The following is a 51,716-nucleotide window of genomic DNA, read 5'->3' as shown; positions in this document are numbered from 1 at the left end:
CGAGGTCGGGGGTGTGCACGGTCAGTTCGTCGGCCTCGATGCCGGCCGAGTCCAGCCAGTCGAGGATGGAGCGCAGCTCGCGCTGGGTGCCGTCACTGGGGACCTGCAACGACAGCGACTCGTCGTCTGGCCCGGCGTCCACCGCGACGCCGGCGCGTGTGTCGGCGACGCGGGGACCGGGGCCGATCGGTACGGGGGCGCCGGGCAGCCGTACGGGAGGGGCGGGCGCCGCCTGTCCCGTACGCGGGTCGTTGCCGCCCCGCCAGGCGACGTCCCAGTCGCGGCCCGGCTCGGGGCGGGACCCGGGGCCGGAGTCCTGACGCGACCGGTCGGGGCCGGGCGCCGGCCGGGCCGGGGGCGCGGAGCGCGGCGCGGGCGGGGCCGAGGGGGGCGGCGGCGGGGCGCTGGGGCGGCCGCCCCGGCGCGTCTCGATCATCGCGGTGGCCCGCGACGGCAGCCACGCCGACGCCGTACCGCTGTCGTCGCTCCCCGAGAACAGGTGCGGCGCAAGCTGGGCCTGGAGGTCGGCGGGCGTGGGCCGCAACCCCGCCTCCATCCGCATGCACGACTCGATCAGCGGCCGCAGCTCGTCGGGCAGCCCCTGGAGGTCCGGGCCCTCGCGCAGCAGCATGAAGACCGTCTCGACCGGGTTGGCCCCGTGGAAGGGCGCGTGACCGGTCGCCGCGAACACGAGCGTCGAACCGAGCGAGAAGACATCGCTGGCGCCGGTCACACTGCGCGAGTCCCGCGCCTGCTCGGGCGACATGTAGGCGGGCGTCCCCACGGCGACGTTGGTCATCGTCAGCCGGGTGTTGGAGACGCCGGACGCGATGCCGAAGTCGATGACGCGCGGTCCGTCCTCCACGACGAGGACGTTGGAGGGCTTCAGGTCGCGGTGGACGAGCCCCGCGCCGTGGATGGACTGGAGGGCCTCGGCGATACCGGCCGCCAGCCAGCGCACCGCCTGGGCCGGCAGCGGCCCGCACTCATTCACTATCTCTTCGAGCGAGGGCGCCGGGACGTACGCGGTGGCCAGCCACGGCACGGCCGCCCGCGGATCGGCGTCCACCACGGCCGCCGTGTAGAAACCGGACACCGCCCGCGCGGCCTCCACCTCGCGCGTGAAGCGGACGCGGAACAGCTGGTCCTCGGCGAGCTCGGTCCGTACGGTCTTGATCGCCACCCGCCGCCCCGACGCCGACCTCGCGAGATAGACCAGGCCCATGCCCCCGGCACCGAGCCGGCCCAGCACCTCGAACGGGCCGATCCGTCTCGGGTCGTGCTGCGTCAGCTGCTCCACTTGCCTTGCCACCTCCCCGTAGGGGCCATGAGAGTACGGCCCCGTGCCCCCTGATTCTTCCTGTCCGCAGCGGTCGTTGCGAACCCGGGGGCGGATCGGGGTGTCTCACCCCGATCCGGACACCTCGGCCGTACGCCGGTCACGCCGCCCTGGGCTCGGCGAGCACGGCGAAGACGGCTCCCTGATTGTCGGCGATCACGGCGATCCTGCCGTACGGGGTGTCGAAGGGCGGCTCGGTGACCCGGCCGCCGATACGGGTGGCGAGGGCCGCGGTGTCGTCGCAGTCGTCGACCGCGAAGTAGGTGAGGAAGTGGGCGGGCATCTCGGCGGGGAAGGCGTCGGTGATCACGCTGCGACCGCCGATGGCCGTCTCGTCGGTGGGCTGCGTACCGGCGGGTGACCAGACGCGGAAGTCGATCGACGCGTCGTCGAGGTCCCGTACCTGGAAGCCGAAGATCGTCTCGTAGAAGGCGTCGACGGCGTCCTTGTCCCTCGTGTAGACCTCGGTCCAGCAGAAGGAACCGGGCTCGCCCTGCTTTTCGAAGCCGGTGTGCTCGCCGGCCTCCCACAGTCCGAAGACGGCGCCTCCGGGGTCGACCGCCTGGGCCATGGTGCCGAAGGTGCCGACCGGCGTGGGATTCATGATCACTTGGCCGCCCGCCTCACGGATCGTGCGGGTCGCGGCCTCGATGTCGGGCGTGGCGAAGTAGACGCCCCACACGGTGGGCATCCGGCCGTCCCGTTTGGGTGCGAGTCCGGCGACGCGCTTTCCGTCGCTGTAGGCGTTCGTGTAGTGCCCGTAGGCCTCGCCGCTGTCCTCGTCGAAGGTCCAGCCGAACAATTCGCCGTAGAAGCGCTTGCCGGCTTCGAGGTCGGGGAGCAGCACGTCCACCCAGCACGGCGTGCCCTCTGTGAATGCGGCCATGGACCTGATCCCTTTCCTTGTACGGGCGGGCCATGTGGTGCCCGTCACAGTCAAGCTAATGGGGCGGGCCGCACGCCGCAGGGAAAAAGAATCGAACATATACGCAATTATCGGGATAGGAATGCGGGTCCCGTCCCGTATCTGCTTGGCTTATCCACCGAAGTTTTCCACAGGCTGTTAATAAGCCTATTGGGTGCCGGGGGCCGTGGACCCGCCCCGCGAAGCCGCCGCAGAGGGCCGTCACCCCATTTGCAGTCGGCCGAATCGCGCGCCGATCACCCGTCGGTAAGCTGACGGCATGACAGGACAAGTACGCACAGTCGACGGCCGCGTGGCCGGCCGACGAGGCCAGGCGACGCGGCAGAAGCTGCTCGACTGCCTCAGCGAGATGCTCAGCTCCTCGCCGTACCGGGACGTCAAAGTCATCGACGTGGCCCGGAAGGCGGGCACTTCCCCCGCGACGTTCTACCAGTACTTCCCGGACGTCGAGGGCGCTGTCCTCGAGATCGCGGAAGAAATGGCCAAAGAGGGCGCGGGATTGACCGAATTGGCCTCCGGCCGCTCCTGGGTGGGCAAGTCCGCCTGGCAGACCTCGGAAGAACTGGTCGAGGGTTTCCTCGACTTCTGGCGCAAGCACGACGCGATCCTCCGCGTGGTGGACCTGGGCGCCGCGGAGGGGGACAAACGGTTCTACAAGATCCGTATGAAGATCCTGAGCTCTGTCACCAACTCCCTTGCGGACGCGGTAAAGGAGCTCCAGTCCAAGGGCAGGGTCGACAAGGACGTCAACCCCGCGGCCATGGCCGGTTCCCTGGTCGCGATGCTGGCGGCGGTCGCCTCGCACCAGAAGGGCTTCCAGGCCTGGGGCGTCAAGCAGGCCGAACTCAGGCCGAATCTGGCGCTGTTGGTCCACCTCGGCATCACGGGCAAGAAGCCGGCGAGGTAGTTCCCCCTCCTCGCGACATCTCTCGTCGCGTCCCCCGTCACGTCTTTCGCACGTCTTTCGCGCGTCTTTCGTCACGTCTCCCGTACACGTCTCGCCTTACGGCCCTCGTCACGTCTCCCGTACACGTCTCGCCTTACGGCCCTCGTCACGTCCCTCGTCACGTCCTGTCACGCCGATGGCGGTCCACCCCTCGACCGCCGTCGGCGTTCCCGTATCCCGGCACGCGCGCCTCGGTCACCGCGAGGACGGCTCGTGGACGAGCGCCTCCTCGTACGCCGCGGAGGCGCCGGTGCCGAGCCCGGCCAGCAGGCGGCCGGTCAGCCGCCGGGCGTCGGCGACGTCGTCTCCGGTGACGACGAGGGAGGCGTCGCGCGCGAGGTTGGAGGTGAGCGGCGCGCCCGGCGCGGCCGTGGCGAGGGGGGCGTGTGACCCGGCGATGACCCGTGGGTGGGCGCGGACCGCCGCCCAGGCCCCGGCAGCGCCGGGCGGCAGGGAGAAGAACTGCGAGACGGCGGCCCGGGAAGGCGCCTTGGGCAGGTGCACCGGGCGGCCCAGCAGATCGTCCAGCCACGCCCCGTACAGCTGGAGTCCGGGGTTGCACCATTCGAGCATGGCGTGGATCCAGTCGCCGCCCTGGCGGGCGTGGAGTTCCCCGAGGACGACGCCCCGCTCGGTGATCCAGCACTCCACGTGGAACGGTCCTGTGGTGAGCCCCAGGGCGAGCAGCGCGGCCCGGGTCTCCAGGATGACGTCCTGCTCGTCGCGCGGGGCCAGCGGTGCGGGCATCGCGTGGGCCGCCTCGACGAAGGTGCCGTCGAAGAGCTGTTTGGCGGTGACGGCCAGGATCTGCGGCGTACCGCCGACGATCAGGCCCTCGACGCTGTATTCACGGCCGTGGACGAATTCCTCGGCCAGCACCACGCCCGCGGAGTCCGCGGCCGCCTCATAGGCCGCGATGGCGTCCTCGGCGCGACTGACCCGGCGCACTCCCTGGCTGTTGGAGCCGGTACGGGGTTTGACGACGACGGGCCCGCCGCGTTCGGCGGCGAACCGGGTGATCTCCTCGGGGCTCCGGCAGAGCCGCAGGGCCGGCTGGAGGAAGCCGCACTCCGCGAGATAGGTCCGGGCGGCGTCCTTGACGCGTATGCGCTGTACGGCGTCGGGGGTGTTGCCGGACAGGTCAAGGGCCTGGGCGACGGCGGCGACACTCGGCACCGCGTTCTCGCGGTAACCGACGACGGCGTCGGCCGTCCGCGCGTGGTCCAGGGCCCAGGCGCGGCAGGCGGCGGCGTCGGTGAAGTCCAGGGCGTGGACCTCGGCGGCCCGGGCGGCCAGGTCGGGGGCGGCCGCGAGGTTCTCGGCCGTGTCGGTGAGCGTGACGCGGGCGCCCCGGGCCGTGAACTGTGTCATGGCGCGCTCGCAGATGTCGCGGACGAAACCGGCGCCGGGGGCGGCCGCGCCGCCGAGGACGAGGACGTGGGTCATGGGTGCGTTCACTCTCAGGGGCTGGTGGTGACCGGCCGGGGCCGGGGGGCGACGGCGGCGGGCGGGGTCCGGCTCTCGGCACGGGCGCAGAAGCCCGCCAGGACCATGAAGGCGCAGACGACGGCGAGCTGCCACGGGTCGAAGGTGTCCCCGAACGCGACCTGACCCGCGTAGGCCAGGCCCGGCAGGGTGGTGAGCAGCACCATCGCGATCACGGGCCGGGTGCGCTGGAGCCCGATCTGCAGCAGGTACAGCGGCACGGTGACGCCGGCGATCGCGGCCAGTGCCGTGGCGGGCAGGGACAGTCCGCCGCCGGCCGCCGGGCCCGCCTCACGGGTGAGCAGCAGGAGCGCGGCGGCCGCGTAGGTGAGGTGGAAGCGGTGGGCGGTCACCCAGGCGGGTGGCGCGCCGACGCCGGCGAGCCGGCTGGACAGCTGGGCGATGTAGGCGGCGCCGAATCCGGCGAGGAGCACCAGCAGCAGGCCCGGGAGGACGGCGAAACCGGCCGCTCCGCCGCCGTCGTGGGTCCAGGCCGCCACGACGAGGGAAGCGGCGAGGAGTGCCACGGCCCGCGCCCAGCCCGCCGGTGAGGTGCGGTGACGCGGGTCCAGTACGGCCACGGCGAGCGGCCCGACGCCCGCCATGACGCTGTTGGCGAGCACGGCGGGGACCCAGGGCAGGGCGACGTAGAAGCCGAGGAAGGTGACCGCCGTGGCCACGTTCATGGCGAGGACGAGCCGCAGGGCCGCGGGCCGGTGGGCCGGGGCGGGCGCGACCGGTTCCCCGCCGAGGGCGCGGCGGAGCAGCAGGGCGCCGGTGAAGACCAGGCTGGTCACGGCGAAGGCTGCGAAGGAGAACAGCAGGCTGTCGCCGACCTCGACACGGCCGGTGAGATACCCCTCCGTGCCGGCCTGGAGCATCAGCGAGGCGATGATCAGGGCGATGGGCATGTCATTCCTCGGGGCCGAGCCGGTAGAAGAGGCCGGCGTCTTCCATGTCGTGGACGACGTCGAGGGAGTGGCGCAGCAGGTCCTCGTCCTCGTGCACGAGGTAGGCGATGCCGCACGCCCCGGTGGTGAGGTGGCGGTCCCGGAGCGGTTCGCCGACCACGGGCAGGCGGTCGATGCTGTGGAAGCCGGGGAGGCGGCGCAGGGTGCGTACGCCGTCGGCGGCCAGCAGCACTCCGGCACGGTGCGGGCGCAGGAATATCTTCGCGACGGCCCGCGCGGCCCCGTAGGGCGTCTCGAAGCGGCGGGCGAAGTCGTCGGGGCGCAGGAAGCGCTCCGCCACCAGGTGCTGGTGGCTGTACCCGAACGCGGCGTGGTAGGGGTCGGGGGCGAGCGACGGCCCCATGATGCGGGAGTTGACCTCGATCAGGCGTGGGCCGTGCGCGGTGAGCATCACCTCGGTGTGCGCCGCGCCCTCGCGGATACCGAGTGCGTCCAGGCAGCGGAAGACGTAGTCGGCCATGTCCGCCTCGGCGGGCGTGAGCGTGGGCCGGGAGATGATGTGGCGCAGCACGGGAGCGCCTTCGGTCCGGTCGATGCGCTCGGCGTAGACCTCGGTGAGGAGGTGGCGCCCGGCCATGCTGACGGTGTTGACGATGTACTGGGTGCCGGTGAGGAATTCCTGTATGAGGACGTGGTCGTTCCGCCCGCCCATGAGGTTCGTCCGGTGGGCGGTCGCGCGGTAGGCGTCGAGCGCTTCCTGCCGGGTGTGGCAGATGGTGCAGCCGTCGCTCCCGGCGCTGTCCCGTGGCTTGACCATGACGGGGTAGCCGGGCACCTCGTCCAGGGCCTGGGCCAGTTCCCGCTCGGTGCCGACCGAGCGGGTGCGGGCGGCGGGGACGGCGGCCGCTTCCAGGGCCCGCACCATGAGCTGCTTGTCCCGGCGCGCGGCGGCCTGTTCGGGGCGGTGGTGGTCCAGCCCCAGCTCGTGGGCGAGGGCGTCGGCCAGCAGCACTCCGTACTCGCTGGCGGCGATGACGGCGGTGGGCTTGAGTTCGCGCAGGGCCGCGAGGGTGGTGTCGGTGCTGTGGTGGGTCAGGGTGCGCGGTGAGGTGGTGTCCGCGTCGCGGGCGGGGCCCAGGTGGGCCTCGTACAGGCTGAGGAAGTCGGCGCCTTCCTCCCGGAGCGCCTCGGCGAGCCGGGTGCCGGTGGAGACGGGGTTGACCAGGACCAGCATGGGTGTGCGCTCCTTGGCGGCGGATTGGGTGGCGTGCTGACGTGCTGACGTGCTGACGGAGTGGGCGGTGCGGCAGGGGGTGGCGGTGGTGGCCCGCTCAGGGGTGGGTGAGCCGGGCGGCCACCTCCCGGGCGTGGATCGCCGCGGTTCTGAGGTAGTTGACGATCGGAGTGCGCCGGTGGGCGGCGGCGCCGATGGCCCAGATCCGTTCGGGCCGGGCGGCGGGGCCCGGTGTGACGCGCAGGTCTTCGGTGATGTGGGCGTCGGTTCCGCCGGCGCCGTCCAGGTGGAGCCTCCCGCCGGAGTCCCAGGACAGGCGCGGAGCGTGGTAGCCGGTGGCGCAGACGATGCGGTCGACGTGCCGCTCGGGGCCGTCGTCCCACCGTACGAGCCAGCCGCCGTCCGGGCGGGGGCGGACGTCACGGGGCAGGGTGGCGGCGACTTCGAGGGCGCCGGTGGCGTGGTGCGCGGCCAGCCGGCGGGCGTTGGCGGCCGGGATGGCGGAGATGTACCGCGTGATCGGCTCCCGGTGGCGGGCGAGGACGTCGGCGCGCGTCCGCCGATCCCAGGGGGAGGCCCACTCGTTGATGGTGTCGATGGTCTCGGCGATGACGTCCTGCCACGCGGCGGCGCCCGTGGTGGCCAGGCGCAGTTCCTCGGCGAGGCGTTCGGCCGGGTCGGCCGCGGTGCTCGTCTGCCGCCGGATGCCGCGCCGGGGCGCGTGGCGGGACAGCGCGCCCAGCAGGATCCTGGCGAGCCGGGTGTCCAGGTGGGGCGAGTGGGGGTCGAGGTCCAGCAGGCGGGCGGTGTCCAGCAGGGCCTTGTCGGGCCGGCACAGCCGGGTGCGTACGGCGGGAAGTGCCCCGGAGGGTGACGTCATGACGACGCTGCGGCCGCTGTCCTCGGCGAGCAGGACGAGGGCGGCGTCGATGGCGGACAGCTTGGTCCCGTACAGCAACACCCGCGCACCGGCGGGCAGTTCACGCAGCCGGCGGCTGGGATAGGGGCTGGGAAGCAGGTCGGGATGGCCGCGGTGGCGCCGCAGCTGGTCGGGCAGGCGCGGCCGCTCCAGGCCGAGGCAGATCAGGACGTCGCTGCCGGTCACCTCCCGGCCGTCGTCCAGCCGGACGGTGTAGCGGTCCTCGTCGCGGTCCTCGTCGCGGTCCTCGTCGCGGCGGACGGTTTCGGCCCGGGCGGTGAGGTGGTGCGTGGCGGTACCGCGGGCCTGGGCCGTGGCCCGGGCCTCACGGAAGCGCTCACGGCAGAACTGGCCGACGAGGTAGCGGGGTACGAAGTCGTCGCGGGTCGCCGGCCAGCCACGGGCGGTGAGGTACGTCAGCAGGCCGGACGGTCCCTCGGGGTCGAGCGAGGTGACGTCCACGGAGGTGTTGCACAGCAGCTCCGGGTCGGTGGTGCCGAAAGCGCCGCCGAGGCCGATCGGGTGCGGGGCGACGAAGGTGACGGAGGAGATGCCGGGGGCCGTGGCGATACGGGTATAGGCGGTGACGGCGTTGGCGCCTCCGCCGATGATGATGACGTCCTTGCCCACGGTTGCTCGCCTCCTGTCGTCGTCGGTGGGGGGGTGCCCGTCTGCGGGGCGGGGGTTCACAGGGGGCTGACGCCCAGGTGGGACAGGCCGTAGGTGTAGCCGTCGGCCAGGGCTTCCCAGGAAGCGGCCAGGATGTTGGAGCCGACGCCGATGGTGGTCCACTCGCTGCCGCCGCCGCGCAGGGTGATGGTGACGCGGGCGGTCGATCCGCTGCCGCCGGAGTCGCCGAGGAGGCGGACGCGGTAGTTGGCCATTTCGATCTCGGCGAGCGGCGGGTAGATCCGTTCGAGGGCCGCGCGCAGGGCCCGGTCGAGGGCGTTGACGGCGCCGTTGCCCTCGCCCGTCGACAGGATTCTCTCCCCCTTCGCCCACAGGCGCACGGTCGCCTCGTTGGCGTGCGTGCCGTCGCCGAGGCTTTCGGCGATGGTGCGCCACGACTCGATGCGGAAGAACTCCAGTGGGTCACCGGTGATCTCCGTACGCAGCAGCAGTTCGAAGGAGGCGTCGGCGGACTCGTAGGTGTATCCGCGCAGTTCGCGTTCCTTGACGCGCTCCACGAGACGGGCGAGCAGGTCACGGTCGCCGCTGAGGTCGTAGCCCAGTTCCCTGGCCTTGAGCTCGACGGTGGCGCGGCCCGCCATGTCGGAGACCAGCATGCGCATGGTGTTGCCGACCAGTTCGGGGTCGATGTGCTGGTAGAGGTCGGGGTCGACCTTGATCGCGGAGGCGTGGAGCCCCGCCTTGTGGGCGAAGGCGGAGACACCGACGTACGGCTGGTGGGTGGAGGGCGCGAGGCCGACCGTCTCGGCGATGGCGTGGGAGATCCGCGTCATGAGCGCGAGACCGCCCGGAGGCAGAACGTTCCTGCCGTACTTGAGCTCCAGCGCGGCGACGACGGGGAACAGGTTGGCGTTGCCGACGCGTTCGCCGTAGCCGTTGGCGGTGCACTGGACGTGCGTGGCGCCCGCGTCGACGGCGGCGAGGGTGTTGGCGACCGCGCAGCCGGAGTCGTCCTGGGCGTGGATGCCGAGGCGGGCACCGGTGTCGGCCAGCACGGTGGAGACCACGGCCCGCACCTGCCCGGGCAGCATGCCGCCGTTGGTGTCGCACAGGACGGCGACCTCGGCACCGGCGTCGTACGCGGTGCGGACGACGGAGGTGGCGTACTGCGGATTGGCCCGGTAGCCGTCGAAGAAGTGCTCGCAGTCGAGGAACACCCGCCGGCCCTGCTCGCGCAGGTACGAGACGGTGTCGCGGATCATGGCGAGGTTCTCGTCCAGGGTGGTGCGCAGCGCTTGCTCGACGTGCCGGTCGTGGGACTTGGCGACCAGGGTGATCACGGGGGCGCCCGACTCCAGCAGCGCCTGGACCTGGAGGTCGTCGGCCGCGGTGCCGCCGGGGCGGCGGGTGGCGCCGAAGGCGACCAGCTGGGCGTTGTGGAGGGTGAGGTCCTCGGCGGCGCGCCGGAAGAACTCGGTGTCCCGGGGGTTGGCTCCCGGCCAGCCCCCCTCGACGAAGCCGACGCCGAACTCGTCGAGCAGGCGGGCGATGGTGAGCTTGTCCTCGACGGACAGGCTGATGCCCTCACGCTGGGCGCCGTCCCTCAGGGTGGTGTCGAATACGTGGAAGTCGGGGGCCGCGACGCCCCGAGCCGGGCGGGCGTCGAGCGGGAGGGCTCCGGTGAGGGAGGCGTCATCCGCCGCACGTCCCCCGTCGTGGTGTGCCATGTTTCTCCTTCCTCGGATACTTCCTCGGATTCTCGACATATCGACGTATCGGCCGACCGGCGCCGGCCGCACCGATGGGGCACGGCCGGCGCGTCGGGTCAGAGCTGCTGCCAGGCGGCGGCCAGCCGCTGCTCCTCGTACCTGCTGGGCAGGCCCGCGACGATCCGCGCCAGGGCCTCGTAGATCACGAGGGTGCCGTCGGCCACCGACTCGGCCTTGGCGAGGGTCTTTTGCAGCCGGTAGAGCTGGGTGAACGCCTGCTTGGTGTCCTGGCGCCGCAGGAGCCCCTTGATCTGTGCGGCGGCCTTCGTCGTAGCCGGGTCGGCGTCGCCGTCCACGGGGGACGCGCCGGCGATCCGCTCGTGGGCGTCCAGGAACCGCTGCGCGGCTTCCAGTTGCGGTGCCTTGACGGCCAGGGACTCCGTGGCGCCGGCCGCGGTGAGCAGCGCCAGGTCGAGTACCGGGCCGTCCACCCCGTCCGTGGCGCCGGTGACCGGACCCACCATGGTCACCTCGGGTGCCTGTCCGGGAACCGGGCCGAGCGCGGGCTCGGCGAGCATCAGGCGCAGCGCGAGCAGGTCGGTCTCCACGGTCGTGGACGCGGCGACGACGGCGAGCGAGGCCCCGCGTACCCGCGGGTCGGCGGCGGCCAGTGCGGGCGACGTGGACAGCCGTACCGGTGTGCCGGCGTCCTCGTCCCGGTGCGCCGCGGTGCGGCGCTCGGCCTGCCAGTCGATCTTGACCGGGCCGTCCTCGCCGAACGAGGCCACCGGGAAGGAGCCGGCGCCGATGTCCGTGTGCTCGACGGCCAGGCCGCGTTCGGACAGGATGCGGAAGTACGCCGCCCGTGCCTCGGTGAACTCCAGGCCGTCGGTGCTGCCGGTGCGGATGGCCCGGCCGGTCTTGACGACCGGCGGGACCAGCCAGTTCGCGGGGTCCTCGTCGTAGTCCTCGGGCGCCAGGGCGAACCGGATGGGCAGGCCGACCGACCGCCCGAAGGCCAGGTCCACCGCGTCGTGGCCCGGGTTGACGAGGACCGCGCCGGTGCCGAATTCGGGCTTGACCCAGTCGGCCACCCAGATCGGCAGCAGGTCGCCGGTCAGTGGGTGGCGGCAGTACCGGCCGGTGAACGCGGCGCGGTGGCCGGGCGTGAGGCCGTCGCTGAGCGGGTGGCCGGGGTGGACGGCGACGGCGCACGCGGCGGGGCTGGGCGACCAGTCGGTGATGAAGACCTGGAGCGGTGCGGTGGTGTCCGGGCCCGGCTCCTCCAGCGGGAAGGTGAAAAGCGCTCCGGGGGTGCGGCGCAGGGTCTTGCGCTGCCGGGAGGCCAGGGACTGCGGCCAGTTGCCGTCCTCCTCGGCCGCGACGCGCAGGCGCGCCCGCTGGGTCGGGACGTAGCGGATGGCGTCGCCCGGCTGCTGCGGGTCGCCGACGAGTCCGGCCGCCGCGGCCAGTGCGGCCAGGGCCGCGGCCGGGTCCTCGGGCCCGTTCACGACCGTGCTGGTGACGCCGTCGAGGGCGGCGAGCCTGCTGATGAAGGCAGCGTGGCTACGGCAGCGCTGTGCGACAGCCGTGGCTTGCGACTCTCCGAGAGACAGGACGATGTGGTTCACGCGTACCTCCATGGTGCTCTTGCGTTTCTCCCGTAGTTAACGCCCACCTGGCCGATGGGGTCATGTCACGGGTGGTCAACTGCGGCTGGGCGCCGCGTAGTCGGCGGACTGCGGGACCGGCGCGGCCGGCTGCGGCGCCTCGGGGGGTGGGGTGCGGTGGTGGTCCGCGGCGCCCGGGGTGAGGAGCTGCCCGGGGTGGACCAGGCGCAGCAGGGGCGCCGCCATGAGCGTGGTGGTCAGGGCCATCAGCACCATGGCGGTGAAGAGGGTCTCGGTGATGACGCCGAGTTGCAGCCCCACGGTGAGGATGACGATCTCGGTCAGCCCCCGGGTGTTCATCAGTACGCCGATGACGGTGGAGTCGGTCCAGGATTCGCCGGTCAGACGGGCGGTGAGGGTGGCGCCGCCCAGCTTGCCCGCGATGGCGACCGCGGTCAGCAGGCCGGTGATGCCCCAGAAGTACAGGGAGTCCAGGGCGTCGATACGGGTGGTGACCCCGACGGTCATGAAGAAGACCGGCAGCAGCAACTGGGAGACCACCGCGTCCAGTCGATGGTGGATCTCCGTACGCCACACCTGGCGCCGCGGCATGATCACACCGGCCAGGAAGCCGCCGAAGATCGCGTGGATGCCGATGAGGTCGGTGGCCCAGGCGCTCAGCAGCACCATGGACAGCACCGCCCACAGCGGGGGGCGCCGGTCGGCGAGGAGCGGCCGGACGACGAACAGCATCAGGCATACGTAGGCGATGGCCAGGCCGAGCGTCACCAGCGCGGGGACGGCACCGGCCGACCCGACCACCGCGACGACCACGGCGAGCAGGCACCAGGCGGTGACGTCGTCGACGGCGGCGCACGCGATGGTGAGCACGCCGATACGGGTGCGGTGCAGGCCCGTCTCCAGCAGCAGCCGGGCGAGTACGGGGAAGGCGGTGATGGACATGGCGGCGCCGAGGAAGAGGCAGAAGCCCCAGGCGCCGCCCCCACCGCCTCCGCCGCCCATCCGGGGGTACAGCCACAGGGCCGTGCCGGCGCCGAGGAGCAGGGGCAGCACCACCGACACCTGGCTGATGGCGACCGCCTTGCGGCCCTGTCCGCGCAGGGCCGACCATTCGATCTCCAGGCCCAGCAGGAACATGAACAGGACCAGGCCCAGCTGGGCCAGGACGTTCAGCGCGCCCACGACCTGGTCGGGGAAGGCGTACGCGTGAGCCTGCGGCCACGCCAGTCCCAGCAGGCTCGGCCCGAGGGCGATGCCCCCGAGGATCTCGCCGAGTACCCGGGGCTGGCCGAACCGGCCGGCGAGGCGGCCGGCCAGCTGCGCGGTGACCACGATGAGGCACAGGGCCGGCAGGGCGTGCAGGGCGACTTCGGCGCTGGTCATGGGCTCGCTCATGGGGCGGGCACCGCCTTCACGGCCGTGGCCGGGACCCGCTCGGCCCGCTCGGCCCGCTCGGCCCGCTCGGCCCGCGCCGCCCGCATGAAGCGGGCCATCGCCGGTACGGCCGCGGTGTCGGTGAACAGCCCGTAGTGCCCGCCGCTGGGCGACACCATGAGCCGGGCCCCGCCGACCAGCTCGGCGGCGCGTGCCGAGTTGCGGTAGGAGACCATGCGGTCGTCGGTACGGGCGGTCAGCAGCACGGGGCAGGTGATCCGCGCCCACGCCTCGGCGGGGTCGTAGTCGCAGGCGGCGCGGATGGCGTAGGCGTAGCGGAGCAGGTCCATGGTGGTGCCGCGGTAGGGCAGGGTGAGCCGCTCGACCAGTTCGGGGCTGTCCGGCAGGCCCATGACCTGCGCTTCGTTACCGCGTGGCCGGGTCATCTCGTGGTAGCGCTCCGCGGCGGCCGGGTCGGCGACGATGTCGCCGCACATCTCGAACATGGCGTTGCCCATGGGGCCGCCGGGCACTCCGCCGAACAGGTACGCGCCGTCCACCGACGTCAGGGACAGGGCGGGGCTGTCGCGGCGGCCGGCGAGGGCCAGGGCGACCGAGGCACCGGTGCACCAGCCGGCCAGGTGGACCGGGCCCGCGCCCACGTGGTCCAGGACGGCCAGCGCGTCCTCGACGTGGTCGGCGAGCCGGCTGTCGTCGGCGCGTCGGCCGGGGCCCGGGCTGCCACGCATCTCCCACGTGACGAAGTTCAGTCCGGCGGCGGCGAATTGGCGGGCCAGGGCGTCGAAGAGGTCGAGGGGCATGCCGACCGCGTTGACGAACAGAACGGTCTCGCGGTGGGCCGCGCTCTCCCCGCGGAGGATTCTCAGCGCGAGGCCGTCACGGGTGAGGCTGTCATGGGTGACGCCGTCCTGCGGAACGCCGTCGTGCGGAACGCCGTCCTGCGGAACGCCGTCGTGCGGAACGCCGCCGTGCGTATCGCTGTCCTGGGTGAGGCTGTCATGAAGCACCGCGCAGCTCCCGGAGGGCCTCGGCGATCCGGACAATGCCCTCGCCGATCACCGATTCGTCGGCGCTCAGGCTGATGCGGAAGCACTGCTTTCCATGGTTGAGCAGCCCGGCGGTGTAGAGGGGGTCCACGAAGAAGTGGCGGCCGGGGACGATGAAGACGTTCTTGGTCTTCAGCAGCCGGTACAGGGCCATGTCGTCGAACCAGGCGTGGTTGACCCACAGCCAGCAGAACATCCCGCCCTCGCTGCTATGCAGCCGCCAGTCCATGTCCTCCGGGAGGAGCTCGGCGAGCAGCTTCTCCGCCGTCTGCCGGCGGTTGCGGTAGAACGGGCTGATCACCGAGGCCGCCATCTCCTGGAGCCGGCCCGTGGTCAGCGCGCGGGCGGCGACGGTCTGCGCCAGCTGCGGGGCGTGCAGCGCCGAGTTGGACAGGAAGGACACCATCGCGTTGATGTGGTGGGCCGGTCCGATGGCGAAGCCGATGCGCTCGCCGGGCAGGCCCGCCTTGGAGAGCGTGAAGCAGTTGATCACATGCTCGTCCCAGGGCGGGGCGGTGGCCGTCGCGGCGATCTGCGGGAAGGGAGCCCCGTAGGCGTGATCGATGATCAGGGGTACGTCGCGCCGGCGGGCGACGCCGATGAGGCGGGCGAGCTCGGCGCTGTCGATGCTGCGCCCGGTGGGGTTGCTGGGGCTGGAGAGCAGCATCATGCCCATCCTGCCGCGCTGTTCCAGGGCGTCGAAGTCGAAGGCGTAACGGAAGGACCGGCCCTGGCCGGGCTCGGTGCGGGGCGGGATTCCCGCGATCCCCCCGGAGTGCATGCACAGGCCCTGATAGCCGGTGTAGTCGGGGGTCATGGGGAGGACTATCTGCTGAGTGCCGTCGGCCGCGGGCCCGGTGAACAGGGCCGCGGCGATGAAGCACAGCATCTGGCTGCCGGGCCCGATGACGACGTTCTCGGCGGTGATGCCCCACCCGTACCGGGCGTTGAACTCCGCGACGATGGCGTCGACCAGCACGGGAGCGCCTCTGGAGGGGCCGTACTGGCAGCTGGCGGCGGTGAAGTCGTCGGCCAGGGCGTCGGCGGTCAGCCGCTGCCAGGTGTTCTGGACTTCGGGGATGAGTGCCGGGTTGCCGATGCTGAGGTTGAGCCAGCCGGCGTCGCCACCGGTATGGGACGTCGTCGTGGCGATGTCCTCCATGATGCTGCGCAGGCCCGATACCTTGGCCATTTTGGTGCCGCTCAGTGACAGTCCCATGTGTGCCCTCCTTGTTGTCGGGTGGGTGCGGCATGAAGGGGGCGGCCGGGGCGCCGCCCCCTTCGAGCCACCGGCTAAGAGGCGGTCGGGGTCTTCTCCAGGTGGGCGCTGATGTCGGCCACCGTGGCGTTGCGGAACAGCTCGTCCATGGGGACCTCGATGCCGATCTCCTGCTGGATGGCCGCCTGGATGCGAGTCATGATCAGCGAGTGGCCGCCGAGTTCGAAGAAGTCGTCGGTGTCGGAGAAGTCGTCGAGGTTCAGCTCACGCGCCCAGATCTTGTGAATCCGCTCGTTCAGCACGTCGCGGTCCTTTCTGTGTGGGAATACGCCGTCGGATGCTGTGGGGATGGGGTGCGTCTAGCGGCCGGCGGGCGGGGCGAAGTCCTCGCCGCGGTTGTTCTGCGTACGCAGCCGGTTGTGGCCGAAGCGGTCCTCGCCGGCGACCAGGACGCTGCCGTAGTTCTCCAGGTTGAAGTGGGCGCCGTGGGCGGTGAAGCCCTCCTGGTCGGGGTAGACCCGCACGTGGGTGGGGACGTAGCGGCCGGCGATGGCGAACCGCGTCTCACGTTCGGTGGTGTTGGGCAGCGAGCCGTGGACGCAGTTGGCGGTGAAGATGACGGCCTCGCCCGGCTTCATCTCCATTTCCACGACGTCCTCCTCGGCCGGCTTCCAGCCGGGCTCGATGGAGAAGTCGGAGAAGTCGTAACCGAAGAAGTCGGTGTCGACTGCCGTCACGTCGTACTCGCCGTCGCGGCCCTGGTTGGTGTTCTTGCGCTCGTCGAAGTACCAGTTGCGGTGCGAGCCGCGGACGAACCGCATGCAGCCGGTGTCCTTCGTCGCCGGGGTGAAGGTCGTCCACACCGTGATGTCGATGAAGGCGTTCCAGTCCGACTCCGTCGGCAGGAGCTGCGGCTTGCCGTTGGCGTAGCTGTAGTCCCGCACCTGGTGCCACTCGGTGCCGCTGGAGCCCGGGAACTTCGGGAAGAACTCGGTGCGCCACAGCAGGACGTCGGGGCCGAGTATCGCGGTGAGGTACTTGATGATCGTCGGGTGCATGATGTGGCTGGACAGGTGCGAGATGTCGTAGTGCCGGTCGTAGTTGACGCTGTTGGGGTAGAGCGCCTTGGACCGGTCCTGGTTCTGGATACGGATCTCGCGGATGATCTCCGCGGCCTCCTCCGGCTCGTAGAGCTTGATGGGGCCGACGAATCCGTTCTCGGTGAAGCTGCGAATGTCGTCCTTGATGTCGTCGGGAATGATCGCGTTTCCGGCTACCTGCGCCGAGGGCAGCGGGAGCGGAGCGGTTTCCGTCACGGTTGACCAACTTTCTTGAGTGGATGGTTGACGCGGCCGGTATGGCTCGCGCGGCAGAACAGACCGGCGTGCACCGGAGGCGCGGCAGATGGCCTCCGCACGATGAACGGTCTTTTGGCGCGGGCACCGAAAAGTGCCCGGCAATCGGGCCTTGGCGCCGATGGTGGGTGAGTGGTCCTGGACCGAGGCGCGCATGTCGCGCCCGGTGGGTTCATCCGGCCCGGGTGGGCCGGGCGGCGGTGGCTATCCGGCCTGGTGGGCCAGGGCGCGGCGGTCGACCTTGCCGTTCGGGCTGAGGGGGAAGCCCGGCACCGCCACGAAGGTCTTCGGCACCAGATGGCGCGGGTGGGCGGCCAGGAGCTCCGAGCGCAGCGCACGGCTGTCCAGCTCGGCGGCACGGCCGTCGGTGGCGGGCTCCGGTATGACGAAGGCGGCCAGGTGGGCTTCCCCGCCGTTCGGTTCGCCGCCGGCGACCAGGACGACGGCGTCCCGCACTCCCTGGCAGGAGCGCACCGCGTTCTCGACCTCTCCCAGGTCGATGCGCATTCCGCGGATCTTGACCTGGGTGTCGACGCGTCCCACGCACATCAGCTCGCCGTCGTCGCGCACATAGCCCATGTCGCCGGTGCGGTAGACCGCCACGTCCCGCCCGCCGTCGAGGGGCGCGGTGACGAACCGTTCCTCGTTCAGAGCCGGTGCGTTGAGATATCCGGCGCCTACGCCGAGACCGGCGACGCAGATCTCCCCGGTCTGCCCGGGCGCCACACTCCGGAGGTCCTCATCGAGGATGTACAGGTCGGTATTGTTCACCGGCCGACCAATGGGAACTCCGTGGGCGGCATAATCGGCATAGTCCGTCAGCGCATGGAAAGAGGATACGTCCGTGCATTCGGCCACGCCGTAGACATTCACAATCCTGCCGGAGCCGGCGTTATTCTTGGCCCAGCTTTCCAGACGGCTTACGGAAAGCGGCTCCCCGCCGACGAATGCGTACTGGAGCGAAGCAAGGATTTCGCCGCCGGATTCCTCATCGCGCTGGATGAGCAGATACAGCGCGCTGGGCGCGCAGTGCAGGGTCCGGACTTTCAGCTCCCTGATGAGCCGGGACGCCATCAGGACGTCGAAGCTGCGACTGGGCAGCAGATGCAGCGTCGCGCCGGAGAAGAGCGGAGCCATGAGGCTGCGCTGGCTGATGTCGAAGCCGAAGGAGCTGATCATCAGGTTGCTGGAATCGGCGCCCAGGCCGAATTCCCCGGTGACCCACTCCAGCAGGTTGTACCAGCCCTTGTGCCGTACGGCGGTCGCCTTCGGCGCGCCGGTGGAACCCGAGGTGAACACCACGTAGCAGAGGGATTCGCCGTCGACGGCGACCTCGGGCTCCGTGGCCGGGAAGGCGTCGAGGTCGAGCCCCGCCACCTCCACCGCCTTGTCCGCGCAGTGCTCGACGAGCGCGGACGTCGCAGGTGAGACGGCGATCAGGTCGGCGTGAGCGAGTTGCTCGGTCATCAGGCGGAGGCGCTCGGCCGGATAGGAGGGGTCGAGCGGGGCGTAGGCGGCACCGGCCTTGAGCGCGCCGAGCAGGGTGACGACGAGCTCCGGGGAGCGGTCCAGGCAGATGCCCACGACCGAGCCGGGGCCCACGCCGCGGGCCAGCAGCCAGTGGGCTAACCGGTTCGCCCGCTCGTTCAGCTCCCCGTACGTGTAGGACACCGGGCCGCAGGTCAGCGCCGGCCGGCCGGGGTGGGCCTTGGCGTGCGTTTCGAACACTCGGTGGACAGGGGCCCCGGGTGGGTCCGTACGTCGGCCATGAAGTCGCATTGTCATCTCTCAGCTAGATCCTGAATAGGGAAGGCCCAGTGCAATGGATTTCAAGCCGGGCGTTCTGCGCCGCCCTGCAAATAGAGCTGATCACAGCCCAGAAGCGAGTGTCAATGAGTTCCGACTCGACCGGCGCCGGCCGGTGGCTACGTTACGTAACCGGTTGATGCAAAACTCCGGCGAGACGCGAGCACACCCTGACACGCAGCGTGAGAAAGGCGCCCGACCGGGCGGGTGAAATTGCCAGCCGCACTCTCATATTCTGAGACCGGCCGCACCGACGGAGGTTTCACCCACAGGGAACGGACTATTCCGCTCAGCCTTGCGGTAAACGCATGACACATTCCCGCCGTACTGAATTCAGCCAGTCTCCATGAGGGATTCGGGCACCCGTGTCCCGCTGCCGTCCCACGGCATCCCACCGCGCTCACCGCACCCACCGCGCTCACCGCCGCAGCCCTTCCGCGATCCAGGCATGCACCCGGGCGGCCTGCTCGAACACCGCGAAGTGGCCGCCACGAAGGGGCCGCCAGGTGAACCCGCCGACGGTCTGGGCCTTCCACGCGGCCGCCTGGTCCAGGCTGGCCCGAGGGTCCTCGTCGGCCGCGAAGACCGTGATCGGACAGTCCAGAGGCGGCTCGTGGACATAGTGATAGGTCTCGTTCACCGCGAAGTCCGCGATCAGCAGGGGATGGAGCATGCGCAGCAGCCCCGCGTCGGACAGGACCTGTTCCGGAGTGCCGCCGAGCCGGCGCAGTACGTCGGCCAGTTCCGGTTCGGACAGGCCGCGCAGCCGGGTCTGGTCCATGGGTATCTGCGGTGCCCGGCGGCCGGCGACGAAGAGGTGGAGCGGGGGCGGCGCCTGCATTCTGCGCAGCTGGCGGCAGAGCTCGAAGGCCGACAGGGCCCCGGTGCTGTGGCCGAAGACGGCGTAGGGGGTGAGGGGTTCGCCGGCCAGCGACGCCGCGAGGTCGGCGACCAGCGGCCCGACCTGCACCTCGGGCGGCTCCCGGCGCCGGGTCTCCCGGCCGGGCGGCTGCACCGGGCACACCGCGATCCGGGAGGACATCCCCTCGCCCCAGGCGCGGTAGGCCGACGCACCGGCGCCGGCGTGCGGCAGGCACAGCAGCCGCACTTCGGCGTCGCGTCCCGTACCGAAGGGAAGCCAGGGGTTCTTGGTGACGGAAGGTCTCATCGTTCCCCCTGCCCGGTGGTGACGGCGGCGTGGCCGGGCCCGCTCGCCACCGCGGTGGTGGTGCCGTGGGCCGGTGCGCCGCCGGCGCCGTCGCTCCCCGCGGTGGTGTCGGCCGGCGCTTTGGCCCTGCCGGGCAGGCTGACGACCAGGAGTCCCACCACCAGCAGCGCCGTGGCGGCGATCATCGGGGCGGTGAAGGGCTCGTGCAGGACGACGAGCGCCAGCACCGCCGCCGCCAGCGGCTGGGCGAGGCCCACGGACGCCGCCGTACGCGCCGCCGTGTACTGGAGGCCCGCGACGAACGCCAGGTAGGGCAGCGCGGTGCCCACCACGGCCAGCCAGGCCACGATCCACATACTGCGGCTGTCACCCAGCGCCGAGAAGTCCGCGCCGAGCAGGATCGGGGCCAGCATGACTCCCCCGATGGTCAGTGAGGTGCGTACGACGAAGGTCCGCGGCACCCCGGTCTTGACCAGCGCACCCGTGGTGGCGGAGTACCCCGCGTAGCAGGCGCCGCACAGCACGGCGAGCGCCACACCGCCCATCCTGAGCGACTCCCCGCCGTCGAACGTCAGCAGGAAGACCCCGGCGACGGCCAGGGCGGTGCCCAGATACCAGCGGTGCGAGGGCCGTTCGCTGCGGGTCAGCCAGTCGATGACGGCCGCGCACAGCGGGGCACTCGTCAGGACGGTCAGTGTGCCGAGGGCCGCGCCGGTCATCCGTACGGAGAAGAAGAAGAAGATCTGGAACGCCGCCGTGCAGACTCCGGCCAGGCACAGGATGCCCTTCTGCCGCCGGTCCAGGCTGCGCCACCCGGGGCCGCCCCGCTGGGACGCCACCAGCAGCGTCAGGCACAGCACGGCGGCGCCCAGCGTCAGCCGCAGAGTGGCGATGGTCGCCGGGGACACGTCGGGCAGAAGCTGGCCGGCGATACCGGTCGTGCTCCACATCAGCGCGGCCGCGAGCACCAGCAGTGGGCCGGTGTTCCGTCCTAATGAAGGTGAGGACTGTTCGAGATGTGCGTTGTTGCTGTCCATGACGCCGATGCTGGCAGGAAGTTCAGACCTCGTACAGCGATCCCGCAACACACACGGTAGAATCCGCCTCATGCCGAATTTTGATGAGATCAATGAGCGCCTGGCCCTGGAGTTGCAGAAGAACGCGCGCCGCAGCAACCGCGAACTGGCGCGCACGCTGGGCATCGCCGACTCCACCTGCCTGGAGCGGGTCCGCAGCCTCCAGGACGACGGGATCATCACCGGCTACCACGCGGAGGTGAACCTCGACGCGCTCGACCGCGGGCTGCGCGCGATCCTCGCCGTACGCATCCACCCCAAGAGCCGCGACGCGGTGGAGTCCTTCCGGCAGTTCATCCTCGGCCTGCCCGAGGTGCTCGATGTGTACGTGGTGACCGGCAGCGACGACTTCCAGGTCGTCGTCGCCGTCAAGGACCCCCAGCGACTGGAGGACTTCGTCCTGGACCGCATCGCCCAGTACCCGGCGGTTGCCGACGTCCGCGCGTCACTGGTCTACGAGCACCTGCGGCGCCGGCCCGTCCAGCTCCTCAAAACCCCCTCGTCCCGCCGGTCGTCCCCGTACCCGGGCTGAGCCGGCTCCCGTGCCCCGGATGATGGCCCGATGACGGAATTCCACGACGCCCTGCGCTCCCTGCGCGTATGGGACACCGCCCTGCCCGCCTTCGACCCGCAGGCCGCGCCGGACGCACCGCTGCCGCTGTTCCACGACTGGTTCCTGGCGGCGGTGGCCGCCGGGCAGGCCGAGCCGCACACCATGTCGCTGGCCACGGTCGACGCGGCCGGCCGGCCCGACGTACGGACGGTGATGCTGCACGACGCGGACGAGCGCGGCTGGCACTTCGCCTCGCACGCCACCAGCGCGAAGGGGCGCCACCTGGCGGCCCGCCCGGACGCGGCACTCGGCTTCTACTGGGCGGCGCAGGGCCGTCAGGTACGCGTCCGGGGCCGCGTCCGGGCGGGCACGCCCGAGGAGGCGTACGCCGACCTGCACGCCCGCTCGACCGGTGCGCTGGCCGCCGCGCTGGTGGGCCGGCAGAGCGCCCCGCTGTCGTCGCTGGACGAGCTGGCCCGGGCGAGCGAGGCGGCCTGGGCGCGCGCCGAGGCGGAGCCGGACACGCAGCCGGAGACCTGGACGCTGTACGTCCTCGATCCGTACGAGGCCGAGTTCTTCCAGGGCGACGCACGCCGCCGCCACATCCGGCTGCGCTACCGGCGGGAGGGGGCCGGTTGGGTACGGGAGCTGCTCTGGCCGTGACCGGGCTCAGCCCGAGTCGGAGACCGCCGGCGGGAGCGTACTGGGGGTCGCAGGGCGATGACACAGGATCCTCCTCCCACGCCGTCGCCGCGACCGCCACGAATCCCTGTGCGAGCATGCCTCTCCCCCTTCACCGCCCTCTGTGAGGCATCGCACGACCCAACTACCGGGCGGTAGTGCGGAATTGCCCATGCCGCACGCACGGCTCCAGGACTCGCCGGTGGGCGGCGCGGCGGGCTCTGCCGGGGCTGGGTCGGGCCGTCTCACGCCGTGCGGCGCCGCCGGCGCCGGGCTGCGTCGTTGGGCGGGTGCCCTTGGGCGGGTGTCCTTGGGCGGGTGTCCTTGGGTGGCGGCGCACGCATGCGCACCCCGAGCACGGCACGGCGGCCGCCACCCGGCTCCGGCAGCTCACCTTGAAGGCCCTGAAGGAGCTGCCACCGAGCCGCGACCCGCACTCGCCGAGGGCGTCAAGCCCTCGGCGTCCCCTCGCCACGAATCGCTGCTCCCAGGGTGATCAGACGGACACGACCCGTCAATACCTATTCAGAGGAAAGCCCGTTATGCACTATTGGTGACGGCGCACGACGGCGCATACACACCTGACTCACGCACCACCCCCGCCACAACCGGTGCGCCCCGGTCGACTTCACACCAGATGCTCTTGCCGTTGCCCTCGCGCTGCCACCCCCACCGGTCGGCGAGCCCGTCGACCAGCTCAAGACCCCGCCCGTTGGTGTCGTCCCCGTCGGCGTGGCGGGGACGCGGCGGACGCGCGCTGGCGTCCGCGACCTCGACCCGCACCGTCGCCACGTCAGCCGCACCGGCGCCGAAGAGCATCCGCAGCACGGCCGGACAGCCGGTGTGCACCACGGCGTTGGTGACGAGTTCCGAAATGAGCAGCACCAGCGTCTCGGCCAGTGGCTCGTCCTCCCCTATCCCTGAACCGGCGAGCCGCGAGCGCGCCCATCTCCGGGCGCGCCCGACCTCTGCTGGATCGGGGCCGATCTCCAACTGAACCTGAAGCACCTGCACCGCTCACACCATCCGAACCGGCGGACACATCGCCTCGCGCCTCACAGCGACCACAGCCGTAACAGTCGTCACTGAACGTGATTTCCTTGTGGGACAGCATGGTTGACGTACAGTCACGGCAACAAGCGCTTCGGGCATATTCCAGCGCGAAGGAGTACGCGTGAGGCATACTGTGCGACGCACGCTGCGGGTAGTCGAACAGGGGGGCGCACAGCGCCGCCGAGGGGCACGAGCGGCAGGCATCCCCGGGCGCGGAGCCGCCGCATGGGCAACACCGGGACGCCCCAGCCTCTGAACCACTCGCATCCCACGGAGGGTACCGGAGCCCGGTGCCGACTCCGGCCCGTTACGGCCCCCGTAACGCAACAACCCGGTATCAACGCTGCGTGACCGTTCCTCCGGCGCCCCGACCCGGCTCCCGCGCGCCCCGGTGAACCACCCCCGGGGCGCCGGCCGCCCACCGGATGTGTCAAGACTCCATCATCCGTAAAGGCGAGAACATTTCGGCCAACGATCCGGCGCCGCGCGAGCGCCGTTCCAGCTGGTGGGGCTACGGGCTACGGTTCCTGGGTCACGAAGTAGCGGGCGAAGGCGGCGACCGCCTCCTCCTCGTCCACCAGCCCGCTGCGGTCCACGTCCAGCGACTCGGCCACCAGCGCGGCGGTGTGGGACTCGACGCCCAGCACCAGCAGGGCCCGTTCCACTTCCGCCGTCCCGGCCTTTCCGTCACCGTCCTGGTCGGCGACGGCGAGCAGGCCGCGCACGAAGGGGCGGGCGATCTCGGCGAACCGCTCGGGGTTGTCCCGCAGCCGCTTCACAGCGCCGCTCACGAACTCGTCCCGGGTCACCCGCTGGTCGCCGTCCACGTCCGCGATACCGGCCAGGCCCTGCCAGAAGGCCTCCGCCCCGCCCGACAGCGCCTGGCCCTTCTCGGAGCGGAACGGCGTGCCGAACTCGTCGAGCAGCCGGGTCGCCGCGGTCGTGAAGTCCTCGCGCGAGATGTAGCCGTTGCCGTCCTGGTCGAACGCCGCGAAGCGGGAGGCGACGCGGCGCTGGTACAACTCCTCTGCGTCCATGCCGGGAGGGTACGTCGCGAAGCGGACGCCGTCACGCGGACAGCCGCTCGTCCTCCTCGCCGGTGGCGGCGGCGACGTCCGCGTACACGGAGAACAGGCGGCGTACGCCGAGGGCGGCCAGGACCCGGTTGACGTGCGAGCCGTCGACGGCCCCCTGAGCGGGCAGTATCAGCCGCAGCCGGCCCCGGCAGGAGTGCAGCAGCCGGCGGGACGCGATCAGTACGCCGACGCCGCTGGAGTCGCAGAACTGCACCTGGGAGAGGTCGAGCACCACATCGCGGCGGCCTTCCGCGACCGCTTCGTGCACACACCTGCGGACAACGGGTGAGGAGACCAGGTCGAGTTCACCCCGGATGCTCAGCACCGTCCAGTCCCCCTGGGCGGCTTCGTCCACCGTCAGCGTCACACGCCTACCCTTCGCCGGTCCAACTGGGGAAGCAACCCGGGAAACAACCGGAAGCTGAGCTTCCTTTCCGCCGCTGCTGCCCCATCGTTCCCCCATGAAACACGATGCACGCACAGTGGCGCTTTCCTTACCATCCTGCGCCCATGAGGGGCGCACTTGCCACAAAGAGGGGTGCGGTACCGGTGGGGCCCATTACATTCGAGAGGAGTCGGGTCGGGAGGGCTCCTATGGCGAAGGACACACCACCGCGCTGGGACCGCAAGATGCAGCAGCGTCTGGCGCGCGGCGAAGCCGCCGCGCTCGGTGAGCTGTACGACCGGTTCGCCTCCCTCGTCCACAACACGGCGCACCGAGTCCTCGACGACGACTCCGCCGCCGACCAGGTCACGCGTGAGGTGTTCGGTTACGTCTGGGAGAACCCGGACGCGTACGACCCGAGGCGCGAGGGCTCCATGCGCTCCTGGATCGCCAAACTGACCCGCCGCCAGGCCGTGCACCGCCTGCGCCAGGCGGAGGCCAAGGCGTACGCGGCGCGCGGCGGCGGTTCCACGGAGGAACTGGAGCAGAAGGTGCGCCGCGCGGCGGTGTCGGCCCGCGCCGACTTCATCGTCCAGTCCATGCCCGCGCCGCTGCGCGCCGCGCTGGAGCTGGCCTACTTCCAGCGCCGGGACTACCGCCAGACCGCCGCGGACCTCGGCGTGACCGAGGACGAGGCGCGGCGCCGGCTGCGGCTCGGGCTCCAGCTGCTGTCCACCGCGAACACCCGGCCGCTGGACGGGCGGGCGCTGTGACGGGGCCGCTCGACGGAGGCGGGCACGACGACGGCCGGGAGGACGTGGGCGGCGTGCCGCGCATACCGTCACCGAGACGGGCCGCCGACGACTACGAGGCGCTGCCCGCGCCCGAGACACCGGCGGAGGCGTCGGCGGAGGGCCCGGCCGAGGCGTCGGCGGAGGGCCGGGCCGAGGGCCCACCGCCCGGTTGCCCGCCGCCCGAGGCCTCACCGCCCGCGTCAACACCCGCCCCACCGCCCTCGTCACCGCCCGCCCTGCCGCACAAGGTGCTGCAGTCGCTGCTCGGCGCCTGGGCGCTGTCCGCGTGCTCGCCCGAGGAGACGACCGCCGTCGAGGACCACCTCACCGAGTGCGCGCCCTGCGCCGAGGAGGCCCTGCGGCTGCGGGACGCGGTCGGGCTGCTGCACCACGAGCGGGACCTGGACCTCGACCCGCTGCTGCGCTCCCGGGTGCTGGAGAACTGCCTGGGTCGCCGCCCCGCCCGTATCCCCGTGCCCGAGTGGGCCGGTCCGTACGACGCGGAGACCGCCCGGCTCGACGCGCTGCTGCGCGACATCGGCGACGCGGAGTGGCACGCGCCGGTGCGGCTGAAGTGGTTCCAGGGCGAGCGGCCCGTCAGCCGCCGCACGACCGTCGCCGGGGTCATCGGCCATCTGCTGGCCGTGGACGGCCTGGTCGCCACGGCGATCGGCCTGGACGACCCGCTGTCGGCCAAGACGCCCGCCGAGCGCACCGAGGCGTACTGGAAGGGCGTGGACCATCCGCCCACCAGAGCGGTCCGCGGGCCCTGGCGCGACCAGACCCACGCCTTGATCCGCACGGTCTCCTTCGCGGGCCGCGGCGTGGCCGAACTGTCCGTGTCGTACGGCGATTTCGCCCTGCCGCTGCGCGACGCGCTGCTCGACCGGGCCTTCGAGTGCTGGGTCCACGCGGATGACATCGCCAACGCCGTCGCCTACCCGTACGAGCCGCCCAGCGGCGCCCATCTGCACGGCATGATCGACCTGGCGGCCCGGTTACTGCCCGCCGCGCTCGCCGACCGCCGCCGTGCGGGCCTCGCCGCGCCGGCCCGCGCTCTGGTGACGGCCGGCTCACCGGGCCGCTCGCTCCACCTGGAGGTGGAGGGCTCGGGGGGCGGCGACTGGTACATCGCCCTCGACTCGCCGGCCGCGGTCGGCTCCCCGGACCGCAAGGTCGCGCAGGTGGCGCTGGACTCGGTGGAGTTCTGCCAGCTGGTGGCGGGGCACATCGCGCCGGAGGAAGCGGCGGCGGGCCAGGACGGCGACCGGGAAGCGATCAGAGACGTCCTGTTCGCGGCGGCCTCGCTGAGCCGCCTGTAGGGTCCCCGGCCGGTGCGAGCCGCTACGCGAAGACGACCGTGCGGCGGCCGTTCAGCAGGATGCGGTGCTCCGCGTGCCACTTGACCGCGCGGGCCAGCGCCTGGCACTCCACGTCGCGGCCGATGGCCACCAGCTGCTCGGGCGTGACCTCGTGGCCCACCCGCTCCACCTCCTGCTCGATGATCGGGCCCTCGTCGAGGTCGGCCGTCACATAGTGGGCCGTCGCGCCGATCAGCTTCACGCCGCGCGCGTGCGCCTGGTGGTAGGGCTTGGCGCCCTTGAAGCTCGGCAGGAAGGAGTGGTGGATGTTGATGATCCGCCCGCTCAGCTGCTTGCACAGGTCGTCCGAGAGGACCTGCATATAGCGGGCGAGGACGACGAGCTCCACGTTCTCGGCCCGCACCAGATCCAGCAGCTCCGCCTCGGCCTGCGCCTTGGTGTCCTTCGTGACCGGAATGTGATGGAAGGGGATGTCGTACGAGGCGACGAGCTCGGCGAAGTCGGTGTGGTTGGAGACGACCGCCACGATGTCGACCGGCAGGGCGCCGATCCGCGTACGGAACAGCAGGTCGTTGAGGCAGTGGCCGAACTTCGACACCATCAGCACGACCCGCATGCGCTCGTCGGCGCGGTGGATCTGCCAGTCCATCGCGAAGGAGTCGCCCACCGCCGCGAAGCTGGCGCGCAGTTTCTCCACCGTCACCGGCGCCTCGGCCGAGAAGTGGACGCGCATGAAGAACAGACCCGTGTCGCGGTCTCCGAACTGCTGACTGTCCTCGATGTTGCAGCCGGTGATGAAGAGGTAACTCGAGACGGCGTGCACGATGCCCTGCTTGTCCGGGCAGGAGAGCGTGAGGACGTACTGGTCAGTCATTCTGGCAGGATGCCACATCCGCGCGGAGCGGCCGGACGCCAGTCCCTTACGCGGACCTCGTCATGATCCGCAGCAGGTCCAGCGACCGCGGCGGCGCGTCCGGGTCCTCACCGTCGTTGACGGCCAGCCGCACATGCGCGTCGCGGGCCGCCCGTACCGCCTCGGGCCAGCCGTGATGGCCCATGTACGCGGAGACGGGGGCGTCCGGGCCGACCTGGTGCATGATCCGCAGCACCCGCAGCACGGCGACGTCGACCAGCGCGGCCTCGCCGGAGTCCCGGAATATGGTGCCGACGTACTTCTCGGCGGACCAGTTGTCCAGCCAGGTGTCCTCGACCAGCCGGTACACGGCGTCGGTGACGTCCCCGTACCCCTCCAGGCCCGCCAGCCAGCACTCCTGGTGGAAGACGGGGTCGGAGAGCATGTGCAGCGCCGAGCGCACGTTGGCGCGCCAGCGCCACCACGGCATGTCGTTGAGCGGCATGCCGCCCATGGTGGAGGAGCGACGGCCGCGACGGGAAGAGTTCACGGAAGCTGACACGTTTCGATCGTACGTTCCCCCGCCGTACCCATGGCCCACCCCCCGCAATTCACCACGGCGTCACTCGGCGTTGAACCGGCCTCACTCCCGCGTTACCCATGAGCAGGAATTGTGCATGGCCATGACCGGTAACGGCAGGCGACGCTTCTCCCCCTCCCTCTCCCTCCGGACTGCGGCGGCACTCGGCTCGGCGTGCCTCCTGGCCGGGTGCGGGGTGATCCCTGGGGCCACGGGGGGCTCCAGGGGCCCCATCACCGTGATGACCTGGGCCCCGCAGGACACCCGAGCCACCAATATGCCCGGCATGCCCGCCATGGGGCAGGCGTACGCACGCTGGGTCAACTCCAAGGGCGGGCTCAACGGCCGGGAGCTGCGCGTCCTGACCTGCAACGAGGGCAACGAGCCCGCGGCCGCCGCCGCGTGCGCCCGGCGCGCGGTCCAGGAGGACGTGGTCGCCGTCGTCGGCTCGTACAGCCAGAACGGCCGCGCCGTGCTGCCTCCGCTGGAGGCGGCGGGCATCCCGTACATCGGCGGCTACGGGATCACGGACGAGGAGTTCCGCAGCGCCATCTCCTACCCCGTCAACGGCGGTCAGGCCGCGCTGCTGGCCGGCAACGGCATCCAGCTCGCCACCTCCTGCGACCGGGTCTCCCTCGTCCGGCCCGACTCCGTCGAGGGCGCCCGGCTGCCGCACATCCTCAACTCCGGCCTCGCGCAGGGCCACCACCGCACCGCCGCCGACATCCCGGCCGCCGAGGACGCCGGCGAGTACACCGACGAGGCCCGGCAGTCGCGCAGACGGACCGGTGAGGACGGCGGCTGCGTCACCGCCGCGCTCGGCGCGCACACCGCCAACTTCTTCGACTCCTTCCGCCGGCTTCCGCCCGACGGCCGGGACGTCAAGGTCGCCTCGGTCCTCGGCAGCGTCGACCAGCCGCTCGTGGACCGTACCGGCGGCGCGAACGGCCCCTTCGAAGGCGCCTACATCACCGGCTGGTACCCGGACGCGGGCGACGAGCGCTGGAACCCGATGAAGCGGGTCATCCGGGAGCACGCCTTCGGCGACGACCGCATCGACCCGGCCGACGCGGGCGTCCAGACGACCTGGATCGCGTACACGGTCCTGACGAAGGTCGTCGAATCGCTCGGCCGGGACAAGGTCACCGCGGGCACCGTCAGCCGCGCGCTCAGCCGCGGGGTGCGGGTGCACACCGGCGGCCTGACGCCGCCGCTGCGCTGGCGCTACGAGGACATGCTCGGTACGCCGGGATTCCCGCGGATCATCAACCACAAGGTCACGTTCCAGGTCGTACGCGACGGACGGCTGGTGGCGCAGAGGAACGGCTTCGTGGACATCGCCCCCACCCTCCGCGACGCGGCGACCCTGTAGAACGGCCCGGCCCGTTCAGAGCTGGGTCGGCTGGCGTGGGGTCAGGCCGTACGTACCGGCGATGCCGTTCCACAGGGCGGCGGCCTTCCGCTTGGCGGTCGTGGCCTCACCGCTGGCCGCGTTGGCCCGGACGGTCTCGCTCGTGTGGCGTGCCTTGCCGCCCTTGCAGCCCTTCTTGCCCTTCACCTGCGCGGCCCAGGCCGCGTAGTGGTCGTCGGCGGAGGCCGAGGCCTGCCACGCCCTGGTGAGCGCGGAGCTCAGCTCGGCGTTGTTCGGCAGCCTGTCGACGGCCAGGCCCTGGAGCCGGGTCACCAAGCCCCGTCGCTGCTCGGCGGCGCCGCGCAGGTCGGTGACGGCCTGGTCCAGGTTCTGGCACTTCTTGATGTTCTCGACGGACCGGATCACCGTGTCGCGGCTGCTGCTGCTGTCCGCGAGGAGCTTGTCGAGCTCCTCGGCCTGGGTCCTGGCCGGGTCGGCGGCCTCCTGGGAGGGGCCGGGGGTGGGCGATCCGGCGGCGACGACACCGGTGGTGTCGCTCGCCGTCCGCGGGGCCTCCTCGCCGCCGCTGAGCAGGGCGCCCGCGCCCAGCCCGAGGACGGCGCAGCCGACGACGACGCCGGCGATCAGCGCCAGCTTGGACGACCGCCGCCGCCGGGCCTCCTGGTACTGGTCCTGGCCCTGGTACGGCTGCGGGGGCTGAGCCGCGGCCTGCGGCGCCTGGTGCTGGTGCGGCTGCTGGTGCGGGGCGGTGGCCTCGTACCGGGGCATGTGCTGCGTCGCGCCCGCGGCCGCCTCGTCGCGGAACAGGCTGTCGAACTCGGCCGGAGGCTGCCGCTCGCCGGGCGTGCCGGGCCGTATCCCGTACGGGGCACCGGACGGCTGTGGAGGGACGGGCGGTATGTACTGCGTGGCGTCCGCGTCAGGGCCGGCGTGTGCCTGGTGGCCCTGGTGGGCCGTCTGCCGGGCGCCGAGGTACTGGGTCGACTCGGCCGGATTCTCGGCCGGCATGGGCGCCGGCATGGGCATGGGCATCGGCCCGGCGCCCTGCGCGACCGGCGGGATGTACTGCGTGGCGTCCGCGTCGGCCGCCGATCCGGGAGTGACCTCGGGCGGCAGTGGCTGCGCGACGGTCCCGTACGGCTGCTGCTGCGGGTACGCCTCCGGCTGCCTGCCGTACGCCCCGGGCTGCTGCGGCTGCTGCTGCTGACCGCCCGGCGGCCCCCAGGACCCGCCCCACGGCTGGCCCCCCGCCGGCCCGGCGGCCGCCGCGCCCCAGGTCTCGCCGCCCTCGGCGGGCAGCACGACACCTTCGTGCGCGGGCCGCGCCGCGGGAAGGTGCGGCTCCTGACCCTGTCCGCTCTGCGTCACCGGGACTCCTACACGTAAACCTGTAAACCTACGGAAGCGTCGGCTCACGCTACCGGGTGACTCCCGGCCCGCGCACACGTGTGTGGCGGCAGTAACAAGAACCTCCGTGAAGACGCTGTTAAGACCCCGCCCGCCGCCGAAGCGGGAAGAGGAACTCCCCTACGCGGCCTGGAGCTCCAGCCGGGCGCCGAACTCCCGGACCGCGGGCTCGTCCGCGTACGGCTCCAGGCGCTGCTGGAGGTCGTCCAGGTACTCGGCGCCGCGCGAGGAGCGCAGCGTGCCGAGCAGTTCCGCCGCGCGCGTGCCCGTGTGGCAGGCCGCCTCCACCTCGCGCTGCTGCACCTGGGCCGTGGCCAGCAGGACCAGGCCGATCGCCCGCCGCCGCGCCCGCGACTCGGGGTGGCCGTCCAGCGACTCGCCGGCCGCCCGCGCCGCCTCCTCGGGCCGCCCCAGGTCCCGGTAGCAGTGGGCCAGTTCGTCGGCGAGGTACGCGTGGTCGAAGTGCGCGATCCACGCGGGGTCGTCGCCCGACTCGGGGTCGGCGCGGTCCATCGCGGCCACCGCCCGGGCCACCACCTCCTGGCACACGCGCTCGTCACCGAGCAGGGCGTGCCCGCGCGCCTCGGCCGCCAGGAACATCGCCTCCGCCCGCGGCGGGACGTGCCCCCGTGCGCCCTCCTGCGCCGCCCGCGCCAACTGGGCGATCTCGCGCGGGTTTCCGAGCTGGGCCGCCAAGTGGCTCATGGACGCGGCCAGTACGTACCCGCCGTACCCGCGGTCCCCGGCCGCCTGCGCGAGCCGGAGCGCCTGGATGTAGTACCGCTGCGCCAGCCCCGGCTGCCCCGTGTCCACCGCCATGTACCCGGCCAGCTCCGTCAGCCGGGCGACGGACGCGAACAGTTGGCGCCCCACGGCATCCCGGTAGGACCCGGACAGCAGCCCCGACACCACGCTGTTGAGGTAGTGCACCACCACGGGCCGCACATGCCCGCTGCCGAACCGGTGGTCCAGTTCGACGAGCGCGGCCGTCATCGCCCGTACCGCCTCGACGTCCGCCATCCCGACCCGGGCCCCGGCCTGCCGCGCCACCTGGGCGTCGGCGGCCGTGATCAGCCAGTCCCGGCTCGGCTCGACCAGCGCGGACGCGGCCACCGTGGAACCGGTCAGGAAGTCCCGGCGGCCCACGTCACTGCGCCACAGCTCGCAGACCTGCTCGATGGCGCCGAGCACGGTCGGCGAGAACTGCAGGCCCACGCCCGACGCCAGGTTCTTGCCGTTGGCCATGCCGATCTCGTCGATCGTGACCGTACGCCCGAGTTTGCGGCCGAGCGCCTCGGCGATGATCCCCGGTGCCCGCCCGCGCGGCTGCTGGCCGCGCAGCCAGCGGGCCACCGATGTCTTGTCGTACCGCAGATCCAGTCCGCGCTCGGCTCCGACCATGTTGACGCGGCGGGCGAGCCCGGCGTTGGAGCATCCTGCTTCCTGGATGAGAGCCTGCAGCCGTTCGTTCGGCTGACGGGCGACGAGCGGCCTCGCTGCCATGACTACCCCCTGTTGCCGCGGTGATCAGTCCGCTGATCACTGCCCGGCTGATATGCGGAGAATGCAGAAGTCGACGTGGGAATCCCGACGAAACGCAAGTCTGTGGAAGAGACTGGACGAACCGGTGGAGCGGGAAGAGCCGAGTAAGACCCCGATACGTCGTGCAATAGCGGGAGAGTGCCGCATTCTTACCTCCCCCTGTGGCTACCCGCTCACCGCTCCCGGTCCCCGTGCGCGCCCCCGTCCGTGCACCCATGCGCCCCGGATGCCGAATCGATGCTCCTCGGCCTCCCTTCCCGCGCCCCGTAACCCCGGGTGTGGTGGGGAGTTGAGTCCTTTCGTGGAAGAGACCATCGGAGTCACGGAAGCCGCACAGGTCCCCAAGCAGCGAGGGGAGCAGCTGCTGGACAGCGCCGTGCGGTATGCGGAAGAGCGGCACTGGGACGTGTTCCCCGGCACCTGGCTGGAGGCGGTCGAGGGCATGGAGCGCTGCTCGTGCGGCGACACCGCCTGTCCCGCCCCCGGCGCGCACCCGGCCCGGCCGGACTGGGCGACACAGGCGACCGGCAGCGCGGTGGCGGCGCGCCGGATGTGGGGCAAGCAGCCACGAGCGTCGATCCTGCTGCCGACGGGCCGTACCTTCGACGCGCTGGACGTCCCGGAATCGGCGGGCTTCCTGGCACTGGCCCGCATGGAGCGCATGAACCTGACGCTGGGGCCGGTCACCTGCACACCGGACCGCAGGATGATGTTCTTCGTCCTGCCGGGCGCGGCCGCCAAGGTGCCGGACCTGGTGCGCAAGCTCGGGTGGTCGCCGAGCGGCATCGACCTGGTCGGGCGGGGCGAGGGTCAGTACGTGGCGGCGCCGCCGACGCGGGTGGGCGGGCACGGCGCGGTGCAGTGGGCGCGCCGCCCCACGCCGGCGAACCGCTGGCTGCCGGACGCCGAGGAGCTGATCAGCCCGCTGGCGTACGCCTGCGCCACGGAAGCCTCGGTGGCCCGTTCCCGGCAAGGCTGACCTGCGAGCATTGCTGGAGTACAGCCCTGCGTGCGCTCCGGCTCGTACGTAGGGTGGTTCCCGTACCGACGGGGACGACGGAAGGCAGTGACCAATGCCGGACCAGATAAAGGATGACGTGGCGGGTGGAGCGCTCGGGGAGGCGCCGCCCGCCGTTCGTGTCGAGGGGTTGTGGAAGCGGTTCGGTGAGCAGATCGCCGTCGCCGGGATCGATCTCACGCTCCCGGCGGGACGGTTCATCGGGCTGGTGGGCCCGAACGGGGCGGGCAAGACGACGACCCTGTCGATGGTGACGGGGCTGTTGCGGCCCGACCAGGGGCGGGTCGAGGTGGCCGGGCACGACGTGTGGCGTGACCCGGTCGAGGTGAAGGCGCGGATCGGCGTACTGCCGGAAGGGCTGCGGCTGTTCGAGCGGCTGTCGGGGCGTGAGCTCCTGGCGTACACCGGGCGGCTGCGGGGGCTGCCCGGGGCGGAAGTGGACAAGCGGGCCACTCAGTTGCTGGACGTACTGGACCTGGCGGGGGCGCAGCACAAACTGGTCGTGGACTACTCGACCGGTATGCGCAAGAAGATCGGCCTGGCGGCGGCGCTGCTGCACAACCCGGACGTGCTCTTCCTGGACGAGCCGTTCGAGGGCGTGGACCCGGTGTCGGCGCAGACGATCCGGGGGGTGCTGGAGCGGTACACCGCCTCCGGCGCCACGGTCGTCTTCTCCAGCCATGTGATGGAGCTGGTGGAGTCGTTGTGCGACTGGGTCGCGGTGATGGTGGCCGGCCGGATCCGGGCGCAGGGTCCGCTGGCCGAGGTACGGGGTGAGGCGCCGTCGTTGCAGAGCGCGTTCCTGGAACTGGTGGGCGCGCACGGGCGGGACGCGGGCGAGTCGCTGGACTGGCTGGGCGGTGCCCGGTGATCTCCGTCTTCGTACGGCTCAAGCTGTCGCTGCTGCGGGGCGGGCTGCGGCAGTCGGCGGGGCGCCGGGCCGCGTATGTCACATCCGCCGTGCTGACGCTGCTGTTCGCGGCGGGGCAGTTGCTGGGCCTCGTGCTGCTGCGGGGCAGTGAGCACGCGGGCACGGTCGTGGTGCTGCTGACGGGTGTCCTGGCGCTGGGGTGGGCGGTGTTCCCGCTGTTCTTCCCGAGCGGGGACGAGACGCTCGATCCGACGCGGCTGGTGATGCTGCCGCTGCGGCCGGGGCCGCTGGTGCGGGCGCTGCTGGTGTCGTCGCTGGTGGGCATCGGGCCGCTGTTCACGCTGTGTCTGGCGGTCGGGTCCGCGGTCGCGCTGGCGCACGGGGCCGCCGCGGTGGTGGCGGCGGTGGTCGCCGTACCGCTGGTGGTGCTGGTGTGCGTGGCGCTGGCGCGCGCGGTCGCGGCGGGCAACGTACGGTTGCTGACCTCCCGCAAGGGACGGGACCTGGCCGTGCTGAGCGGTCTGGTGATCGCGGTGGGGATTCAGTTCGTCAACTTCGGTGCGCAGCGGCTCGGCCGGGCCGGCGGGCTGTCGGCGCTGGACCCGGCGGGGGACGTGGTGCGGTGGATTCCGCCGGCGTCGGCGCTCGGCGCGGTGGAGGCGGCGGGCGAGGGCGCGTACGGGGAGGCGGCGGCGGGGCTGCTGCTGTCGGCGGCGGCCCTGGGCCTGCTGCTGTATGCGTGGCGGCGCAGCCTGGTGAGGCTGATGACGGCCCCGGACGGCTCGACGCTTGCGGCGGCCTCGCGCCCGTCCCGGCGGGAGTCGGCAGCGTCATCGGCGTCGCCGGGGCCCGGGCGGCTGTGGCCCGAGGGGCGTACGGGCACGGTGATGACGCGGAGTCTGCGCTATGTGGCGCGTGACCCCAAGACGAAGGCGGCGTGGGTGACCTCGCTGGCGCTCGGCCTGATCGTGCCGCTGTTCAACGCCTTGCAGGGCACGGGTTCGATCTACTTCGCCTGCTTCGCGGCGGGGATGCTCGGCGTCCAGATGTACAACCAGTTCGGCCAGGACACCTCCGCCTTCTGGATGGTCGCGATGACCATCTCCTCGGCGCGGGACGCCTATGAGGAGCTGCGGGCGCGTGCGCTGGCGCTGCTGCTGGTCACCTTGCCGTACGTGGTGCTGGTCACCGTCCTGACGGCGGCGGTGCTGGGTGACTGGCGGACGCTGCCGGACGCGCTGGGGCTGTCGTTCGGGGTGCTGGGCGCGATGCTCGGTACGGGGGCGGTGGCGTCGGCCCGCTTCCCGTACTCGATCCCGCAGGAGGGCGCGTTCAAGAACGTGGCGCCGGGGCAGGCGGGGCTGGCGTGGATGTCCATCCTGGGCGGCATGGTCACGGCGGCGGTGCTGTGCGCGCCGCTGATCGCCCTGATGGTCTGGCTGCACGCGTCGGGTGCCGGGCTGTCGGGCCGGCTGCTGCTGCTCGCCCTGGGCGCGGCGTGGGGCACGCTGGTGGCCTGGGCGGGCCTGCGGCTGGCCGCGCCGCGCACGGCGAAGCGGCTGCCGGAGATCGTGGCGGCGGTCAGCAAGGGCTGACGCTGCTGCGCGGGCGGCGGCCTGTCAGGACACTCTCAGTGCGCTGTCAGGGCACCTGTCAGGACGCCTGTCAGGGCGTCAGCACGCCGTCCAGGAAGGGTGCTATGGCGGCGCGCCAGCCGTCCGGCTGGTCGTAGTGGACGAGGTGGCCGGCGTCGGGGACTTCGGCGTAGTGGCCGTGCGGGAGGACGCGGACCATTTCCTGTGCCTCCGCGCGGCCCAGTTCGCCGTCGAGGCCGCGGACCACGAGGGTGGGGCAGCGGACCTGGGCCAGCGAGTCCCAGTGGGCGTCGTGGACCCAGGTCTCGCGGGAGGTGAGCATCTGGCGGCGGGAGAAGAGGGGGCGCCAGCCGTCGGGGCACTCCGCCATGACCTCGGCGAAGAACTCGCCGCGCGCGGGGTTGGGGCGCTCCACCCAGGGGTCGTCCTCGCCGAACCACTTCCGTACGTCGGCGAGCGTGGCGAAGGGCAGGGGCCAGGCGCGGAACCAGTCCTCCCATTCGCGCTGCGACGCGGCGCCCAGCGCGGACGCCCGCATGTCGCAGATGATCAGGGCACGCACCAGGTCGGGGCGCTCGGCGGCCAGCTGCCAGGCCGTCAGGGCGCCCATGGAGTGGCCGATGAGGGTGACGGGGGCGAGGCCCAGCTGTTCGACCGCGGCGGCCGCGTCGGCGACGTACGCCTCGCGCGTGAAGGGGCCCTCGGCCGGCTTGGCGCTGTGCCCGTGCCCCCGCTGGTCGAGCGCGACGGCGCGGTGCCGCTCGGCGAGCCAGCGGGCGGTCGGGGCCCAGTGGGAGGCGCGGCCCATCAGGCCGTGGAGGAGGAGCACACCGGGCGCCCGGTCGGCGGAGCCGTACACCTGTGCCTTGGGCGGGTCGGCGAACTCCCAGGCGGCGAGGTGTAAGCCATCGGCTCCGGTCAGGTCGATGCGTCGCACCATGTGTCCTGACACCCCCTTCTGTGTCGTGCCCCGCCAGACTATCGAACCCGCATTCGAAAACGGGCGTCTCGCGCGCAACACCGCTCGTTCGAGTGACCCGGCTCAAGGATTGACGGCCGTGACCGAGGGGAGATCTTCAACGGGAGGCGGACCGCTCGGGGAAAATCGGTCCGAGGGGATGACCCTGAGAGCTCGGGGCTCCGGGTCAGCACAGGGGAGGCGAGGCCCCGGCGCCGATGGGCGCCGGGGCTCTCCGTGTGCATGGGGCGTCTGAGACGTACACGGCGTGCTCCCTCCCCGGCGCGGAGCCCCGCAGGGAAGCCCCTGTCACGCCGTCAGGTCATATGCCTGAGCCCAGAGTCGCACGCCGGCCGCCCGGCCGCTGCCCTTCCGTCCGAAAGCCCGTCCTGGCTTGGGGCTGCGTGTGCGGCCCTTCCGGTCCGGGGCCTCACGCGGCGTCAGATGCGGTGGACCGTGTGCAGCCTCTTCGCATAGGTGCCCGTGCCGTCCAGGAGCGAGGCGCCGCCCAGGTCGGACATGGTGGGTCCGTTGACGGTCTTGCGGCTGGAGAGGAAGCGGCGCTTGCCTGCCGCGTCCTTGCCCAGGTAGATGCCGACGTGGTCCACCGTGATCGTCGGGTTGTCGTCGCCCGAGTCGGCGTTGAAGAGCACCAGGTCGCCGGGGTTGAGCAGGGCCGCGGCGGGCGGGGCCGTGCCGTCGACCGTCTGGTCGACGCGTACGCCGGGCGCGTAGTCGACCATGTGCCGCGACTTGCGCGGGATGCGGGTCTTGGACGTGTCCTCGCCCGCGGCCATCGGCACACCCATGTGGTAGCCGTAGACCATGCGCGTGTAACCGGAGCAGTCGAGGTTGCCGACCTGCTTGCTGGAGGGGCCGGTGTAGGCGCCGTCGGGGAAGGTCCAGCCGACGTTCATGTACTCGTGGAAGTCGGCGCCCTCGTAGCAGTAGCCCTGCGGGTCCAGGTAGCCGTACCCGGACTCCCCGAGGACCTGCTTGTCCTTGGCCGGTCCGGAACCACTGGTCACCGCCGGGGCGCCGGCGAGGAACATCGCCGCGTACGCGAGGACGTCCGGCACCGTGGAACCGGCCCAGCCGCGGATGAGCTGTTCCAGCTCCGGAGTCCAGGTGCCGCCGAACGGCTCCGGGAGCACGCGCACCCACTCCCCGTGCGTGACACTGGGCGGCGTCGCCCAGCTGGCGGCGCCCACCTCGAAACGGCTGACGAGCAGCTTGACCGGGAGGTTGGTGCAGCCGTCGTTGGCGAGCGCGCGCAGGCCGACGCGGCCCTTGCCGAAGGTGGAGTCGGTGACGTCCACGGCCCACGCGGACGGCTCCGTGGAGGCGGAGCGCCAGGCCTTGACCTGGATGCGGGTGCCTTCGCGGCGCACCCGGATCGTCCAGTCGGTGCCCGCCGCGACGCCCGTGGCGAGGGTGACGGCCGTGGTCAGCTGGGTGACCGCGTCGGCGACCTCCTTCTCGACACGCAGTTCGACCGCGCCGGACGTGAGGAAGGACAGCCGGGCGCGGTAGCTGTTGTGGGTGTTCTGGTAGCCGAAGGACAGGGCGTACGAGCAGGCCTGACCGGTGGGGACCTTGTCGAACCGGGCCACGGACCGCACGTCGACGTCGGTGATCTCGTCATCGCGCAACGTGGCGTGGCGGCTGGCGAAGTCGGTGGTCAGCGCGATGATGCCGGTGCCCGGCACCACCGAGAAGTCGGTGTCGGCGGGGCCGAGGGTGGACCAGCTGCCGCCGCCCCGGGAGGAGCCCCAGTACCGGCGGTCCGCGACCGGCAGCGACGTGTCCGGCAGCGTGCGCTGGAAGTCGTCCACGAACGGCTTCTTGTTCTCGGTGAACGTACGCGTCGGGCCGGGCAGGACGACGGTCCGGGCGCCGTGGGTCAGCAGGGCTATGCGCTTGCCGCCGGAGGTGACCTCCGTGCGGGCCGGGGTCCCGGACAGGACGGTGGCGGTGAGCGGGGTGTTGAGTGTCACCGGGGTGAAGTACGACGCGTTCAGCGGGGGCAGCGTCACCGAGGAACGGGCCGAGGTCAGGCCGGCCGGGCCGGGGAAGGGCTCGACGGGCACGGGTTCCGGCCCGGCGGCCTGGGCCGGGGTGGCGACCAGACCGCTCAGCGGGACGGTGGCGGCCGAGGCCGCGAAGATGGCGAGCAGGCGGCGCCGTGAAGTGTGAGACATGAGGTCATGATCCGTGCAGGTCTGGTGAAGAAATACATCACCCCTGGTCAAAGCCCGTTGTCGCACCGCGCGCACACTGAATCCCCGTATGGCGGGGTTTGTACGTCTGAGTCAGCGAATCGCCTGACGACACCACCAAGCCGGGCAGCGCCTGGCCGGGCGGCGCACAGCAGCGAGGGCGTGCCCGGCCGGGCGGGCCTGGCCGGGCGCGACGAGGCGGCGCCGTCCGGGCGGGCGACGCCGTGTCGAACGCGCCCGGCCGGGCGCCGTGTGCGTGGCTGGAACGTCAGCGCTTGGCGACGAAGACGTGGGAGGCGACTTCGGCGCCCAGTTCCGCGGCTTCGCCGCTGCTGCCGACGAGCACGCCGCCCGGCGACTCCGTCACGCTGACCACCGAACCGGGCTGCACGCCCGCGCGGCGCAGCGTGTACATCAGCTGGGCATCCGTCTGGATCGGCTCGCCGATACGGCGCACCACCACCGTCTTGCCCTCCGTGCCCGCGTCCAGGTCGGCCAGCGACACCATGCCCTCGTCCAGGAACGCCTCGCTCCCGGCCTCCTCGCCGAGCTCCTCCAGGCCCGGGATCGGGTTGCCGTACGGCGACTCGGTGGGGTGGCGCAGCAGCTCCAGCACGCGGCGCTCCACCGCCTCGCTCATCACGTGCTCCCAGCGGCACGCCTCGGCGTGGACCTGCTCCCACTCCAGGCCGATCACGTCCACGAGCAGGCACTCGGCGAGCCGGTGCTTGCGCATCACGCGGGTGGCCAGGCGGCGGCCCTCGTCGGTGAGCTCCAGGTGCCGGTCGCCGGCGACGGTCACCAGGCCGTCGCGCTCCATGCGCGCGACCGTCTGGCTGACGGTCGGCCCGCTCTGGTCCAGTCGCTCGGCGATGCGGGCGCGCATGGGCACCACACCCTCTTCCTCGAGCTCGAGGATGGTGCGGAGATACATCTCCGTGGTGTCGATCAGTCCGGACATACGTGCCCCTCGAAAGAATCGTGCGCTGGCCCTGACTCAATTCTTGCGCATACCGAGGGCAACCGTGCCCGCTGTGGACGAGCGGTATTGACAGAGCAATGGTCCAGACCGCAACGTGATCCGCGACACGGAGAGAAGGGGCCTGAACGCCATGGGCGAGAGCAAGCTGGCCGGTCTGTTCTTCGACGCCGCGATCGCCCTGCTGCGGCGGGTCCGGGACGAAGAGGCGGAGAACATCGCCGCCGCCGGCGCGGCCATCGCCGACACCGTCGCCTCGGGCGGCCGCCTGTTCGCGTTCGGCGCCGGCCATTCGTCGCTCGCCGCCCAGGACGTGGTCTACCGGGCCGGCGGGCTCGCGCTGGTGAACCTGCTCGCCGTGCCGGGCGTCGTCGGCGTCGACGTCATGCCGGCGACGCTCGGCTCGGCGCTGGAACGCGTGGACGGGCTCGCGGGCGCGGTCCTCGACTCCTCCCCCGTCAAGGCCGGCGACGTCCTGATCGTCGTCTCGCTGTCCGGCCGCAACGCCCTGCCGGTCGAGATGGCGATGAACGCCCGCGCGCTCGGGTTGAAGGTCATCGGGGTGACCTCGGTGGCGTACGCGGAGGAGACCAGGTCCCGGCACGTGTCGGGCACCTTCCTGAAGGACCACTGCGACATCGTGCTCGACTCCAAGATCGCCGTGGGGGACGCGGAGCTGACCCACGAGGGCGTCGAGGCGCCGTTCGCGCCGGCGTCCACGGTCGTCACCAGCGCCCTGATGCAGGCCACGATGGCGGCCGCGACCGAGAACCTGGTCGCCCGCGGCATCGAGCCGCCCCTGCTGCGCTCGGGCAACGTGGACGGCGGCCACGAGTGGAACGGCCGGGTCATGGAGCAGTACGCGGACCGGATCTTCTTCCGCCACTGACCAGCCCTCGGCGCCCCCGTGTCAGGCGCCCGGCGTCAGGCGCCCGGCGTCAGGCGCCCCGCCTCAGGCGCCCAGCGCCTGCGCCAGGTCCACGGCCGCCGCCACCCGTACCGCCACGCTCTCCGCGTACACCGCGTCCGGGCGTTCGAAGGCCGGGCGGGCCCCCGAGCGCAGGAAGGTGACCACGCCCAGCGTCCGGCCCCGGCCGCGCAGCACCACGCACAGCGCGTGCACCGCGTCCCGGGGCCACTGCCGCCGCGCCGCCCACTCCTCCGCCGACGCCGACGCCGACGCCGACCCCGCCCCCGAGGCATCAGCCCCGGCCCCCGCCCCGGCCCCCGCGCTCGCCCGTACCGAACCGGCCCGGTCCACCGCCTGCAACGCCGGGTGCCCCGCCGCGTACCGCACCGGGATGCCGCCGCCCGACAGGCGCGCGACCGGGCCCGGCGCGCCGCTCGGGGACGCGGCCGCCCGCACAAGCCGGTCGCCCCGGAGAAGGTCGACGAGCACGTGGTCGGCGAACCCGGCGAGCGCGAAGTCCAGGTACGTGGCCGCCGCCTCCATCGGGTCCTCGCACTCCGCGGCCGCGCCGCCCGCCCGGTGCAGCTGACTGAACCGGAACCGCAGCCGGTCCGCCCCCTGCTCCGCCAGCTTGGCGTCCGTGACGTCCTGGAACAGCCAGCCCACCCCCAGCGGCACGGGCTCCTCCGCGAGCGGCGACGCCAGCCGCAGGAACCCGCTGCGCCAGCACCGCCGCCGCTCCCCGTCCGGTGTGCGCACCGTCACCCACAGCTCGGCCAGTTCCCGTGGCGCGCCCTCCGCCAGGACGTGCTGAAGCGCGCCCTCCAGTTCCTCCACGCCCTGGACGACCAGCTCGCCGAGGGGCCGCCCGAGCAGCGCCGTACGGCCGGTGCCGAGCGCCCGCGCGGCATACGCGTTCACGACGGTGGGGCGCAGGTCCACGTCCACCAGGACGACGCCCCAGGAGGCGTCCTCGAACAGCGCCTCGCTCAGCGCGATGGACCGTTCCAGGTCGATCTGGGCGTGCACCTCGCTGAAGGCGCAGTACACCCCGGCGGGCCGCCCGTCCGCGCCCCGCACGCCGGCCGACTGCGTCCGTACGAGCACCCGCCCGCCGTCCTTGCGCACCAGCGCGAACTCGTGCACCTGCCGCCCCGGCGCGTGCATCACGGCCATCAGCCGCTCGTGCACGTCGTCGGCGTCCGCGCTGCGCACGGCCCACTCGGCGAACCCGCGCCGCCCGACGGCCTCCTCGGCGGTCCAGCCGAGGATCCGCTCGGCCTCGCGGTTCCAGTGGGTGATCACCCCGTCCGCGTCGAACGCGCACAGCGCCGCGTCCATCCCGTCGAGCAGCGCGGCGAGCAGGTCCGCCCCCGGCCGCTGCCGTTCCGGCTCGTCAGGCCCCAGCGCACTGGCGGTCTCGCTCCTGGACGCACTCATCCCGGCACCCCCTGCAGGACGTGTACTCACGTGCATGTGCACGTCCGGTCATTCAACTGGAACGTGACCCACGACACAGCCCGTTCCCGGAAAATCACCGGGCGACCGGGGGCGAAAAACCGGTTGTGGGGCACCGGACGGCTTCCTAGGGTGTGGGGCACACGAAGAAAGGAGGTGATCCGGAAGTGGTTTCTTTTCGGATGCGTGAGGTGACTGCGGGCTGAGGCCTGTTGTCGCACTCTGTGCAATGTCGGCAGGCCTCCTGCCGCAATCCCCAGCAGTCACCGACCCGCGGGCTCGCCGGCACATCCGGCCGGCCTCTCCGTCAGGAGAGCCGGAGCCCGCGGGTTTCTGCTGTGACGGCCAGGCCACCTGCGATCGGTTCAGGGCGCCAGGCGCTCCACGCGCCAGCGCTTGCCCCCGCCCTCTCCCCCGCCCTCGCCCTCGCGGACGTACCGGAGCCGGTCGTGCAGCCGGTTCTCGTGGCCCTGCCAGAACTCCACCGTTTCCGGTACGACCAGGAACCCGCCCCAGTGCGGCGGCACCGGCACCTGCTCGCCCTCCGGGTAGCGGGCCGCCAGCTCCTCGTACCGCGCCAGCAGCTCCGCCCGCGAGGCGATCACCGAGGACTGCTCGCTCGCCCAGGCGCCGAGCTGGGAGCCGTGCGGGCGGGTGCGGAAGTACGCCGCGGTCTCGTCCCGGCCGACCCGGGTCGCCGTGCCGCTGACGATGACCTGCCGGGCCATCGGGTGCCAGGGGAAGAGGAGTGAGACGTACGGATTGGACTCCAGCTCCACGCCTTTGCGGGAGCCGTAGTTGGTGAAGAAGACGAACCCTCGTTCGTCATAGTGCTTCAGCAGCACCATGCGCGACGACGGCCGTCCGCCGGGGGTGGCCGTGGAGACGATCATGGCGTTCGGCTCGTGGATGGCGGGGCCGCACGCCGCCTCCTTGAACCAGCGCGCGAACTGCTCCATCGGCCCGGCCGCGAGATCCGCCTCCAGGAACTCGGCGGTGCGGTACTGCTCGCGCATGTCGGCGGGATCGAGAGCTGCTGGATCGAGAGCGTCTGTCACAAGGGCAATCCTGCCCTAGCGGGCCAGTCTGCCCGGCACGGAGTGCCAGTAATCCTCCCTGACCGGTTCGGCGCAGTGTGCCGGATGTCACGCTTCCCCGCATCGGGGGAACCCGACAGACTCATGCGCTGGGTCACTGTTGCCTCCCTACGACGGTGCTGGATGACCACCAGCCGTACGGGGCATCACCGGAAGACACCCTGAGCCTGTCGCACGTAAACCCTGTCAGCCCCTGTCGCACGCATCTGTCGCACACATTTCGAGGAGCCGCCTGATGTCCGACTTCGTACCCGGACTCGAAGGAGTCGTCGCGTTCGAGACGGAGATCGCCGAACCGGACAAGGAGGGCGGCGCGCTCCGGTACCGAGGCGTCGACATCGAGGAGCTGGTCGGCCACGTCTCCTTCGGCAACGTGTGGGGCCTGCTGGTCGACGGGGCGTTCAACCCCGGCCTGCCGCCGGCCGAGCCGTTCCCGATCCCGGTGCACTCCGGGGACATCCGCGTCGACGTCCAGTCCGCGCTGGCGATGCTGGCCCCCGTGTGGGGTCTTCAGCCGCTGCTCGACATCGACGAGGAGACCGCCCGTGACAACCTGGCGCGCGCGGCCGTGATGGCGCTGTCGTACGTCGCCCAGTCGGCGCGTGGCCAGGGCCTGCCGATGGTGCCGCAGCGGGAGATCGACAAGGCGCAGTCGGTCGTCGAGCGGTTCATGATCCGCTGGCGCGGCGAGCCGGACCCCAAGCACGTCAAGGCCGTCGACGCGTACTGGACGTCCGCCGCCGAGCACGGCATGAACGCCTCCACGTTCACCGCCCGCGTCATCGCCTCGACGGGCGCGGACGTGGCGGCCGCGCTGTCCGGCGCCGTCGGCGCCATGTCCGGCCCGCTGCACGGCGGGGCGCCCTCCCGGGTGCTCGGCATGATCGAGGAGATCGAGCGCACGGGCGACGCCGCGGCGTACGTCAGGCAGGCCCTCGACAAGGGCGAGCGCCTGATGGGCTTCGGCCACCGCGTCTACCGCGCCGAGGACCCGCGCGCCCGCGTCCTGCGCCGTACGGCCCGGGAGCTCGGCGCGCCGCGCTTCGAGGTGGCGGAGGCCCTGGAGAAGGCGGCCCTGGAGGAGCTGCACGCCCGCCGCCCGGACCGGGTGCTGGCGACGAACGTGGAGTTCTGGGCGGCGATCGTGCTGGACTTCGCGGAGGTCCCGGCGCACATGTTCACGTCCATGTTCACCTGCGCCCGCACGGCCGGCTGGTCGGCCCACATCCTGGAGCAGAAGCGCACCGGCCGCCTGGTCCGCCCCTCGGCCCGCTACGTGGGCCCGGGCCCGCGCAGCCCGCGCGAGATCGCCGGGTTCGAGGACATCACCGGCTGACACTCGCACACCGCGACGGCGCCGCGCCCCGCGAAGGGGCGCGGCGCCGTTCGTGTACGGGGGGCGAAGGCTGATGAGCGGGACCGATACGGGTCAGCCCAGCGCCTCGTCCACGAGCGCCGCCCACTGCGACACCACCCGCTCGCGGCGCGCGGTGTCGTCCGTGAGGAGGTTGGCGAGGCCCAGGCCCCGGGCCATGTCCAGCAAACCCTGGACGGTTTCCCGGACGCCGGGGCGGGACTCGTCCGCGCCGAGCAGTTCGACCGCGATGCGGTGGGTCTCGCGGCCGACGCGGGCCTCCAGCTCCGTGACGCGCGGCCGCAGCTGCTCCTCGTCGGAGGCGGCCACCCACAGGTGCAGGGCCGCCCGGAACAGCGGGCCGGTGTAGAGGTCGACCAGGGCCGCGACCACCGCTGCGCGGTTCTGGACGGGCAGGGCGCGCAGCGCCTGGGAGCGTTCCTCGGCGACGTATTCGACGGCCGCCGTGAACAGGTCCTCCCGGGTGGGGAAGTGGTGCTGCGCCGCGCCGCGCGAGACGCCGGCCCGTTCGGCGACGACGGAGACCGTGGAGCCCGCCCAGCCGCGTTCGGCGAGGCAGGCCACGGCCGCGGCGAGCAACCGCTGCCGGGTGGCCCGGCTGCGGTCCTGCTTCGGCGCCTTGGGTTCCTTCGGAACCGAGGTCACAACACCCATGCAGCGTCCCGTCGTTCGAGGAAGGCCGTCATCCCCTCGCGGGCCTCCGCCGAGGCGAAGAGCGAGGCCGAGCGCTGTACGACATCCTCCGCATCGCGCTCGAAGGTCTCCAGCACCCTAGCCGTGACCAGCCGCTTGGCCTCCGCCAGCCCCTGCGGTGACGCCTTTCGCAGCCCGTCCAGTACGGGGGCGAGGGCACCGTCCACGTCGTCGCCGAAGACCGTCACCAGGCCGATCCGGGCCGCTTCGGCGGCGTCGAAGCGCTCACCGGTGAGGTAGTAGCGGGCGGCGGCGCGCGGGTCGAGGCGCGGCAGCAGCGTCAGCGAGATGACGCAGGGCGCCACGCCGATGCGTACCTCCGTCAGCGCGAAGTCCGCCTCCGCCCCCGCCGCCACGATGTCGCACGCGCTCACCAGCCCCAGTCCCCCCGCCCGTACGTGCCCGCTCACCCGGGCCACCACCGGTTTGGGCAGCTCCACGATCGCGCGCAGCAGCGCCACGAAGGTGTACGGGCTGGGCGGCGCCTTCACGTCCGCGCCCGCGCTGAACGTGGACCCGGTGTGCGTGAGGACCACCGCCCGCACCCCGGGGTCCTTGCCGCAGTCCTCCAGCGCCCGGGCCAGTTCGCCGACCAGCCGCGACGACAGGGCGTTGCGGTTGTCCGGGCAGTCCAGGGTCAGGGTCGTGATGCCACGCTCGTGCGCGGTGCTGAGCAGACTCATCGTGCGCCCTCTCGCTAAGCGTCAGTAGGACTTGGGCAGTCCCAGGGACTGGTGGGACACGTAGTTCAGAATCATTTCCCGGCTCACCGGAGCGATGCGTGCCACCCGCGACGCGGTGATGAGCGAGGCGAGCCCGAACTCACGGGTGAGGCCGTTGCCGCCGAGGGTGTGGACGGACTGGTCGACGGCCTTCACGCACGCCTCGGCGGCAGCGTACTTGGCCATGTTGGCGGCCTCGCCCGCGCGGATGTCGTCCCCCGCGTCGCAGAGGTGGGCGGCCTTGCGCGTCATCAGGCCCGCCAGCTCCAGCTCGATGTGCGCCTGGGCGAGGGGGTGCGCGATGGCCTGGTGGGCGCCGATCGGGGCCTTCCACACCTGGCGCTCCTTGGCGTACGAGACGGCTCGCGCGAGCGCGTACCGGCCCATGCCGAGGGCGAACGCGGCGGTCATGACCCGCTCGGGGTTGAGCCCGGCGAACAGCTGGAGCAGGCCCGCGTCCTCGTCGCCGACGAGCGCGTCGGCCGGGAGGTGTACGTCGTCGAGCGTCAGCTCGAACTGCTTCTCGTGGGCGTGCAGTTCCATGTCGATCCGGCGGCGCCGGAAGCCGGGCGCGTCGCGTGGGACGACGAAGAGGCACGGCTTGAGGCGGCCGGTCCTGGCGTCCTCGGTACGCCCGACGATGAGCGTCGCGTCGGCGATGTCGACGCCGGAGATGAACACCTTGCGCCCGTTGAGCACCCAGCCGTCCGTGGTCCTGCGGGCGGTCGTGGTGATCCGGTGGGAGTTGGAGCCCGCGTCGGGCTCGGTGATGCCGAACGCCATGGTCAGGGTGGCGCCGGCCAGGCCCGGCAGCCAGCGCGTTTTCTGCTCGTCGGTGCCGAAGCGGGCGATGACGGTGCCGCAGATCGCGGGCGAGACGACCATCATCAGCAGCGGGCAGCCGGCCGCGCCGAGCTCTTCGAGGACGATGGACAGCTCGGCCATGCCGCCGCCCCCGCCGCCGTACTCCTCGGGGAGGTTGACCCCGAGGTAGCCGAGCTTGCCCGCCTCGGCCCAGAGCGCGTCGTAGGCCTCGCGGCCGTCGTCGCGGTCACGGCCGTTGTCGCGGCCGTGGCGCTGCCCGAGGGCGGCGACGGCGGCGCGCAGGGCGGTGTGCTCGTCACTCTCGATCATGCTCATCCTCCTGGACTTCCCGTACGACGGCGAGCAGGGCACCGACCTCGACCTGGTGGCCCGGGGCGGCGTGGAGCGCGGTGAGCGTGCCGGAGGCGGGAGCGGCGATACGGTGCTCCATCTTCATGGCCTCCAGCCAGACGAGCGGCTGCCCGGCCTCGACGCGGGCGCCGGGCTCGACATCGGCGACCCGGACGACGGTGCCGGGCATGGGCGCGAGCAGCGAGCCGGGCGCGGTGAGCTCGGCGGGATCGGTGAATCGCGGCCGGGCGGTGAGCCGGTACGCGTTCACGTGCACCGTCCCGTCGCCGTACTCGGCCACGTCGTAACGGCGCACCACCCCGTCCACGTCGAGGCGGACCCGGTCGGGCGAAACGTCCACCACGCGCGCGTGGGGGTGGGATTCGACGGCGTACCCGCCGTCGCGGGTGGGCCGGTAGCGCACCTCGTGGTCGCCGTAGCGGGCGGCCTGCGGCTGCGACGGCACGTTCCGGAATCCGCCGAACCGGCCCGCCCGGCGCGCGGCGGCGGCCAGCGCGGCGGCCACGGCGGCGCAGCCCTCCCCGGGCGCGGGCTCCGTCAGCGCCGGGAGGTGGCGTTCGTAGAACCCGGTGTCGAGCCGCCCCGCCACGAAGTCCGGGTGCCGCAGCGACCGCACGAGCAGTTCCCGATTGGTCACGGGCCCGTGCACCGTGCCCCGCGCGAGGGCATGCGCCAGCCTCCGCACCGCCTCCCCCCGGCTGGGCGCCCAGGCGATCACCTTGGCGAGCATGGCGTCGTAGTGCACACCGACCGTGTCCCCGGCGGCGTATCCGGCGTCGACGCGCAGGTACCCGCCTCCGGCGTACGAGCCGCCGCTGTCACCGCCCGCGCCGGGCGCCGGTCCCAAGCCTGTGCCGCCCGCGCCGGGCACCGGTCCCAAGCCCGTGCCGCCCGCGCGGAGCGCCGGGCGGGAGGGGGCGTGGGGGGCCCGGTCCCCCCCGGACAAGGGCGGGCGGGCGGGGAGGTCCAGCGCGTGCAGCACGCCCGTCTGCGGGGCCCAGCCGCGGGAGGGGTCCTCCGCGTAGAGGCGGGCCTCCACGGCGTGGCCGCGCGCCTCGGGGGGCTCGGGCGGCAGGGGCGCGCCCTCCGCCACGCGGAGCTGCCACGCGACCAGGTCCAGGCCGAACACCGCCTCCGTGACCGGGTGTTCCACCTGGAGCCGGGTGTTCATCTCCAGGAAGTACGCCCGGCCGCCGGCGACCAGGAACTCCACCGTGCCCGCGCCCACGTATCCCACCGCCCGCGCGCACGCCACCGCCGATGCGTGCAGCGTCTCGCGCAGCTCCGGGCCCAGGCCCGGCGCCGGGGCCTCCTCGATGACCTTCTGGTGCCGCCGCTGGAGCGAGCAGTCGCGGGTGCCGAGCGCCCACACAGTGCCGTGCGCGTCGGCGAGGACCTGGACCTCGACGTGGCGGCCGCGCTCGATGTACGGCTCCGCGAACACCTCACCGTCGCCGAACGCCGACCGCGCCTCGGCGGACGCCGCCGCCAGCTCGCCCGGCAGCGCGGCCAGGTCCCGCACGACCCGCATGCCCCGGCCGCCCCCGCCCGCCGCCGCCTTGAGCAGGAGCGGGAGGTCGGCGGCGGTGGCCGAAGCAGGGTCCACCGGGGACAGCAGCGGGACCCCCGCCGCCGCCATCAGCTCCTTCGCCCGCGTCTTGGACGCCATCGCCTCGATGGCCTCCGGCGGCGGGCCGATCCAGAGCAGCCCCGCGTCGATCACGGAACGCGCGAAGCCGGCGTTCTCGGACAGGAACCCGTACCCCGGGTGCACCGCGTCCGCGCCCGCCGCCAGCGCGGCCCGCACGATCAGATCGCCGCGCAGGTAGGTGTCGCGGGGCGCCGCGCCCGGCAGCCGTACCGCCGCGTCCGCCTCCCGCACATGGAGCGCCGAAGCGTCAGCGTCGGAGTACACGGCGACCGTGTCGAGGCCCAGCGACCGGCAGGTGCCAAAGACGCGGCAGGCGATCTCCGCGCGGTTGGCGACAAGAACAGAAGTGATCATCAGGGCCTCACATCCGGAAGACGCCGAAGCCGCCGCGCGCGCCTTCGACCGGGGCGGTGTGGATTGCCGACAGGCACAGGCCGAGGACGGTACGGGTGTCGCGCGGGTCGATGACCCCGTCGTCGTACAGCCGCCCCGAGAGGAACACCGGCAGGGACTCGGCCTCGATCTGCCGCTCCACCATCGCGCGCAGCGCGGCGTCGCCCTCCTCGTCGTACGGCTGTCCCTTCGCCGCCGCCGACGCGCGGGCGACGATCGACAGGACGCCGGCGAGCTGCTGCGGGCCCATGACGGCGGACTTGGCGCTGGGCCAGGCGAACAGGAAACGGGGGTCGTAGGCGCGCCCGCACATGCCGTAGTGCCCGGCCCCGTACGAAGCCCCCATCAGCACGGACAGATGCGGGACACGGGAATTGGCCACCGCGTTGATCATCATCGCGCCGTGCTTGATGATGCCTCCCTGTTCGTACTGCCTGCCGACCATGTAGCCGGTGGTGTTGTGCAGGAACAGCAGCGGTATGTCGCGCTGATTGGCCAGCTGGATGAACTGCGCGGCCTTCTGCGACTCGGCGGAGAACAGCACGCCCCGGGCGTTGGCCAGCACACCGACCGGATAGCCGTGCAGGCTCGCCCATCCGGTCGTGAGCGAGGGCCCGTACAGCGGCTTGAACTCGTCGAAGTCCGAGGCGTCGACGATCCGGGCGATCACCTCGCGCGGATCGAAAGGCGTCTTCACATCCCCGGGCACGATGCCGAGCAGCTCTTCCGGGTCGTACGCCGGGGGCTCGGCCGGGCCCGGATCGGGGTGCGCCTTGCGGTGGTGGAGGCGGGCGACGATCCGGCGGGCCTGGCGGATGGCGTCGGGCTCGTCCACCGCGTAGTGGTCGGCGAGGCCGGACACGCGCGCGTGCATCTCGGCGCCGCCGAGCGACTCGTCGTCGCTCTCCTCCCCCGTGGCCATCCTCACCAGCGGCGGGCCGCCGAGGAAGACCTTCGACCGCTCCTTGATCATCACGGTGTGGTCGGACATGCCGGGCACATACGCACCGCCCGCCGTCGAGTTGCCGAAGACGACCGCGACGGTCGGGATACCGGCCGCCGACAGGCGGGTGATGTCACGGAACAGCGCCCCGCCGGGGATGAAGATCTCCTTCTGGGAGGGCAGGTCGGCGCCGCCGGACTCCACGAGCGAGATACAGGGCAGCCGGTTGGCGTACGCGATCTCGTTGGCGCGCAGGACCTTCTTCAGCGTCCAGGGGTTGGAGGCTCCGCCGCGTACGGTCGGGTCGTTGGCGGTGATCAGGCACTCGACGCCCTCCACCACGCCGATGCCGGTGACGATCGAGGCACCGACCGGGTAGTCGCTGCCCCAGGCGGCGAGCGGGGACAGTTCCAGGAACGGCGCGTCGGGGTCGAGGAGCAACTCCACGCGTTCGCGGGCCAGGAGTTTGCCCCGCTTGCGGTGCCGGTCGACGTACTTCTCACCGCCGCCCGCGAGGGCCTTGGCGTGCTCGGCGTCGAGTTCGGCGAGCCTGGCGAGCATGGTGGCGCGGTGGGCCGCGTAGTCGGGGTCGGCGGTGTCCAGGGCGGTGCGCAGCACGGTCACAGCAGGGCCTCCGGGATGTCGAGGTGGCGGGAGCGGAGCCATTCGCCGACCGCCTTGGCCTGCGGGTCGAAACGGGCCCGGGACGCGACGCCCTCGCCCAGCAGGCCGGTCACCACGAAGTTCAGCGCGCGCAGGTTCGGCAGCACGTGGCGTACGACCTCCAAGTCCCGTGTCTCCGGCAGCAGTTCGCGCACGCGGCCGACGGTCAGCTCATGGGCGAGCCAGCGCCAGGCGTCATTCGTGCGCGCCCACACGCCGACGTTGGCGTCGCCGCCCTTGTCGCCGCTCCTCGCCCCCGCGACCAGACCGAGCGGGGCCCGGCGCACCGGCCCGGGCGGCAGGCGTTCGGGAAGTTCCGGCTCCGGTACGGCTTCCAGCGCCCGCGTCCGTACGGCAGGAGGCACCGCCACCCGCTCCCCCGCCGGCAGTACGGCGGTGTGCGCCACCGCATCCGCCTCCACGTACGCCGTCTCCAAGACCCCGTACGGCTCGCCCTTCCCCGGTGGCGCCGTGACATGGAAACCGGGGTAGCTGCCCAGCGCCAGCTCGACCGCCGCGCCGCTCACCGCCCGCCCCACCACCTCGGGGTCGCCGTCCCGCACCACCAGCCGCAGCAGGGCGC

The 51,716-nt window shown here is 72.3% G+C and carries 45 protein-coding genes (1 of these 45 running past the window's edge); 11 read left to right on the top strand and 34 right to left on the bottom strand.

What is annotated here, in order from left to right; all coding sequences use genetic code 11:
* Both QWM81_RS13575 and kbpA read right to left on the bottom strand, forming a co-directional pair.
* Window positions 1-1,300 (bottom strand): serine/threonine-protein kinase (locus QWM81_RS13575; protein ID WP_290112107.1); only part of this gene is annotated, 1,300 nt, incomplete at its 3' end.
* A gap of 139 nt (window positions 1,301-1,439) precedes the next feature.
* A complete protein-coding gene (gene kbpA / locus QWM81_RS13570; RefSeq protein ID WP_290112105.1) occupies window positions 1,440-2,225 on the bottom strand; it encodes an AfsK-binding protein KbpA in 786 nt (261 codons plus the stop codon).
* 298 nt (window positions 2,226-2,523) lie between these two features.
* Here kbpA and QWM81_RS13565 point away from each other — a divergent pair, with 298 nt between their 5' ends.
* Window positions 2,524-3,171, top strand: a complete 648-nt coding sequence (locus QWM81_RS13565) for a TetR family transcriptional regulator (protein ID WP_290112104.1) — start codon at window positions 2,524-2,526, stop codon at window positions 3,169-3,171.
* 234 nt (window positions 3,172-3,405) lie between these two features.
* On the opposite strand, the gene QWM81_RS13560 is transcribed toward QWM81_RS13565, so the two are convergent.
* The 14 genes from QWM81_RS13560 to QWM81_RS13495 all read right to left on the bottom strand — a co-directional run bounded on the left by QWM81_RS13560 (window position 3,406) and on the right by QWM81_RS13495 (window position 20,755).
* Complete coding sequence (locus QWM81_RS13560) at window positions 3,406-4,656, bottom strand: ATP-grasp domain-containing protein (RefSeq protein ID WP_290112103.1); 1,251 nt, start codon at window positions 4,654-4,656, stop codon at window positions 3,406-3,408.
* A 14-nt stretch (window positions 4,657-4,670) separates the two neighbouring features.
* Window positions 4,671-5,606: a hypothetical protein gene (locus tag QWM81_RS13555; protein WP_290112102.1), complete on the bottom strand. Its 936-nt coding sequence runs from the start codon at window positions 5,604-5,606 to the stop codon at window positions 4,671-4,673.
* 1 nt (window position 5,607) lies between these two features.
* Window positions 5,608-6,840, bottom strand: a complete 1,233-nt coding sequence (locus QWM81_RS13550) for an ATP-grasp domain-containing protein (RefSeq protein WP_290112101.1) — start codon at window positions 6,838-6,840, stop codon at window positions 5,608-5,610.
* A 97-nt stretch (window positions 6,841-6,937) separates the two neighbouring features.
* A complete protein-coding gene (locus tag QWM81_RS13545) occupies window positions 6,938-8,389 on the bottom strand; it encodes an FAD/NAD(P)-binding protein (protein ID WP_290112100.1) in 1,452 nt (483 codons plus the stop codon).
* A 56-nt stretch (window positions 8,390-8,445) separates the two neighbouring features.
* The gene (gene cimA / locus QWM81_RS13540) at window positions 8,446-10,116 is read right to left on the bottom strand and encodes a citramalate synthase (RefSeq protein WP_290112099.1); all 1,671 of its coding nucleotides are present in this window, start codon (window positions 10,114-10,116) and stop codon (window positions 8,446-8,448) included.
* 98 nt (window positions 10,117-10,214) lie between these two features.
* A complete protein-coding gene (locus tag QWM81_RS13535; protein WP_290112098.1) occupies window positions 10,215-11,729 on the bottom strand; it encodes a leucine--tRNA ligase family protein in 1,515 nt (504 codons plus the stop codon).
* Between the two features lie 75 nt (window positions 11,730-11,804).
* Window positions 11,805-13,124 (bottom strand): cation:proton antiporter, encoded by a 1,320-nt coding sequence (locus tag QWM81_RS13530; RefSeq protein WP_290112097.1) that lies wholly within the window; start codon window positions 13,122-13,124, stop codon window positions 11,805-11,807.
* Window positions 13,121-14,131 (bottom strand): alpha/beta fold hydrolase, encoded by a 1,011-nt coding sequence (locus tag QWM81_RS13525; RefSeq protein WP_290112096.1) that lies wholly within the window; start codon window positions 14,129-14,131, stop codon window positions 13,121-13,123. The genes QWM81_RS13530 and QWM81_RS13525 overlap by 4 nt, the downstream gene beginning before the upstream one ends.
* On the bottom strand, window positions 14,121-15,389 hold the full coding sequence (locus QWM81_RS13520) for a valine--pyruvate transaminase (RefSeq protein ID WP_290112095.1): 1,269 nt from the start codon (window positions 15,387-15,389) through the stop codon (window positions 14,121-14,123). Before QWM81_RS13520 ends, QWM81_RS13525 begins: the two co-directional genes overlap by 11 nt.
* Before the next feature lie 74 nt (window positions 15,390-15,463).
* A complete protein-coding gene (locus tag QWM81_RS13515; RefSeq protein ID WP_290112093.1) occupies window positions 15,464-15,691 on the bottom strand; it encodes an acyl carrier protein in 228 nt (75 codons plus the stop codon).
* 57 nt (window positions 15,692-15,748) lie between these two features.
* Entirely contained in the window at window positions 15,749-16,705 is a 957-nt protein-coding gene (locus QWM81_RS13510; RefSeq protein ID WP_290112092.1) for a chlorinating enzyme, read from the bottom strand.
* Between the two features lie 243 nt (window positions 16,706-16,948).
* Window positions 16,949-18,523, bottom strand: coding sequence for an amino acid adenylation domain-containing protein (locus QWM81_RS13505; RefSeq protein ID WP_290112115.1), 1,575 nt, complete (start codon window positions 18,521-18,523; stop codon window positions 16,949-16,951).
* A gap of 445 nt (window positions 18,524-18,968) precedes the next feature.
* Entirely contained in the window at window positions 18,969-19,718 is a 750-nt protein-coding gene (locus QWM81_RS13500; protein ID WP_290112091.1) for a thioesterase II family protein, read from the bottom strand.
* Window positions 19,715-20,755: a DMT family transporter gene (locus tag QWM81_RS13495; RefSeq protein WP_290112090.1), complete on the bottom strand. Its 1,041-nt coding sequence runs from the start codon at window positions 20,753-20,755 to the stop codon at window positions 19,715-19,717. Before QWM81_RS13495 ends, QWM81_RS13500 begins: the two co-directional genes overlap by 4 nt.
* A gap of 70 nt (window positions 20,756-20,825) precedes the next feature.
* Here QWM81_RS13495 and QWM81_RS13490 point away from each other — a divergent pair, with 70 nt between their 5' ends.
* A complete protein-coding gene (locus QWM81_RS13490; protein ID WP_290112089.1) occupies window positions 20,826-21,326 on the top strand; it encodes an Lrp/AsnC family transcriptional regulator in 501 nt (166 codons plus the stop codon).
* Between the two features lie 30 nt (window positions 21,327-21,356).
* Window positions 21,357-22,010 (top strand): pyridoxine/pyridoxamine 5'-phosphate oxidase, encoded by a 654-nt coding sequence (locus QWM81_RS13485; protein WP_290112088.1) that lies wholly within the window; start codon window positions 21,357-21,359, stop codon window positions 22,008-22,010.
* Between the two features lie 558 nt (window positions 22,011-22,568).
* On the opposite strand, the gene QWM81_RS13480 is transcribed toward QWM81_RS13485, so the two are convergent.
* The 3 genes from QWM81_RS13480 to QWM81_RS13470 form a co-directional block, all read right to left on the bottom strand.
* Complete coding sequence (locus QWM81_RS13480) at window positions 22,569-23,042, bottom strand: ATP-binding protein (RefSeq protein ID WP_290112087.1); 474 nt, start codon at window positions 23,040-23,042, stop codon at window positions 22,569-22,571.
* A 557-nt stretch (window positions 23,043-23,599) separates the two neighbouring features.
* Complete coding sequence (locus QWM81_RS13475; RefSeq protein ID WP_290112086.1) at window positions 23,600-24,118, bottom strand: EF-hand domain-containing protein; 519 nt, start codon at window positions 24,116-24,118, stop codon at window positions 23,600-23,602.
* A gap of 31 nt (window positions 24,119-24,149) precedes the next feature.
* A complete protein-coding gene (locus tag QWM81_RS13470) occupies window positions 24,150-24,524 on the bottom strand; it encodes an STAS domain-containing protein (RefSeq protein ID WP_290112085.1) in 375 nt (124 codons plus the stop codon).
* 227 nt (window positions 24,525-24,751) lie between these two features.
* Between QWM81_RS13470 and QWM81_RS13465 the strand changes: the two genes are divergently transcribed.
* Complete coding sequence (locus tag QWM81_RS13465; protein ID WP_290112084.1) at window positions 24,752-25,315, top strand: sigma-70 family RNA polymerase sigma factor; 564 nt, start codon at window positions 24,752-24,754, stop codon at window positions 25,313-25,315.
* Complete coding sequence (locus tag QWM81_RS13460) at window positions 25,312-26,658, top strand: zf-HC2 domain-containing protein (RefSeq protein ID WP_290112083.1); 1,347 nt, start codon at window positions 25,312-25,314, stop codon at window positions 26,656-26,658. Before QWM81_RS13465 ends, QWM81_RS13460 begins: the two co-directional genes overlap by 4 nt.
* A gap of 22 nt (window positions 26,659-26,680) precedes the next feature.
* Here QWM81_RS13460 and purU read toward each other — a convergent pair whose 3' ends face one another.
* Together purU and QWM81_RS13450 are read right to left on the bottom strand one after the other, a co-directional pair.
* The gene (gene purU, locus QWM81_RS13455) at window positions 26,681-27,532 is read right to left on the bottom strand and encodes a formyltetrahydrofolate deformylase (protein ID WP_290112082.1); all 852 of its coding nucleotides are present in this window, start codon (window positions 27,530-27,532) and stop codon (window positions 26,681-26,683) included.
* Between the two features lie 46 nt (window positions 27,533-27,578).
* Window positions 27,579-28,025 carry an SCO4402 family protein gene (locus QWM81_RS13450; protein WP_290112114.1) on the bottom strand — a complete coding sequence of 149 codons (447 nt, stop codon included), beginning with the start codon at window positions 28,023-28,025 and terminating at the stop codon, window positions 27,579-27,581.
* A 169-nt stretch (window positions 28,026-28,194) separates the two neighbouring features.
* Between QWM81_RS13450 and QWM81_RS13445 the strand changes: the two genes are divergently transcribed.
* A complete protein-coding gene (locus QWM81_RS13445) occupies window positions 28,195-29,463 on the top strand; it encodes an ABC transporter substrate-binding protein (protein WP_290112113.1) in 1,269 nt (422 codons plus the stop codon).
* Between the two features lie 15 nt (window positions 29,464-29,478).
* Here the strand turns inward: QWM81_RS13445 and QWM81_RS13440 are convergent, their stop codons facing one another.
* Entirely contained in the window at window positions 29,479-30,831 is a 1,353-nt protein-coding gene (locus QWM81_RS13440) for a hypothetical protein (protein WP_290112081.1), read from the bottom strand.
* Window positions 30,832-30,990: 159 nt separating this feature from the next.
* The gene (locus QWM81_RS13435) at window positions 30,991-32,373 is read right to left on the bottom strand and encodes an NsdA family TPR-like regulatory protein (RefSeq protein WP_290112080.1); all 1,383 of its coding nucleotides are present in this window, start codon (window positions 32,371-32,373) and stop codon (window positions 30,991-30,993) included.
* Window positions 32,374-32,713: 340 nt separating this feature from the next.
* On the opposite strand from QWM81_RS13435, the gene QWM81_RS13430 reads away from it, so the two are divergent.
* The 3 genes from QWM81_RS13430 (at window position 32,714) to QWM81_RS13420 (ending at window position 35,896) form a co-directional block, all read left to right on the top strand.
* Window positions 32,714-33,391: a bifunctional DNA primase/polymerase gene (locus QWM81_RS13430; RefSeq protein WP_290112079.1), complete on the top strand. Its 678-nt coding sequence runs from the start codon at window positions 32,714-32,716 to the stop codon at window positions 33,389-33,391.
* Window positions 33,392-33,485: 94 nt separating this feature from the next.
* Window positions 33,486-34,301, top strand: coding sequence for an ABC transporter ATP-binding protein (locus tag QWM81_RS13425; RefSeq protein WP_290112078.1), 816 nt, complete (start codon window positions 33,486-33,488; stop codon window positions 34,299-34,301).
* Window positions 34,298-35,896, top strand: a complete 1,599-nt coding sequence (locus QWM81_RS13420) for a transporter (RefSeq protein WP_290112076.1) — start codon at window positions 34,298-34,300, stop codon at window positions 35,894-35,896. Before QWM81_RS13425 ends, QWM81_RS13420 begins: the two co-directional genes overlap by 4 nt.
* Before the next feature lie 70 nt (window positions 35,897-35,966).
* Here the strand turns inward: QWM81_RS13420 and QWM81_RS13415 are convergent, their stop codons facing one another.
* The 3 genes from QWM81_RS13415 to QWM81_RS13405 all read right to left on the bottom strand — a co-directional run bounded on the left by QWM81_RS13415 (window position 35,967) and on the right by QWM81_RS13405 (window position 40,034).
* Entirely contained in the window at window positions 35,967-36,836 is an 870-nt protein-coding gene (locus QWM81_RS13415; protein WP_290112074.1) for an alpha/beta fold hydrolase, read from the bottom strand.
* A gap of 458 nt (window positions 36,837-37,294) precedes the next feature.
* Complete coding sequence (locus tag QWM81_RS13410; protein WP_290112072.1) at window positions 37,295-39,055, bottom strand: NlpC/P60 family protein; 1,761 nt, start codon at window positions 39,053-39,055, stop codon at window positions 37,295-37,297.
* Window positions 39,056-39,341: 286 nt separating this feature from the next.
* Window positions 39,342-40,034, bottom strand: a complete 693-nt coding sequence (locus QWM81_RS13405) for an iron-dependent transcriptional repressor DtxR (protein ID WP_290112071.1) — start codon at window positions 40,032-40,034, stop codon at window positions 39,342-39,344.
* Between the two features lie 151 nt (window positions 40,035-40,185).
* Here QWM81_RS13405 and QWM81_RS13400 point away from each other — a divergent pair, with 151 nt between their 5' ends.
* Window positions 40,186-40,941: an SIS domain-containing protein gene (locus tag QWM81_RS13400; RefSeq protein ID WP_290112070.1), complete on the top strand. Its 756-nt coding sequence runs from the start codon at window positions 40,186-40,188 to the stop codon at window positions 40,939-40,941.
* Between the two features lie 63 nt (window positions 40,942-41,004).
* On the opposite strand, the gene QWM81_RS13395 is transcribed toward QWM81_RS13400, so the two are convergent.
* Window positions 41,005-42,402: a PAS domain-containing protein gene (locus tag QWM81_RS13395; RefSeq protein WP_290112069.1), complete on the bottom strand. Its 1,398-nt coding sequence runs from the start codon at window positions 42,400-42,402 to the stop codon at window positions 41,005-41,007.
* A gap of 383 nt (window positions 42,403-42,785) precedes the next feature.
* Entirely contained in the window at window positions 42,786-43,436 is a 651-nt protein-coding gene (gene pdxH / locus QWM81_RS13390; RefSeq protein WP_353938296.1) for a pyridoxamine 5'-phosphate oxidase, read from the bottom strand.
* 316 nt (window positions 43,437-43,752) lie between these two features.
* On the opposite strand from pdxH, the gene QWM81_RS13385 reads away from it, so the two are divergent.
* Window positions 43,753-44,853, top strand: coding sequence for a citrate synthase 2 (locus QWM81_RS13385; RefSeq protein ID WP_290112067.1), 1,101 nt, complete (start codon window positions 43,753-43,755; stop codon window positions 44,851-44,853).
* Between the two features lie 93 nt (window positions 44,854-44,946).
* On the opposite strand, the gene QWM81_RS13380 is transcribed toward QWM81_RS13385, so the two are convergent.
* The 6 genes in view from QWM81_RS13380 to QWM81_RS13355 are tightly spaced (at most 21 nt apart) and all read right to left on the bottom strand, a layout consistent with a single transcriptional unit that may run on beyond the window.
* The gene (locus QWM81_RS13380) at window positions 44,947-45,546 is read right to left on the bottom strand and encodes a TetR/AcrR family transcriptional regulator (RefSeq protein WP_290112066.1); all 600 of its coding nucleotides are present in this window, start codon (window positions 45,544-45,546) and stop codon (window positions 44,947-44,949) included.
* Entirely contained in the window at window positions 45,534-46,268 is a 735-nt protein-coding gene (locus QWM81_RS13375; RefSeq protein WP_290112065.1) for an enoyl-CoA hydratase family protein, read from the bottom strand. Before QWM81_RS13375 ends, QWM81_RS13380 begins: the two co-directional genes overlap by 13 nt.
* A gap of 21 nt (window positions 46,269-46,289) precedes the next feature.
* A complete protein-coding gene (locus QWM81_RS13370) occupies window positions 46,290-47,447 on the bottom strand; it encodes an acyl-CoA dehydrogenase family protein (protein WP_290112064.1) in 1,158 nt (385 codons plus the stop codon).
* The gene (locus tag QWM81_RS13365) at window positions 47,428-49,488 is read right to left on the bottom strand and encodes an acetyl/propionyl/methylcrotonyl-CoA carboxylase subunit alpha (RefSeq protein ID WP_290112062.1); all 2,061 of its coding nucleotides are present in this window, start codon (window positions 49,486-49,488) and stop codon (window positions 47,428-47,430) included. The genes QWM81_RS13370 and QWM81_RS13365 overlap by 20 nt, the downstream gene beginning before the upstream one ends.
* Before the next feature lie 7 nt (window positions 49,489-49,495).
* Window positions 49,496-51,094, bottom strand: coding sequence for an acyl-CoA carboxylase subunit beta (locus tag QWM81_RS13360; RefSeq protein WP_290112061.1), 1,599 nt, complete (start codon window positions 51,092-51,094; stop codon window positions 49,496-49,498).
* On the bottom strand, window positions 51,091-51,716 hold the 3' portion of the coding sequence (locus tag QWM81_RS13355; protein ID WP_290112060.1) for an acyclic terpene utilization AtuA family protein. It continues 1,045 nt past the right edge of the window; only the last 626 of its 1,671 coding nucleotides appear in the window; the start codon falls outside the window, past its right edge — the gene reads right to left on this strand; the stop codon is at window positions 51,091-51,093. Before QWM81_RS13355 ends, QWM81_RS13360 begins: the two co-directional genes overlap by 4 nt.

The sequence above is a fragment of the Streptomyces ficellus genome, from assembly GCF_030406405.1.
Lineage (GTDB): Bacteria > Actinomycetota > Actinomycetes > Streptomycetales > Streptomycetaceae > Streptomyces > Streptomyces ficellus_B.
This window is presented reverse-complemented; position numbering and strand designations above follow the sequence as displayed.

What these genes read in the sequence shown, in the direction of transcription:
- QWM81_RS13365 (WP_290112062.1), bottom strand. Translation starts at nt 49,488, where the DNA reads ATGATCACTTCTGTTCTTGTCGCCAACCGCGCGGAGATCGCCTGCCGC.
- cimA (WP_290112099.1), bottom strand. Translation starts at nt 10,116, where the DNA reads ATGGCACACCACGACGGGGGACGTGCGGCGGATGACGCCTCCCTCACC.
- QWM81_RS13495 (WP_290112090.1), bottom strand. Translation starts at nt 20,755, where the DNA reads ATGGACAGCAACAACGCACATCTCGAACAGTCCTCACCTTCATTAGGA.
- QWM81_RS13505 (WP_290112115.1), bottom strand. Translation starts at nt 18,523, where the DNA reads ATGCGACTTCATGGCCGACGTACGGACCCACCCGGGGCCCCTGTCCAC.
- QWM81_RS13465 (WP_290112084.1), top strand. Translation starts at nt 24,752, where the DNA reads ATGGCGAAGGACACACCACCGCGCTGGGACCGCAAGATGCAGCAGCGT.
- QWM81_RS13375 (WP_290112065.1), bottom strand. Translation starts at nt 46,268, where the DNA reads ATGAGTCTGCTCAGCACCGCGCACGAGCGTGGCATCACGACCCTGACC.
- QWM81_RS13445 (WP_290112113.1), top strand. Translation starts at nt 28,195, where the DNA reads ATGACCGGTAACGGCAGGCGACGCTTCTCCCCCTCCCTCTCCCTCCGG.
- QWM81_RS13425 (WP_290112078.1), top strand. Translation starts at nt 33,486, where the DNA reads ATGCCGGACCAGATAAAGGATGACGTGGCGGGTGGAGCGCTCGGGGAG.
- pdxH (WP_353938296.1), bottom strand. Translation starts at nt 43,436, where the DNA reads ATGCGCGAGCAGTACCGCACCGCCGAGTTCCTGGAGGCGGATCTCGCG.
- QWM81_RS13395 (WP_290112069.1), bottom strand. Translation starts at nt 42,402, where the DNA reads ATGAGTGCGTCCAGGAGCGAGACCGCCAGTGCGCTGGGGCCTGACGAG.
- QWM81_RS13475 (WP_290112086.1), bottom strand. Translation starts at nt 24,118, where the DNA reads ATGGACGCAGAGGAGTTGTACCAGCGCCGCGTCGCCTCCCGCTTCGCG.
- purU (WP_290112082.1), bottom strand. Translation starts at nt 27,532, where the DNA reads ATGACTGACCAGTACGTCCTCACGCTCTCCTGCCCGGACAAGCAGGGC.
- QWM81_RS13560 (WP_290112103.1), bottom strand. Translation starts at nt 4,656, where the DNA reads ATGACCCACGTCCTCGTCCTCGGCGGCGCGGCCGCCCCCGGCGCCGGT.
- QWM81_RS13370 (WP_290112064.1), bottom strand. Translation starts at nt 47,447, where the DNA reads ATGAGCATGATCGAGAGTGACGAGCACACCGCCCTGCGCGCCGCCGTC.
- QWM81_RS13410 (WP_290112072.1), bottom strand. Translation starts at nt 39,055, where the DNA reads ATGTCTCACACTTCACGGCGCCGCCTGCTCGCCATCTTCGCGGCCTCG.
- QWM81_RS13550 (WP_290112101.1), bottom strand. Translation starts at nt 6,840, where the DNA reads ATGCTGGTCCTGGTCAACCCCGTCTCCACCGGCACCCGGCTCGCCGAG.
- QWM81_RS13500 (WP_290112091.1), bottom strand. Translation starts at nt 19,718, where the DNA reads ATGAGACCTTCCGTCACCAAGAACCCCTGGCTTCCCTTCGGTACGGGA.
- QWM81_RS13490 (WP_290112089.1), top strand. Translation starts at nt 20,826, where the DNA reads ATGCCGAATTTTGATGAGATCAATGAGCGCCTGGCCCTGGAGTTGCAG.
- kbpA (WP_290112105.1), bottom strand. Translation starts at nt 2,225, where the DNA reads ATGGCCGCATTCACAGAGGGCACGCCGTGCTGGGTGGACGTGCTGCTC.
- QWM81_RS13555 (WP_290112102.1), bottom strand. Translation starts at nt 5,606, where the DNA reads ATGCCCATCGCCCTGATCATCGCCTCGCTGATGCTCCAGGCCGGCACG.
- QWM81_RS13380 (WP_290112066.1), bottom strand. Translation starts at nt 45,546, where the DNA reads ATGGGTGTTGTGACCTCGGTTCCGAAGGAACCCAAGGCGCCGAAGCAG.
- QWM81_RS13385 (WP_290112067.1), top strand. Translation starts at nt 43,753, where the DNA reads ATGTCCGACTTCGTACCCGGACTCGAAGGAGTCGTCGCGTTCGAGACG.
- QWM81_RS13485 (WP_290112088.1), top strand. Translation starts at nt 21,357, where the DNA reads ATGACGGAATTCCACGACGCCCTGCGCTCCCTGCGCGTATGGGACACC.
- QWM81_RS13520 (WP_290112095.1), bottom strand. Translation starts at nt 15,389, where the DNA reads ATGGGACTGTCACTGAGCGGCACCAAAATGGCCAAGGTATCGGGCCTG.
- QWM81_RS13400 (WP_290112070.1), top strand. Translation starts at nt 40,186, where the DNA reads ATGGGCGAGAGCAAGCTGGCCGGTCTGTTCTTCGACGCCGCGATCGCC.
- QWM81_RS13530 (WP_290112097.1), bottom strand. Translation starts at nt 13,124, where the DNA reads ATGAGCGAGCCCATGACCAGCGCCGAAGTCGCCCTGCACGCCCTGCCG.
- QWM81_RS13565 (WP_290112104.1), top strand. Translation starts at nt 2,524, where the DNA reads ATGACAGGACAAGTACGCACAGTCGACGGCCGCGTGGCCGGCCGACGA.
- QWM81_RS13415 (WP_290112074.1), bottom strand. Translation starts at nt 36,836, where the DNA reads ATGGTGCGACGCATCGACCTGACCGGAGCCGATGGCTTACACCTCGCC.
- QWM81_RS13435 (WP_290112080.1), bottom strand. Translation starts at nt 32,373, where the DNA reads ATGGCAGCGAGGCCGCTCGTCGCCCGTCAGCCGAACGAACGGCTGCAG.
- QWM81_RS13450 (WP_290112114.1), bottom strand. Translation starts at nt 28,025, where the DNA reads ATGGGCGGCATGCCGCTCAACGACATGCCGTGGTGGCGCTGGCGCGCC.
- QWM81_RS13405 (WP_290112071.1), bottom strand. Translation starts at nt 40,034, where the DNA reads ATGTCCGGACTGATCGACACCACGGAGATGTATCTCCGCACCATCCTC.